The following is a 55,620-nucleotide window of genomic DNA, read 5'->3' as shown; positions in this document are numbered from 1 at the left end:
GGCTCTGCTACGTCCGGGGACCGGAGGGCATCGTCGTCGGGCTCGCCGAAGAACTCGGCGCCTCGTGACCGGACGACACGCGAAACGGCGACCTCAGGCCTTTCCGCCCAAGTACGCCAGCACCGCCAAGACCCGCCGATGCCCGCTGTCCTCGGGCAACCCGAGCTTCGCGAAGATGTTCCGGATGTGCTTGTGCACCGCGCCGTCGCTCACCACCAGCAGTTCGGCGATGGTCGTGTTGTTGTAGCCCTCCGCCATCAGCCCGAGCACCTCGCGCTCTCGCGCGGTCAGCCCTTCGAGTGGATCGGTCGCCCGCCGGTGCGCCATCAGCTGGGTGATCACCTCGGGGTCCATGGCCGTCCCGCCCTTGACGACCCGGTCCAGCGCGTCGAGGAACTTCTCGACCTTCCCGACCCGCTCCTTGAGCAGGTAGCCGACAGCACCCTTGCCGTCGGCCAGGAGTTCCGCCGCGTAACTGGTTTCGACGTGCGCGGACAGCACGAGCACGGGCAACCCGGGGTGCAACTTCCGCGCTTTGACGGCGGCGCGGAGGCCTTCGTCGGTGTGGGTCGGCGGCAGCCGGACGTCGGTGATCACCGCGTCGGGCCGGTCCTTCGTGACCAGTTCGAGGAACTCGTCCACATCGTCCACCGCTGCGGCGACGTCGATGCCCGAGGTGTTCAGCAGCATCACCAGGCCTTCGCGCAGCAACGCGTCGTCCTCGACGATCACGACCCGCATGGCAACTCCACTTTCAGTACGGTCGGCCCGCCGTCGGGGCTCGACAGTTTCAAGGTCCCGTCGAACGCCTCGGCGCGTTTGCGGATCCCGGACAGCCCGCTGCCGCCGGATTCGTCGGCGCCGCCGTGGCCGTCGTCGCGGATTTCGATGAGCAGGGTGTCGGCGGTGCCGTCGAGGGTGATCCAGGCGTGTTCGGCGCCGGAATGTTTGGTGATGTTGGCCAGCATCTCGGCGACGACGAAGTAGGCGGCCGCTTCGACGGCGGCGGGACGGCGGCTGCGGCTGCGAACGTCCACAGTGCACGGAACCGGGCAACGATCGGCCAGTGCGGTGACGGCGCCGTCGAGGCCGCGGTCGGTCAGCAGCGGCGGATGGATGCTGCGCACGACGGTCCGGAGTTCGGCGAGCGCGCCGGTCGCGGTGTCCTGCGCCTTGCCCAGCAACTCCCTCGCCCGCTGAGGATCCTTGTCGAAGAGCGAATCGGCGATCCCCAATTGCAGGACCACCGCGGCGATCCTCGCCTGGGTCCCGTCGTGCAGGTCGCGTTCGAGGCGACGGAGCTCGGCGCCGTGCGCCTCCAGCGCGGCGGCACGCGACGCGGCCAGCTCGACGACGCGGTCGGTCAGCACGACACCGGGCGCCGGCGCGAGCAGCCTGCGCGCGACGGAGGCCTGCCATCGGGCCAAACGGGGATACAGGAACAGGAGCGCGATCATGCCGGCGCCGGTGACCGCGCTGAGCGCCGCGAGCGGCCACGACGTGACCATGAACCCGAGCGAGCTTTCCACCCCGCCGGGCACCGCCGGCCAGATGAACGCCGTGACGATCTGGCGGATCCCGCCGAGCGGAAAGGCGATGGCGAAGATGCCGATGATGAAACCGGTGGCGGCGTGGAAGGCGAGCCAGCCGAGGTCCCGTCGCGAGGCCGGGTCGGTCACCGGATTCCCGGACCGGTACGGCTCGGGGATCGGCTCGCCCAGCAGGCGGGCGGCTCGCCGTCGCTCGAAGTTGACCGGGTACCTGATCAGCTTGAGCGCGTGCGGCACCGCCGGGATCCCGACGCCGAACGGGCACATCAGCAGCACGAACAGCATGCCGACGAGGACGAACCAGGCGAGCATGGACGAGGCCGCGCCGACCGCCAGGAACCGGATCGCGGACCAACAGGACCGGAGCCGGGTGATCACCCGGTCAGTCTCCCATCCGGCCGTCGGCGGCCTCGGAGCGGAGCGCGTGAAGGCCCGCTTTGCGATACTCGGACCATGATCCTGATCGTCCTCAAAGCACAGATCCGTCCCGGGAAACGCACCGAATGGCTGACGGGAATCGAGCGCTACACACAGCAGGTGCGCTCCGAACCCGGCAACATCTCGTTCGACTACTACCAGAACGCCGGTGACGAGAACGAGTTCGTCCTCGTCGAGGTGTTCGCCGACAGCGCCGCGGGTGACGCGCACGTCGCCACGCAGCACGCGCAGGAGTTCTTCCCGTTCATGGCGACCGTCGTCGCGGAGAAGCCCCGGATCAACTACCAGAACCTCGACGGCGACGCCTGGTCGGAGATGGCCGAGGTCACGCCGGTCGACTAGCGGCGTCCTGCATGTCCTGTTGGCGGTCTCCGCACCCAGGTGTCGCGAAAGCCACTTTCGGGACATCAGACGTCGCGAACGTGGCTTTCGCGACACGCTCCGGCTGCGCGACGACTCTCGGGAAGGCACCCGGGGTGGGGGGGGGGGGGGGGGGGGGGGGGGGGGGGGGCCCACCCCCCCCCCCCCCCCCCCCCCCCCCACCCACCCGCACCGACCGCTCACGACCCCGCGTGAAAGCCGTACATATACGCATCAAGCGGACCTCGGGTCGCCCCACTGTCCTTTGTGGACATTCGAGGCCGGCGCAGACTTGCAGGACAGCGCCTAGGTCGCGTTCGTGGCGGTGCGGTCGATGATGGCGGCCAGTGTCGCGGCCGCCTCTTCGGGAACCCAGTGACTGACTCCGGTCAGGACCTCGAGCCGGTAACCGGCGTCGACGTATTGGCCCGCCAGTTCGGCGCTTCGCCGGGACAAGGCGGTGTCGCCGTCGCTCCAGACATGAGTGGTCGGCACGGTGACCCGGGCACGGAGGGCCGCCGGTTGTTGTAGCAGCATCGCGCGGTACCAGTTCAGTCCGCCGGTGAGGGCTCCGCCGTCGACGATGTCCTCGCGGACCTGGCCGATCTGGGCCGGTGTCATCCCGGTGCCGGCCAGCGTGCGTTCGAGTACGCGTGGCCGGCGCCGGATGGCGAGCTCGGGCAGCCAGGGGATCTGGAACAGCAGCATGTAATACGACCGGAGGAGCTGGTCGCTGGTCAGCATCGCGCGGAGGAACGCTCCGGCGTGGGGGACCGACACGGTGGTCAGCGACCTGATCAGGTCCGGTCGCCGGGCCGCCGTCGACCAGGCGACGTTGGCGCCCCAGTCGTGTCCGACGAGGTGGACCGGTCCGGAGCCGAGGGTGTCGATGAGGGCGACGGTGTCGGCCACGAGACGGCTGGATCGGTAGGCGAAGCGGCCTCGCGGGCGTGCGCGGGGTGAGTAGCCGCGCTGGTCGGGCACGACCGTGCGGTATCCCCGTTCGTGGAGCAGCGCGGCGGTGTCGGTCCAGGAAACGCCGGTTTGCGGGAAACCGTGCAGCAGGACGACGACGTCGCCGTCGAGCGGGCCGGTGTCCCGGACGTCGAAGATGAGTCCGTCGTGGTCGAAGGTGGCGATGCGGCGGAGCGCGGTCATGGGCGGATCTCCCCTTCTTTCGTGGACTGCTTCTATATGTTACCTTGGGTAACAGTGAATCGCGGTAACAGGTAGCCGCGCACTCTGTCGACGTCGTCAGGGAGGTCCGTATGACCAGCACCGATGTGCCACGAACGGCCGGGGCAGGCCGCCACGAGACCGCGCAGCGGCTCCTCGATTCCTCCGCGATGCTGTCCTACGACCCGGCCACCGAGGTGGACTGGGAGACGCCGCTGGACAAGGACTTCCACGGCGCCAGCCCGGAGTGGAGCACCCTCTACGGCACGAGCTACTGGGCCGAGATGAGCCCGGAGCAGCAGAAGGAGCTCACGCGCCAGGAAGCCGCGTCGGTCGCGAGCACCGGCATCTGGTTCGAGATGATCCTGCAGCAGATGGTGTTGCGTGACTTCTACGCCAAGGACCCGACCGACCCGGCGTTCCAGTGGGCGCTCACCGAGATCGCCGACGAATGCCGTCACTCGATCATGTTCGCCCGCGGCGCGGCGAAGCTCGGCGCGCCCCCGTACCGCCCGCGCAGGCTCGCCGTCGAACTCGGCCGGGTCTTCAAGGCGACGGCCACCGGCGAAGCGGCGTACGCGGCGATCCTCGTCGCCGAAGAGGTCCTCGACGTGATGCAGCGCGACTGGATGCGCGACGAGCGTGTGGTCCCGTTCGTGCGCACCATCAACAACATCCACGTGGTCGAAGAGTCCCGGCACATGAAGTTCGCCAGGGAGGAGACGCGGGAGCAGCTGGAGGGCGCGGGCTTCCTGCGCCGCCGGATCGACGCGCTGGTCATCGCGATCGCGTCGTACTTCATCGTCAGCAGCATGATCAACCGCGACGTCTACAAGAACGCGGGACTCGACACCGCGCGCGCCCTGCGCGAGGCGAAGGCCAACGAGCACCACAAGTCGATGATGCGCTCCAGCTGTGCCGGGCTGATGGAATTCCTCGGCTCGTGCGGGCTGCTGACCCGACCCGCGCTGGTGTTCTACAAGCGGGCGAACCTGATCTGACATGGCCTTCGCGATCACTCAGACCTGTTGCAACGACGCCACCTGCGTGTCGGTCTGCCCGGTCAACTGCATCCACCCGACGCCGGACGAACCCGACTTCGGCACCACCGAGATGCTCTACGTCGATCCGGCCTCCTGCATCGACTGCGGGGCCTGCGCGGACGCCTGCCCGGTGGACGCGATCTTCCCGGTCGACCTGCTGACCGGATCGTTGAAGGTCTACGAGGGGATCAACGCGGCCTTCTATGCCGACCGCGAGCCCGCCGCCTCTGTGGATCCGGCGCCGAACTTCCACCGCTGGGGCCCGCCGACGTTCGACCGGGCCATCCCGAGCGACCTCGCGCCGGCGGACATCGCCGTCGTCGGCACCGGCCCGGCCGGCATGTACGCAGTGGAGGACCTGCTTCTCCACACGAACGCGAAGGTCACGCTGATCGACCGGCTGCCGGTCGCGGGCGGGCTCGTCCGCTACGGCGTCGCTCCGGACCATCCCGCCACGAAGCGGATCGGCGAGACGTTCTCGCGCCTTCACGAGCACCCGCGGCTGCGGATGCGCCTGGGCACCGAGGTCGGCCGCGACGTGACCGTGGACGAGCTGGCCGAGCGCCACGACGCGGTCGTGTACGCGGTCGGCGCCTCGTCCGCGCGCGGTCTCGGCCTGGACGGCGAGGAACTGCCCGGCAGCATCGCCGCGACCACCGTCGTCGCCTGGTACAACGGCCATCCGGACGTGCCCGCGAACGCGGTGGACCTGTCCGCGGAACGTGTCGTGCTGGTCGGCACCGGCAACGTCGCACTGGACGTGGCCAGGATCCTCACCGCCGACCCCGACGATCTCGCGGGCACCACGATCGCCCCGCACGCGCTGGAACGGTTGCGTACCAGCAAGATCCGGGAGGTCGTGCTGCTCGCCCGGCGTGGGCCGGAGGACGCCGCCTACACGTCGCCGGAGCTGCTCGCGTTGGCAGGGCGCGACGGCGTGCCGCTCGTCGTCGACGACGCGGACCCGCGCACCACGGCCGCGATCGACGCGGGCACCGGCAAAGCGGCGCTGCTGCGCGAACTCGCCCGTGAGACCGTCGATTGGACCGCGCCGCCGGCCGCGGATTCGCGCCGGATCGTTCTGCGCTTCCACTCCGCGCCCACCGAGATCATCGGCGACACCCAGGTTCGCGGCCTGCGCGTCACGGGTCAGGAGGAGCCGGTGGAAATCGCCGCCGGTCAGGTCGTCCGCGCCGTCGGCTATCGAGGCGTCCCGGTGCCGGGACTGCCGTTCGACGACGACCGCGGCACGATCCCGAACACCGCCGGTCGCGTCGACGGGCACGGCGGCGCCTACGTGGTGGGCTGGATCAAACGGGGTCCCTCGGGCGGGATCGGCGCGAACCGCACTTGTGCGCGGGAGACGGTGGCGACCCTGCTCGAGGACATCACGTCCGGCAGGCTTCCGGTGCGGGCCCGGCGGTCGCCGATCGCCGCGCTGGCCGCGAAAATCCGCGGCCGCTGACCTCGGGGCTACGACGGCGGCACCGGCCGGTTCAACAGCACCGGCAGCGCGCGATGCCCGTTGGAGATGAACGAGTCCAGGTGACTTAAGGCGTCCGGCGACGTCGCGAGGGTCATCTCCGGGAACCGTTCGAACAGGGCAGGAAGGGCGATCGCCGCCTCCAAACGGGCCAGCGGCGCGCCGATGCAGAAGTGCGCGCCGTAGCCGAACGCGATGTGCGCCTTGTCGGTGCGGGTGACGTCGAACGCGCCGGCGTCGTGCCCGTGCAGCGCCGGATCCCGTCCGGCGGCGGCGTAGCCCGCCAGGATCGCGTCGCCCTGCCGGATGACCACGTCGGCGACGGCGATGTCCTCGACGGCGTAGCGCAACGGCAGATTCGCCACGGGCGCCTGCCAGCGCAGCGTTTCCTCGATCGCGTCGGTCCAGGAGTACCGGCCGGCGCGGAGCAGATCGAGCTGATCGGGATGGGTCAGCAGCGCGGTGATGGCCTGGTCGAGGAGATTCACGGTGGTCTCATGACCCGCCGAGATGAACAGGATGAGGGTGTCGAGCAGTTCGGTCTCGTCCAGCCGGGCGCCGCCGTCCTGTGCGGAGATGAGCGCGGTGGTGAGATCCTCGCCGGGGCTCTCCCGTTTGACGGCGACGAGTTCGGTGAAGATCGAGTGGATGTCCTGGTAGGCGGCCGACATCGCTTCTTGGCTCGCCGAAGTCCGGAAGAAGACGTCGACCGAGTGACGCAGTCTGTCGCGGGCCGAGTCCGGTACGCCGAACAGGTGGCAGATCACTTCGATGGGCACCGGATAGGCGAAGTTCTCCCGCAGATCGACGGGTTCGTCCGCGGGCAGGGCCGCGAGACCGTCGAGCAGATCGGTGACGATCCGGGTGATCCGGGGCTCCAGCGTGGCGATCCTGCGCGCCGTGAAGGCCTGCGTCACGAGCGAGCGCAGGCGTTTGTGGTCGGCGCCGTAGGCGGTGAACATGTTCCGCACCGAGACCCACACCAGCAACGGCCAGTCCGCGCTGACCTCGGCCAGCGCCGGCCAGTGCTGACGCGCGTCCTTGGAAACACGCTGGTCGCTGAGCAGATCACGCAGGAGCTCGTAACTCGTCACCGACCAGGCCACCACACCGCCCGGCAACTCGACTCGGGTGATCGGGCCATGTTCGCGAAGGCGTTCGTTCTCGGCATGGATGTCTTGGCCGTTCGGGTCCAGAACCAGGGGACGCGTCACCGGGGATCACCCTTTCTCGGCGGAGCGGACCGGGTCCAGCGTGCCAGCGGCGCCCGTCGCCCGGCTATTCGCCATTCGGTGGCGAGTTTCGCTCAGTACAGCTCGATGACGAGTCTGTCGGTGAGCGCGCGTGAGACGCAGATCGCCATCTGGCTTTCGCGGTCGGCGGCGGTCAGGCAGTTGTCCCGATGGTCCGGGGTGCCTTCGAGCACGCCCGACACGCATGAGCCGCAAATGCCTTCTTGACACGATTTGAACACCTCGATGCCGTTGTCCTCGAGGACCGCCAGGATCGATTTCCCCGGCGGTACCTCGAATTCCTCACCGGTGTCGAGTTCCACGGTGAGGGGGCGGTCGCCCGAGGTGTCCACCTCGGCGGCTTCGAAATGCTCGACGTGCACGTGATCCGCGCCGACGACGGGGCCGAGCACGTCACCGACCTGTCGCATGAAACCGTCGGGGCCACAGGTGTAGACGTGCGTGGACGGCGTCAGCCCCTCGGCGATCGCCCGCAGGATGGCGGGATGTTCGCCGCGCGGGACGCCGAAATGCGGCCGGATGCGGTCGGCGAACTCCACGCGTTCTTCGAGAAGTTCCACGAAAGCCGCGGTCTCTCGCGAGCGCGCGAAGTAATGCAGCTCGAAATCGCTGCCCCAGGTGTAGAGCTCGTAGGCCATCGACAGCAGCGGCGTGATGCCGATACCGCCGGCGACCAGGACGTGCCGATCGGCGTCTTCGGCGACGGTCAGCAGATTGCGCGGCTCGCTGATCTTGAGGTGATCGCCGACCGAGACCTGATGCATCGCCACCGATCCGCCGCGCGAGTCCGGCTCCCGTTTGACGGCGATCAGGATCGAGCGCGGGTCGTCGGGGGCGCCGCAGAGCGAATACTGCCGCAGCACCCCGGTCGGACCGACGACGTCGACGTGCGCCCCTGCCCGGTAACGGACGCGCAGCGGCTCGTCGTCCTGCCGGACCAGTCGCAGGGTGCGGATCTCCGGCGTCTCTTCGATGATTTCGACGACGCGGAAGAGGACGTTCGTCATCCAGGTGCCTCCAGGTCAGCGCATGAACAGGCCGCCGTTCGCGTCCCAGCAGGCGCCGGTGACGGAGGCGGCTTCGGGGGAGGCGAGCAGCGCCACCATCTCGGCGATGAACGTCATGCTGCCCAGCCGTCCGACCGGGATACCGGCCGTCAGCCGGTCGAGGTTCTCCTCACCGACGATCCGGTGGACCATGGGGCTGTCCTGCGGACCGGGGGAGACCGCGTTCACCGTGACCCCGCGAGCGGCGAGCTCGCGGGCGAACACCTTGGTCGCCGTCAGGATCGCGCCTTTGGACGACGCGTAATGCCCGCCGGTCGCGGTGCCGCCGTTCTGTCCCGCCAGGGATGCCATGTTCACGATCCGGCCGTACCCGGCTTCGGCCATGTGGGCGCCGAACAGCTGACAGGCGTGGAAAGTGCCGCTGAAGTTCACCGCCATCACCTCGTCGAGCTCCTGTGGCGTGATCTCCAGCAGCGGCCGTGCCTGGGTGCGGGCGGCGTTGTTGACCAGTACCTGGACCCCGCCGAAGTCGCCGAGCACCGACGCGAGCAACTGATCGATGTCCGGTCGGCTGGCGACGTCGACCCGGTAGCTCTGCGCGTGCGCCCCGGTCCGGTCCAATTCGGTCGCGAGTCGTTTCGCGGCCGCCTCGTCGAGGTCGGCGATCGCCACCCGGTGGCCGCCGCTGTGCAGACGCCGGACGATCCGCTCGCCGAGCCCGGTCGCCCCGCCGGTGATCACGGCGACCGGCGCGGTGCCGCTCACAGCAGGAATCCCGCGGCCGGAACGGCTTCGTCGGCGTTGACCAGCCGGACGACCTTGCGGGCGAAGCGGTCCTCGTCGCCACTGGCGCCGAGCCGGATCACGTAGTCGACGTCGGCGGCCCAGAGGTCGTGGCGGCCGCGTTTGTAGGCCACGATGATCTGGGCGGCCTTCAGCGTGACCGACCGATCGTCGACGTCCACGGGAATGAAGCGTGAGACTGTCCGCACGGTGATCGCCGAGTCCACCGCGGCGAGCGCGTAGCCCTCGGTCATCCGCCGCACGCGCAGCCCGCGCATCCGGGCGTCGTCGTGGACCATGTTGAGGACGTCGTCGAAATCGTCGGCGTCGCGTTCGATCGGGATGATGTACTTCCCGTCGTCGGCGTAAAGCCGTTGCCAGGCCTCGTAATCCTTGGCGTCCAGCAGGGCGGCCTCTCGCCAGGCCAGCTCGATCGCGCGGATCACCCGCGGATCGGTGAGGGTCTCAGTCATCGCTCATCATCCGCTTCCATTGGGCGTACGCCGCCCGCATTCCGGTCTCGTCGGTGACGTGGCTGGTCGGCCAGCCCTCGGCGGAGGGCTTTTCGCGCCCCAGACCGCGGTTGACCATGATCGGCATCTCGGGCGCGCCCTGCGCACCGCGCTGGACCCGGTCCCAGCCTTCGGAGTCGTCCGGCGTGCCGAACCCGAACGGACCCTGGAAATGCTCGTGGGCGCGCAGCCGTTCCCGGTTGACCGGCCCGACGATCTCGGGCGGGCCGTCGCTGCCGAGGGCGACGTGCTCGATGACGGTCTCGTCGACGCTGATCGGCCGCAGTACCCGGAAGAACGAGATCGACATCGACACGTTCGGGAACAGGTTGAGGTTGAATCCCGTGCCGTGCACGGCACGGACGAGCCTGCGGATCTCGGCTGCGTCCGTCCCCGCGGCTTCGAGCTGGGCGACCAGGCCGTCGAACCGCGGCTGGAGCGGCTCGCTGCCGTCGTCGGCGTCCAGATCGGAGTGTTCGGGGACCATCTGCATCACCGAGTGGCCGTTGCCGAGGTCGTGGGTGACCGCAGTCGGGTCGGTCATGAACGACATCATCTCGGCGGTTTCGGCGTCGACCGAGGCCATCCAGGAGCGGTGCACGATGGGGAAGTGGTACCCGTCGGTGGTGTTCTCCAGCTGGATCTTCCAGTTGCCCCGATAGGTGAACCGATGGGTGCCGAGCACCTTCACCGGATAGCCGCCGCCCTGCGCCATGAAGCGATCGATCCACAGCTTGACGTCGCCGAGGAAGTCGGTGAGCGGTTCGGCGTCGGCGTTCAGGGTCGCGAAGATCATCCCGCCGTAGGACTCGGTGCGCAGGGTCTTCAGCCCGAGATCGGCCTTGTCCATGACGCCCTCGTACCCGTCGGGATACGGGATGCCGCGCAGTTTGCCATCGAGGCCGTAGGACCAGGCGTGGTAGGGACAGGTGAACCCGTTGGCGTGGCCCGTTTTCTTCTCGCAGAGCGACGCGCCCCGGTGGCGGCAGCGGTTCACGAGCGTGCGGATCTCGCCCTTGCGGTCCTTGGTGACGATGACCGGATGACGGCCGACGTGGGTCGACTTGAAGCTGCCCGCCTTGGGCAGTTCCGATTCGTGGGCGACCCAGATCCAGGCCCGCTCGAAGATCTTCGTCATCTCCTGGTCGAAGATCGCGGGGTCGGTGTACATCCGGCCGGCGACCCGGTCGCCGAGGACGAGGTCCGCGGGCGGCAGGTCGTACACGGTGGCGGCGGTGAATTCGGTCATCGCGATCAGCCCCGGTATTCGCGCGGAGTGAGGGCGCGGCCGATACGCGCTTCGATCTTGGCGTACTTCCACAGCTTCCACGGGCTGTCACCGACCGGCGTGCCGCGCAGGAAGTCGCACGCCTGCTTGACGGTTTCCTGGGAATCGACGTCGCAGAGCAGGTAGCAGGTCCACGGCCAGCCGTCGGACGGGCCGACCATATGCGAGTCGTCGTCGATGTCGCCGATGAAGTCCACGCCGGGCAAGCCCTTGATGCCGTCCATCAGCGCGACGAAGGCGGTCCAGACGTCGCTCGCGGCGACGCCGCCCTCGGGCAGGTCGAAGAAGTTCTGGTTGATACCGATGCAGAACAGCACGCGCAGCGGGGTATCGCTCATGGTGGTGGTCCAACTCCTCGTCAGCGGTCGGTGGTGGGTCACTGGAAGCCGGGAACGGTGGGCGGATGCCCCATCAGCACGGCACCCGCGGCGTCGTACATGGCCGGACCCAGGAAGGCGTGCTGCTGGGGGACGAGGGCGTCGCCGAGCAACCACTGCAGCGGATGGTCGTTGGCGATGGCACCGGTTCCGGACAGGCCGATGACCCGGTTGACGGTCTCCGCGGCGGTCTTCGCGAGATGGGTGGAGGCCAGGCGGAGATGCGCGTTCTGCTCCGGCGTCACGGGATCGCCGTCCAGCACGGTCTGCCAGGCCTCGTCGGTGACCTCGTAGAAGTACGCCCGCGCCGAACGCATCGTCGCCTCGGCCTCGCCCAGCCCCGTCCGGTAGTAGGCGCGGTCGGCGAGTTTCGGCGCGCCCGTGACGCCCGAACGGCCACTGCCGACCTCGGTCGCGAAGTCGAGCGCCGCGCGGGCGACCCCGGCGCCGACGACCGCCAGGACCTGGGAGGCGTAGGCGAGGGTGGGGTAGCGGTACAACGGCTCGTCGATGGTCGGCGCACCGCCGCGGATGAACGTCCACTCGCGCGGGACCTCGACCTTGTCGACGACGAGGTCGAAGGAACCGGTCCCCTTCATCCCGACGACGTCCCACTCCTGGACGATCTCGACCTGCTCGGGCCGCAGCAGCGCGGTGCGCGGCTTTCCGGCGGTCGTGTCGTCACCGGGGATCCCCACGCCCAGGATGTCCGCGCCCATACAGCCGCTCGCGAACTTCCAGCGCCCGTCGACCAGGAAACCGGTGGCGGTGGGCTCGGCCCGCTGCACGGGGAAGAGACCGCCGGCGAAGCACACGTCCGGGCCGTCGGCGTACAGCTCGGCCTGCGTCTCGACGGGCAGTGCCGCGAGGTAGACCAGCGCGGAGCCGAAACTGGCCACCCATCCGGTGGATCCGTCGACGACGGAGATCCGCTCGACGATCCGCAGGAATTCGGCCGGAGGCAGGGGCCTGCCGCCGAACCGTTCAGGGGTCGCGGACCGGTAGACGCCTGCTTCCTTGAGCCTGCCGACGAAGTCGCGGGAGACGTACCGCTGGTCGCGGAACTCCTGACGGCGCTCGAGGAGTTCGGCCAGGACATCGTCGAGTGTCACGGCCGGGCTCTCCTGGATCTGGGCCATCGGGCGCTCCTCGCGTCGTAGGGAAGATGTCTCCGACGCTAGGGATCATCGCCGGACGTTGCCATTGGTCATTGCCTGCCGGCGGCCGGGGATTCCCACGCAGAGGGGTAGGGGAAATCCTTACCGGTGGGCCCGGCGGCGAACTCCTATGCTGAGGCCGTGCAGGTCGACCCGATCGCGCCCGAGCCGGCCACCGGCGACTTCGTGGCGATGATGAACGCCTCGAAGGTGTGCGTGCTCGTCCACGACGCGGCGACCAAGAACATCCTGTGGGCCAATCCCGCCGCGTGCGAGATGCTCGAGTTCAGCCTTTCGGAACTGCGCCCGCTCAAGGCCAACCACATGAGCAGCTCCGCCCAGCAATACGACCGGGTCATCGGACGGGCGTGGCTCCAGGCCGCGGTCGAACACGGTTCGAGCCGGATCGTGTGGCACTACCGGAGCAAATCCGGCCGCGTCATCCCCACCGACGCGGTGGCCATCCGGGTCAAGCTGGAGCGGGGACCCGCGGTGATGGTGCAGTTCCGCGACATCCAGCGCGCGGAGGAGGTCGAACGGGAGCTGAAGCTGACGACGTCGTACGTCGACGCGCTGGCGCGGCACACCTCGACCGTGGCGTTCATGCTCGACGCCGCCGGAGCGGTGCGGTTCGCCACGGACAGCGCGCTGACCTTCCTCGGCCTGACCGGCGACGACGATCGGTTGGCCGGGGAGCCGCTGACCGCGTACGCACGGCTGTATCTCGGCGGCAGGCCGGTGCGCTGGACCGAGGTGGTGGCGGGCGCGGATCCGGTCGGGCCGGTGCAACTGGAGCTGCCGGGGGAGAACGCGACCTGGCTGGAAGGGAGCCTGGAGCGGCTTTCCGAATCCGAGGTCGACGCGTATCTGATGATCCTGCACGACGTGTCCGAGCGGGTTCGCGGCGAAGCGCGGCGAGAGCTGGAACTGCGGCACGAGAACTATCTGGCGCGCTACAACGCCATGGGGGACATGGCGATGGCGATCGCGCACGAGCTCGGCCAGCCGCTGGCGGCCGCCGCGAATTTCATCGCGGGCATCCGCGCGCGTGCCGCCACGATGGCGGACGGCGGTGACGTCCGTGAGCAGATGGGATACGGCTTGGACAGCGTCGCCCGACAGATCGACCGGGCGAAGGACATCGTCGGTTCGCTGCGGTCGTTCGTCGGGCATCTGGAGCAGGTCGAGCAGCTGGTCGACCTGAACGAGATCGTCCGGGAATGCCTGTACTTCATCGAGCTGAGCGCCGCGCCGCACTCTGTCGACGTGGAGGTCCGGCTCGATCCGGCGCCGGTGCTGGTGCGGTGCGAACGCGTCCTCACCGGTCAGGTGGTGATGAACCTGTGCCTCAACGCGATCGACGAAACCGCGGAATGCGAACCCGTGCAGCGGCGGATCACGGTGGGCACCCGGGCCAAGGAAGGGGTCGGCGTCCTCACCGTCGACGATCACGGCCGCGGCGTCGCCAGGGATCCCTTCGCCGAGTCGTTCACCAGCAAACCCGGAGGCAGCGGGATCGGGCTGGCGCTGAGCCATCGCATCATCACCCGGCAGCACGGAAGCATCTGGGCCGAGCGCCGGGAAGGCGGCGGATCGCGGTTCGGGTTCGCGCTGCCGCTGGACACGTAAGGGAAATCCTCAGGCGGCGCGGTGGAACTCGGGATATCACCGGTTTCGGCCACGGCTCTAGCGTCGAGGTATGCCCGATGAGCTGACCACCACCCAGCGACGGTTCCGCGCGGCGATGGCGAACCTTTCGACGGCTGTCAACATCGTCACCACCGACGGCGTCAGCGGCCGCGCCGGCATCACGGTGAGCGCGGTCTGCTCGGTGACCGACTCACCGCCGACCCTGCTGGTCTGCGTCAACCAGTCGAGCTATACGCACGACATCTTCCGGACCAACGGCAGGATGGCCATCAACGTCCTGGCGTCCCAGCACAAGGAGCTCGCCCTGCAGTTCGCCGGCGCGACGGACGTGCCGATGCTCGACCGGTTCCGGTTCGACGTCTGGGATCACGACCGGTTCGGCATCCCCGTCGTCCGTGACGCGGCCGCCGTCCTCATCGGAGGAGTCGGCGCCGAGTTCACCCAGGGCACGCACACGGTACTCTTCGTCGAGGTCGAGGACGTCTTCGTCGACGAGGACGCCGGGGGCCTCGCCTACTTCCGGCGCGAATTCCACCGGATCGCGCCGTGAACGAGCGCACCACGTTGATGTGTTACAACGACAACCACGGGTACGGCTGGCGCCATGTGGACCTGTTCGTGCACGACTCCGAGGGCCGTGAGCTGAACTGGGTCCATTGGCAGGCCCCCGCCGACGGCCCCGACGCCGCCGACGAAGTGACGGCGCGGGTCGAACCCCGGCTGAAGCGGACGTCCGAGTGGCGGCACGCGGTGAGCGCCGGCGGTGTCGACTATTGGGAAGCCGATGCCGCTTGGGAGGACGAGTGAACCTCAAGCGCCCGTGGTCGCTGCGGGAACTCGTCCGGGACCTGCGGCAGGGGCGGACCACTCCGGAAGCGGCTTCGAAGCGCGCACTGGCGCGGATCGCCGAGACGGACGCGGAGTTGCGCGCCTGGGTCGAACAGGCGGACTTCCTGCCGGGCGCGGGCGTGCCACTCGGGGTCAAGGACATCATCGATCTGGCGGGTGTGCCCACCCGTTGCGGTTCGACACTGCGCGCGGAAGCCGTTCCGGCGACCTCGGACGCGGCGATCGTGACCGCGTGGCGTGCGGCCGGTGCGGTTCCGCTCGGGAAAACGGTCACCACCGAGTTCGCCTTCTTCGCTCCCGGCCCGACCGGGAATCCCGCCGCTCCCGGGCATACCCCCGGCGGCTCGTCGAGCGGGTCGGCCGCCGCGGTCGCGTCCGGGCAGGTGCCGCTCGCGCTCGGCTCGCAGACCGCAGGCTCGGTCACCAGGCCGGCGTCGTACTGCGGGGTCGCCTCGCTGGTCATGAGCCACGGCCGGTTCCCGGTCACCGGGGTGACGGGATTGAGCCCCAGCCTGGACAGCCACGGGGTGTTCGCGGCTGGGGCCGCCGACCTCGCGACCGCGTGGGCGGCGCTGACCGGCGATCCCGGCCTGGAGCCCCGTCCTCCGCGGATCCTGGTGTGGTCCGCCGACGCGCTCGACGTCGTCGAAGCACCGATGCGGCACGCGCTGACGCAAGCGGCGAAGCGTCTGCGGGACGCCGGGGCGACCGTCGAGCCGTTCCGCGACGAACGGCTGATGGCCGACCTCACCGCCGCGCATCCCGTGGTGATGGCCTACGAAGCGGCCCGGGAAAGGGCCGCCGAGCTCGCCATGGCCGAGCGGCTGAGCGTGCCCTTGGCGCAGCTGCTGCGAACCGGAGCCGCGACCTCGCCCGACGAGTACGAGAGCGCCCGCGCCACCATCGCCGACGGCGCCGTCCGAGTGGCGGAGGTGTTCGACTCCTACGACGTCGTGCTCGGCCCGGCGGCACCCGGCGCGGCACCGCGAGGCTTGGCCGCGACCGGGAATCCCGTGCTGAGCCGGGGCTGGCAGGCGCTCGGCCTGCCCGTGGTCGCCTTACCCGGATTCACCGACGCGGCGGGTCTGCCGCTCGGACTGCAACTCGTCGGCCGTCACGGCGGAGAAAACGAACTGCTCGGGCACGCCTGCTGGGCGGAGCGGGTGCTCGCCGGGGATTCATGGTAAGGAGCTCTCCATGGTCACCACCGATTCCGCGTCCGGCGGCGAGAAGTCGCCGGTGGTCTACATCGTCGACGACGACGAGGCCATCCGCCAATCCCTGGTGTTCCTGCTGGAGAGCGTCGGCATCCAGGCGCTCGTCTACCCGGACGGGCCGACGTTCCTGGAGGAGTTCGACCCCGACGAGCCGAGCGTGCTGATCATCGACGTCCGGATGCCGGGGCTCAGCGGGTTGCAGCTGCAGGAGAAACTGGTCGCCCGCGAATTCCCGGCGCCGGTGATCTTCTGCTCGGCGCACGGCGACATCCCGATGTCGGTGCGAGCGCTCCGGCTGGGCGCGGTCGACTTTCTCGAGAAGCCGTACGAGCCGCAGCGGATGCTGGAGGTCGTCCAGGCGCAGCTCGTGATCGCGTCGGAACGGTTCTCGGAGGCCGCGTGCCGCAAAGCCGTCACCGAGCGGATCGCGACGCTGACCCCGCGCGAACGGGAGGTGCTCCGGCTGGTGATCGACGGCCTGCCCAGCCAGCTGATCGCGCGACAGCTGGGCACGAGCGTGAAGACCGTCGATGTGCACCGGGCGCGGATCAAGGCCAAGACCGAGGCGGACAGCCTGGGCACTTTGGTGCGCGATGTCCTTCAGCACCAGGTCACCGTGTAGGTGCAGGCGGCTTCTGCCGGTCCGTGAAGGCCTCCTTGAGGGACCCAGAGTCCCTCAAGGAGGCCTTCACGGACCGGGTCGGGGGATCAAGACATCAGCACCGAAGTCGTCGGGAAGTCCGACGCGAAACCGCCGGGCAGCGGAGCGATGAAGACGTTCTCGGTCCGCGTGCGCGTGATGAGCCAGCGGTCCCCGTGGCGCCGGAAGGCGTTGTTGAGCCTGCTCGATCGCAGCAGCCCCGTCCCGTCGGCGTACAGCCACGGCTGGACGTGGATCCATTGCCCCTCGGCCCGATCACCGTCGACGTGGATCTGCTCCGAGGTCAGATAGTGAGCGTTGAGGACCAGCGCCGGGTCCCGCTTCTCACCCCAGAACCGCGCGAAATGCGCGCGAATCGCGTCCTTGCCCACCGCGCGGCCGAACTGTCCGTCGTAGTGCTCGCCGACGCCTTCCCAGACGGCGTCTTCGGCGTACAGCTCGAGGATCAGATCGATGCGGTGGTCGTCGTCGGCGACGCCGTACTCCGGACACGGCGTGTCGCAGAGGAACATGTAGCGGGCCTGGACGCGGCGGATCTCGGCCTCGGCCTCCAGTTTCTCGACGCGGTGCCGCAGGTCGGCGAGTTCGTCGTTCATCGGTGGGTCCTCACGGGTGCGGTTTCGGGAAGGGCCAGCAGGCAGACGACGGTCAGCGCCATCCCGCCGGCGAGGTAGTAGCCGACCGACGTCGAGGTGCCGGTCCATTCGATGAGCCGGTTCGCCATCGACGGCGCGAGGCCGCCGCCGAGCACCGCGCCGATCTGGTACGCCAGCCCGGCGCCGGACTGCCGTTGTTCTGGCGTGAACAGTTCCGTCAGGTAGGTGATCAGCGGGCCGAACAGGAATCCGGTGAGGGCGAACCCACCGGCGATGGCGAGCGTCCACGCGGTCAACGTGCCGGCGCGCGCGATCGGGAAGAGCGCGAACATGTACGCCAGCACCGCGACGGAGGCCGCGAGCATCACGGGTTTGCGGCCCAGCCGGTCGGAGAGCCGCGCACCGAGCAAGACCGTCACCGCGTGGAGCGCGAGGGCGGGCAACGTGCACCACAGCACGTCCTGGATGTCCAGGCCGAGGCCCTTCGGCGCGGGGCCGGCGGCGTAGGAGAGCATGAACCCGGCCAGGACGAACATGACCCCGTTGAGCCCGGTGTTCGCGCCGGCCGCGAGCAGCAGCCTGCCCCAGTTGTCGCGGATGACGTTCCAGATCGGCAGCTTGACGATCTTCTCGTCCAGTTTGCTGGCCGCGAGTTCGTGGAACACCGGCGATTCCTCGAGGGCACGCCGCGCCCAGACCCCGATGGCCAGCACGACCGCGCCCGCGATGAACGGGACCCGCCAGCCCCAGCTGGTGATGACCCCTGGCGGCAAGTAGAAGATCAGCACGAAGGCGAGGTTCGCGAGCAGCGCGCCGAGCGGTGAACCCAAGGCGACGAAGGCGCCGAACGCCGCCCGGCGTGACGGCGGCGCGTGCTCGACGGCGAGTACCGACGCCCCGCCCAGCTCACCGCCTCGGGAGAAACCGTGCACCAGGCGCAACAGGACGAGCAGGAACGGCGCCGCCACACCGAGGGTGGCGTAGCCGGGCAACAGTCCCATCAGGACGGTGGCCGCGCCCATGAGGTAGAAGGTGATGAGCATGGCGCGGCGGCGGCCGTAGCGGTCGCCCACCCAGCCCATCACGATCGCCCCGAGCGGCGCGACGACGTAGCCGATCGTGTAGGTCGCAAGGCTCATGAACGAGGCGAACCAGGGATCGGTGTCGCCGGAGAAGAACACCTTGGGGAAGACCAGCGCGGAGGCGACCGTGTAGATGGAGAAGTCGAAGAACTCCAGCGATGTCCCGGCGCCCGCGCCGATCGCGAGCCGCCGGGTCTGGGTCGAGGTGGTCCTGGATGGAGCGGTGGATGCTGTCATGCGCGCTCTTCCTTGAACGGTGACGGGACGGTCGACGTTGCGCCCCTCCCCGGCAACGTTCGTCCCAACGTAGGAAGCGCCGGGTGCCGCGCCTAGTGGAGGAACCCGTTGCCCGGCTGAAGGATTTCCCTACGATGGACCCGACATGAAGGAGGTCGGCGCGTGAGCGCGATCAACGATCTGCCCGCCACCGTCCAGGCCGGGCTGCTGGCCTCCGGCGAGTTGTCGGCGAGGGAACTGCTCGACGCCACGCTCGATCGCGTGGCGAAGCTGAACCCGGTGGTGAACGCCGTCGTCAGTATCGACGGGGAGAGTGCGCGGGCCGCCGCCGCGGCGGCCGACGAAGCGCGGGCTGCCGGACGGTCGCTTGGGCCACTGCACGGGCTTCCGCTCGCCGTGAAGGATCTCCACGCGACCGCCGGGATGCGCACCACCTTCGGCTCGCCCGCGTTCGAGGACAACGTTCCCGACGCCGACGAACTCGTCGTCGCCCGGATGCGCGCCGCGGGCGCGATCGTCTTCGGCAAGACGAACGTTCCCGAGTTCGGCGCGGGATCGCACACCTTCAACCCGGTGTTCGGCCTGACCCGCAATCCCTACGCGCCGGACCGTTCGGCCGGCGGTTCGAGCGGGGGAGCCGCCGCCGCGCTCGCGGCCGGGATGACTTCGCTGGCCGATGGCAGCGACATGGGCGGCTCGTTGCGGAATCCCGCCTCGTTCTGCAACGTCGTCGGCCACCGCCCGAGTCCCGGCCGGGTCCCGACGTGGCCGGCGAGGGACGCCTGGTTCACCCTTGGTGTCCAAGGCCCGATGGGACGCACGGTCGCCGACACGGCCCTGCTGCTGTCCGTGCAGGCAGGCCCGGACGATCGTGCGCCGTTGTCGCTGGCCGAACCCGGCAGCGTGTTCACCGCCGGATTGCCGACCCGGCTGGACGGACTGCGCATCGCGGTCTCGCCCGATCTCGGCGGCCGGGTGCCCGTCGACGCCGAGGTCGCGGCGATCGTGGAAGACCAGGTGGACGTGCTGCGCGGCCTCGGCGCGGAGGTCGTCTCCGGCTGCCTGGACCTGACCGGGGCCGAGGAGGTATTCCAGACCTTCCGCGCCTTGAACTACGCGCAGGCCGTCGGTGACCTCGTCGACGCCGAACCGGACAAGGTCAAACAGGCCATCAGGTGGAATGTCGCGAAAGGACGCGCGCTGACCGGCGAGGACGTCGCCAGGGCCATGCGGCTGCGCACCGAACTCTTCCACCGCGTCCGCGCCTATTTCACCGAAGTGGACGCCGTCGTTCTCCCTGCGAGCCAGGTGCTTCCCTTCGACGCGGAGCTCGAGTACCCGAAGACCGTGGGCGGGACCGAAGTCGAGGACTACCTGCACTGGATGCGGGCGGCTTATCTGATCTCGGCCACCGAATGCCCGGCCACCGCCGTGCCGGCGGGTTTCACCGGCGACGGGCTGCCGGTCGGGATCCAGGTGGTCACGCCGCACCACGCCGACCTTCGCGCGCTCGGAATCGCGCACGCACTGGAGAAGGCGAACGGTCACACCGCTCGCAGGCCGGGGATCTCGATGGGCTGACCGCCCCATGGTGGTGCCAGCGCTACCACGAGTCTTCCCTCACGCGGGATCGATCCGGGCCCTCGCCGGCCGTAGGTTCAGGCGAGAGAGATCATTACCGCTAAAGGGGAAACGATGAATTCAGGGGGCGCGTGCGCCTTGACACTGGAATCCGTGAGCAAGGTCTACGGATCCGGTGACGGCGCGGTCACGGCTTTGAACGGGGTGACCGTCGAAGTGCGCCGGGGCACGTTCACCGCGGTGATGGGACCATCGGGCTCGGGCAAGAGCACCTTCCTGCACTGCGCGGCCGGGCTGGACAAGCCGAGCTCGGGCCGGGTGCTGCTGGGCGACACGGAACTGAGCAGGCTGCGCGAGAAAGCGCTCACCGAGCTGCGGAGGACGCGCATCGGGTTCGTCTTCCAAGCCTACAACCTGCTGCCGTCGCTGAACGTGCTGCAGAACATCACCCTGCCGCTGCGGCTGGCTGGGAAGAAGCCGGATCCGCAGTGGCTGCGCGAAATCGTCGAGGGCGTCGGGATCGCGAAGCGGCTCGAACACCGCCCGTCGGAACTCTCCGGTGGCCAGCAGCAGCGGGTCGCGATCGCCCGCGCGCTGATCACCCGGCCGGAGGTCGTCCTCGCCGACGAACCGACCGGGGCGTTGGACACGCGTACCGCGAAACAGGTTCTCGATCTGCTTCGCTCCATTGTGGACAGTATGGGGCAGACGGTGCTGATGGTCACGCACGACCCGGTCGCGGCGTCGGCCGCGCATGGCGTGCTGTTCCTCGCCGACGGCAAGCTGGCGGGCCATCTTCCGCACCCGACGCCGGAACGTGTCGCGGAGCGCATGACGCACCTCGGGGAGTGGTGACGGCATGTGGGATTTGGCCTGGCAGACGACGAAAACCCGCTTGAGCGGTTTCGTCGGCGCGTTCGTCGCGATCCTCTGTGGGACGGCGCTGGTCGCCGGTTGCGGCATCCTGATGGAATCCGGTCTGCGCGCGGGTGTCCCGACGCAGCGGTACGCCGACGCGGCGGTCGTCGTCGGCGGTCAGCAGACGGTCGACCCGCCCGGGGCCGGCGCGCTCGAAAGCCAGCAGGTGGCCGAGCAGGCTTCGGTTCCGGTGACGCTCACCGGCGCGATCTCCGCGGTGCCCGGGGTCCGCGGCGTGGTCGCCGAGCAGAGTTTCCCGGCCACCGTGGTGACCGCCGACGGCCGGGCGCTGAACGGACCGGAAGGCGGCCAGTCGCTCGGGCACAACTGGGACGCCGCCGTGCTGGCGCCGTTCTCGCTGCGTGACGGCCGCGCGCCCGCCGGTGCCGACGAGGTGGTCCTGGACGCGGACCTGGCGTCGCGGGGCGGGGTGTCGGTCGGGCAGCGGGTGAAGATCGCCGTCCGGTCGGCTCCGGTGGAGTTCCGGGTCTCCGGGATCGCCACTCCGAAGACGGGCGACGGCCTCGCCCGCCAGTCCGTGCTGTTCTTCTCGCCGGAGAAGGCCGCCGAACTCGCCGGGACACCCGGACAGGCGCACGCGATCGGCGTGCTGGCGGATCCGGGTGTCACGCCGGGCGACCTCGCCGAGAAGATCGGCGCCGCGGTCGGTACCGCCAAGGTGACGGTGACGACCGGGGTCGAGCGCAGCACCGTCGAATTCCTCGACGTGAGCCAGACCCGGATGCTGCTGATGGCGTTGGCGGGCTCGTTCGGCGGTTTCGCGCTCCTCGTCGCGGTGTTCGTCGTGGCCAGCACGCTGGCGCTGGTCATCAACCAGCGACGCCGGGAGTTCGCGTTGCTGCGGGCGATCGCGGCGACTCCCCAGCAGATCCGCAAGCTCATCGGCGCCGAGACGATGATCGTCGCGGCGGTCGCCGGAGTGCTGGGCAGCGGCCTTGGGGTGGCGGTGGGTTTCGGGCTGAGGAACGCGTTCGGGGCCATCGGGGTGATCCCGCCCGACTTCGAACTGGCGATCAGCCCGATCCCGCTCGTCGCCGCGCTGGCGCTGGGCCTGGGCACGGCGCGGTTGGCCGCCTGGTCGGCTTCGCGGCGCCCGTCGTCGATCCGCCCGGTGGAGGCGCTGGGCGAGGCCGCGGTGGAACGGCGTGAACTCGGGCGTGTGCGCGTCATCATCGGCTGCGCGCTGGTGGTGGCCGGTCTCGGCGGAGCGATGGTCCCGACCTTCCTCCGCGGTGAGGCGGGGCTCGCGGCTTCGGGAAGTTCGTCGCTGGTCATCGTGATCGGGCTGGCCGTGCTCGGCCCGAAGGTGGTCGCCGTCATGACGCGGCTGATCGCGCCGGTGCTCAACCGGACGTCGCGGATCAGCGGCTACCTGGCCGCCGCGAACAGCCAGGCCAACTCGCGACGGCTGGCGGCCGCGGTGACGCCGGTGATGCTGGCGGTCTCGTTCGCGCTGACGATGTTCTACAGCCAGACGTCGGCGGCCGCCGCACGCCAGGAGGAGACCGTCGAATCGACCACGGCGGACTACGTCCTCGCCAGTGGGGCGGGCGGGTTGTCGCCGGAAGTCGCCGAGGCGGCCCGGCGTGTCCCCGGTGTCGTCGCCGCGACCCCGGTCGTGCGGACCGAGGTGATCAACACGGTGCAGGAGCAGGACAACCTGCACGTCGAGCGGTACGCGGCGCAGGGACTGGACGGGGCGCAGGTCCGCGGAAACCTCGACCTGGGCGTCGTTTCCGGCAAAATCGCCGACCTGACCGGGAACACCGTGGCGATGAGCGAATCGGAAGCGGGCTGGTACGAGAAGAAGATCGGCGACGACGTCGAGTTCTACTTCGGTGACGGCGCCCCGGCGAAGCTGCGGCTGGTCGCCACCTACACCCGCGACCAGGCTTTCGGCCGGTACGTGCTGCCTGCCGATCTCGCGAGGGCGCACACCGGCGACCGGATGGACGATGCGGTGCTGGTGCGGCAGCGGCCCGACGCGGATTCCGCCACCGTGACCGCCGCGCTGAACGAGCTCGCGGTCCGCTATCCGGGGCTGGCCGTGACGCCGGGATCGGCGGTGGCCGCGCCCGAGGGTGGTCAGCAGCAGGCCCAGTTCTACGTGAACCTGGTCGCGGTCGGCGTGATCCTCGGCTATGTAGTGATCTCGGTGGCGAACACGCTGGTGATGAGCACGGCGCAGCGCTCGCGGGAGTTCGCGCTGCTGCGCCTGATCGGCACCACGAAACGTCAAGTCGTGCGGATGATGCGCTTCGAAGCACTGGCGACCGTCGGCGTCGCGGCCCTGCTGGGCACCGTGGTGGCGGGGATCCCGCTGATGCTGCTGAACCTCGGCCTGCGCGGCACACCGCTGCCGTCCGGCACGATCTCCGTGTTCGGCGGTGTCATCGCCGGGGCGATCCTGCTCGGGCTGGTCTCGCTCGGCCTCGCCACCCGCGTGGCGCTGCGGTCGAAGCCGATCGAGGCGATCGGTCTCCGCGAGTAGCCGGGCGATAGAGGGCCCGGATCCCGAAGGCCGCGAGCAGACCGAGGACGGCCAGCCCGAACGGGCGCAGCGTGACCGTCCACGGCCACGCTGCGCCGTCCAGCGCGAGATGGTCCGTCCGGTACTCCAAGGTCCTGGCCGTCCATCGCGTGGTCGCGGTGTCCGTGGTGCGCACCAGGTCTTCGAGTACGGCGTCGAACGGGAATCCGGGCCCGGCGTGCAGGTACACCGGTGAGAGCGCGGAGTACCGATCGGCGGCGTGGCTCGCGGCGGCGTCCGCGCCGGGCACGACGAGCCGGTCTCCCGGCACCGGCTTGCCGCGTGGGGCGAAGGTCAGTCCGTGCCGGGACCGGATCGGCGTGCCGTCGAGACCGACGGCCGTCGTCTCGACCGCCAGCGACTGGCCGTAGGTGTCGAACACCGCGGCGAGTTCGAGTTCCCGGATCCCGGACGTCAGCAGGATTCCCAGCTTCTGCTTGTCCCAGCGGAAGGCGGTGTTGAACCCGACGACGGTGTCCGCCGCTTCGAAGGTGTTCTGCGTCATCGGCGGGCTGGAGCCGGGGGAGTAGTGGGTCCAGCCGACGGCTTCGGCCGCCTTCCGCGCGGCTTCGGTGCCGGCGAACCGCTCGGCGATTCGGAGTGCCCCGTCGATTCCGGAGAGGATCCCCGCCGTGGTCACGATGGTGCCGTCGTCGACGTAGCGCGTGCCGCGAATCCAGTCCACGGCGGGGAATTCGTCGTCGAAGCCGCCGATGCGGATCCAGTGCGCGGTGGCCTTCCGGCCGTCGAGGAGCCCGGCCGAAGCGAGGACGCCCGAGCCGTTACAGACGCTCATGAGCAGCGAGCCCCGTGCCGACTGCCGCTTCAGCCAGTCGGTCACCGGCCGCGTGGTCGGCTCGCCGAGGTCCGGCAACGCGGGGACCACCACGACGTCCGGGGCGGTGGACGCGAGCAGCCTGTCGAGATCGGCGAAACCCAGGTCCGGGACCAGATCGAGCCCGCCGGTCAACGTGACCGGACGGGCCTCCGGCGCGACGGTGTAGACGTTGAACGCGCCGGTCGCCGCCAGGACCTCGTAGGGCGCGAGCGCGTCGGAGACGACGGCACCTTCGTTCCCGACGACGACCACCGCGGTCGGTTTGGCGGGATCGTGCGGCCGGGGGACCGGCCGCGGCGCGATCCCGTCGGTTCTCTGCGTGTAGCGGTTCTCGAAGCTGGCGCTGAGCGTGACAGCGCCGAGTGTGACCGGCAGGGCCAGCGCGGCGACGGTGAACGCCAGCACGGTCAGCGTGACACGGACGAAGGATCGCATGGTCAGGCTCCGTATTCGGCGCGGCGGCGGAGCATGGCGGCGAGCATCGCGGGCACCATCAGCACGTGCCCAGCCGTCATCAAGGTCGATCCCGAGATCAGGCCGGTCCAGAAGAAGGGCAGGAACAGCAGATAGGGCACGTACATCGCGGCCGACATCTCCGCGATCGAAGCCCAGCCGTGGCGCCGGATCCGCATCCACAGCGCCATGCCGAGCGACATGTTCGTCGCCATCACCAGCGCGTTCGCGGTCACGTTTGCGGCGAGGCCGGGCCACAGGAACGACCAGACCGGTTCGAGGACGATCATCCCGGCCACCATCGAGAGCAGCATTTCCACTGCGTGGCGGGTGAAGTGCAGGACGGCTTGTTTGCGGGTCTTCTGTTCTGTCGTGTGGTTCATTTCCGGCTCCCTCGGTCGATGCGGACGGGAGCAATGTTCGGCCGCGGCGGGGCACGAGAGCAGGTGCCGGAAGTCATGTGCGAGGTCATGTGACCGGTGTTCAGAACAGGCCGAGTTCCTTCGCGCGCAGCGCGGCCTGGGTCCGGTCCCGCACCTGAAGCTTGGACAGGACACTCGTCACGAGGTTCTTCACCGTGCCCTCGGCGAGAAACAGCGTCTTGGCGATCTCGCGGTTGCTGCGGCCGTCCGCCAGGAGCCGGACGACTTCCAGTTCCCGTTCCGAAAGCGGTGTCGCCGACGGCCGGGGTGTCTCGGCGGGCAGCCGGGCCACCCGCGCGACGAGTTTCGCCGCGACGGAGGGCTGCAGCACCGATTCGCCCCGTTCGGCCGCGACCAGCGCTTCGACCAGCCGAGTCGACGAGACGTCCTTGAGCAGATAGCCGACGGCGCCCGCGCGCAACGCGGCGAACACGTCCTCGTCGTCGTCGAACGTGGTCAGCGCCAGGACGCGCACGCCGGGTTGCTCGGCCCGAAGCCGTGCGGTGGCCGCGATTCCGTCCAGTACGGGCATCCGCAGATCCATCAGCGCGACGTCGGGGCGGAGTTCGGCGCAGAGCCGCACGGCCTCCTCGCCGTTCGCCGCCTCACCGACGACGTCGATCTCCGGCTGGACTTCCAGCAGGGTCGCCAGCGCCTCGCGGAACAACGCCTGATCGTCGACGATCAGCACGCGCACACTCATCCCGGCACCTCCACGGTGAGCGTCAAGCCCTGCCCTTCGGCGGAGTCGACCGAGACCCGGCCACCGAGCCCGGCGACCCGCTCGCGAAGGCCGATCAGACCGAAACCCTTGTCCGGCGGGGAATCCGCGGCGATCCCGAGACCGTCGTCGCGGACCTCGAGGCGTACTCGATCGGTGACGGCGTAGTCGAGCACCACGGTCGCGGCCTTGGCCCGCGCGTGCTTGCGCACGTTGGTCAAGCCCTCCTGAGCCGCTCGGAACAGCGACTCCTCGACGTCGGCGCGGGTGTCCCTCGCGGTGCCCTTGACTTCGAACGCGGTCGGCACACCCGCCGCGGAAGCCTCGTCCGTCAGCGTCCGCAACGCGTCCGTGAGCGGTTCGGAGCGCGGCTCACGCAACGCCGACACCGACCGGCGGACCTCCGCCAGCGCCTCGCGCGACTGATCCTGCGCCTTGGCGAGCATCCCGTCGGCGCGCTCCGTGTCTCCGGTGCCGATGACGGCGCGGGCGGCCTGCAACATCATCTGGACGACCGTGAGGTGGTGGCCGAGCCCGTCATGGATGTCGCGCGCGAGCCGGTTGCGTTCCTGGATCGTCGCGAGCTGTTCGGCTTGCGCGGCGTGGTCGCGAAGACGTTCGTGCGCCTCGGCCAGCTCCTCCCGCGCCCGTTTCTCCCGGACGACCAGCTCGGTCACCACGGCGGCGAAGATCATGACCGCCAGCGTCCCGAGCCCCTCCCGGAGCCCGTCCAGCGGTGCCATCGGCAGGTGGATGAGCGGGATGACGACAGCGACCCCGAACGCCACCGGCAGCGGCAGCAGCAACACGGTGTGGCAGACGAGGACCACGAGCAGCAGGACGGCCCCGATGGCGGCGCCCGAAAGCGAGAACAGCGTGAAGCCGAGCGGTAGCTGAACGCAGACGTACGCGATCGCCCACGCGCGTCCGTGCTTCTGCACCCAGGGGAAGCCGGCGATCGCGATCGCCGCGTAGACCAGCCCGGCGAGGAGCGTCGGCAGCACGAGCGTCTCGTATTTGGCCGAGCCGAGCGGCAACGTCACGTACGCGACGAGGGTCAGTACGGCCAGGGCCCGGTTCACGGACACACCATGCCACGACTCCCGCGTTTAGTCCTCTGAATGCGGGAGTCAGGCGATCGTGCTGTTCCGGATCTCCAGGGAGAACGGCGTCTGGACGTCTTCCGGTTCGAGGTCGCTCCCGCCCGCGATACGCCGCCGCAACAGATCGACGGCGGCCCGCGCGATCGCCGCCTTGTCCGGCGCGATCGTCGTCAGGGACGGCAGGCTGTACGCGCTCTCCTCGTTGTTGTCGAAGCCGACGATCGCCATGTCCGACGGCACTTGGACGCCGCGTTCGGCCGCGGCGCGAAGGGCGCCGATGGCGAGAAGGTCGTTGAAGCAGAAGACCGCGTCGGGCGGTTCCGGCAGCGCGAGGAGATGCGCCATCGCTTCGGCGCCGTTGGCGCGGTGGTAACGCAGGGCGGGCAGGACCAGTTCCGGGATGGGCACGAGCCCCGCCTCGTCGAGCGCGGAGTGGTAACCCTCCAGCCGCTGCGCGGCCGTGTGGCGCTGCGGATGCGCGCCGATCGCGGCGATCCGGCGGCGGCCGAGCGAGATCAGGTGCCGCACCGCGATCCGGGCGGCCTGGACGTTGTCGATGCCCACGTGGTCTATCGGGACGTCGACGACGTGCTCGCCGAGCATCACCAACGGGACACCCGGCGCCAGATCCTCAAAGTCGTTGGTGTGCAACGCTTCCGGGCTGATGATCGCGCCGTCGATCAGATGCGGGCCCAGCGCGGACAGCGCGTTGCGCTCGCGTTCCCTGGTACCGAGGGTCTGTTCGATGAGGACGTTCCACTCGTGCTCTTGCGCCGCCTGCAGCACCAGGCCCGCCAGCTCGCCGAAGTACGGGATGCTCAGTTCGGGCAGCATCAGCCCGAGGAACCCGGTGCGCCCGCGGCGGAGGTTGCGGGCACCGAGATTGGGCCGGTATCCGGTCGAGGCCAGCGCCTCCTCGACGCGTTTGCGGTTCTCCGGCTTGACGAAGTCGTAGCCGTTGACCACGTTCGACACGGTCTTGACCGAGACGCCCGCAAGCTTGGCGACGTCCTTGAGCGTGGCCACCCTCGCTCCCCTCCGCAGTGCTCCGGTACAGATCCGGCACAGCCTAGCCGCGCGAACGGCGGATTTACAACGTTGTACCAACGATGTAAATCTGGCATCGTCCCTATGAGTGACATGGGTCACCGCAGACCCGTGTGCTCGACTTCCCCGAGGAGCGATCGATGTCCCTGCCCATCCGCCGCACCCTGCTCCTGGTGACCGGCCTCGCGCTCGCGCTGACGGCCTGCACCAGCCGTGAGACCCAGCAATCCGCCCCGTCGGGGGCGGGGCCGGCCGCTTCGGCGGCGCCGAACCAGGCCGCCGGGCCGGGGTGCGCCCGCGAGAAGACCGGCTACCCGCAGGTGGACGTGAAGAACGCGGTCATCGGCTTCTCCCAGTCGGAGAAGGAGGCGAACCCGTTCCGGATCGCCGAGACACAGTCCATCAAGGACGAAGCCAAGAAGCTCGGTGTCCCGGACGGCAAACTTCTGGTCACCAACGCGCAGAGCGATCTCAACAAGCAGGTCAGCGACATCAAGTCGTTGCTGGACCGGGGTGCGCAGCTGCTCATCGTGGCCCCGCTGAACTCCGACGGCCTGCAGCCGGCCCTCGACGCGGCGAAGGCGAAGAAGGTCCCGGTCATCACGATCGACCGCAAGGTGACTTCGCAGCCGTGCGCCGACTACCTGACCTTCATCGGCTCGAACTTCGTCGAGCAGGGCAAGCGCGCGGCGCAGGAGATGGTGAAGGCCACCGGCGGCACCGGCAAGGTCGCGATCCTGCTCGGCGCGTCCGGCAACAACGTGACCACCGACCGCACCAAGGGTTTCAAGGACGAGATCGCCGCGACCACGGGCATCCAGATCGTCGCCGAGCAGACCGGTGAGTTCGACCGGTCCAAGGGCCAGGCGGTCATGGAGCAGCTCATCCAGAGCAACCCCGAGATCACCGCCGTCTACGCCGAGAACGACGAGATGGGCATCGGCGCCGTCACCGCACTGAAGGCCGCGGGCAAGACGCCGGGCAAGGACGTCAAGATCGTCTCGATCGACGGCACCCGCAACGCCGTCCAGCTCATCGCCGACGGCAGCTACAACGCGGTGATCGAGTCCAACCCGCGCTTCGGGCCGCTCGCCTTCTCGACGCTGCAGGACTTCGCCGCCGGCAAGGAGATCCCGCCGACCGTGGTGATCTCCGACGACCAGTACGACTCGGCGAACGCGGCGCAGAAGCTCGGGAACGCGTACTGACGATGGAACCGGTTCTCGAGGTCGAAGGCGTGACGAAGACGTTCGCCGGGGTGCGCGCGCTCGACGACGTGTCGTTCGCGCTGCGGCCGGGCGAGGTGCACGCGCTGGTGGGCGAGAACGGCGCCGGCAAGTCGACGCTGATCAAGGTGCTCACCGGCGTGCACAAGCCGGATTCCGGCACGATCCACGCGCGGGGCGCGATCTCCACGATCTATCAGGAGGTCAATCTCATCCCGCTGATGAGCGTGGCGAGCAACGTGTACCTCGGCCGCGAGCCGAGGAAGCGGTTCGGGTTGGTCGACTGGGCACGGATGAACTCCGACGCGGCGGCCCTGCTGAAGGACTACGGCATCGACACCGACGTCCGCCGTCCACTCGGGACACTCAGTGTCGGCGCGCAGCAGATGGTCGCGCTGGCCCGCGCGGTGTCGGTCGACGCCGACGTCGTGATCATGGACGAGCCGACGTCCTCTTTGGAGCCGCGTGAGGTCGAGACGCTGTTCGAGGTCATCGGCAGGCTGCACGAACGCGGGATCGCGATCGTGTACGTCAGCCACCGGATGGAGGAGCTGTACCGGATCTGCGAACGGGTGACGGTGCTGCGGGACGGCAAGCGGGTCCACACCGGACCGCTCGCCGACCTGCCGCGGCTGGAACTGGTGTCGATGATGCTCGGCCGCAGCGTCGGCGACATCCGCTCGCACGGCGCGACGGCCTTCGAGGGCGACCACGAGGCCGGCGGGGAACCGGTGCTGCGCGCGGAAAGCCTCACCAGCGGCAACCGATTGAGCGGTGTCTCGGTCGAGATCAAACCCGGCGAGATCGTCGGCCTCGCGGGGTTGCTCGGCTCGGGCCGCACCGAGACCGCGCGGGCGATCGTCGGCGACCTGCCGTTGTCCGGTGGCATCGTCCTCGTCGGAGGAAGCCGTGTCCCGCAAGGGAATGTGGCGGCCGCGATGCGCGCGGGGGTCAGCATGCTCGCCGAGGACCGCAAGACCGAGGGGATCATCCCGCATCTTTCGGTACGGGAGAACATCGTGCTCGCCGCGTTGCCGAAGCTGTCCCGCTTCGGCCTGGTGAGCCGTGCCCGGCAGGACAGGATCGTCGACACGTTCGTGAAACGCCTGCGGATCAAGGTGTCCAGCCCCGATCAGAAGGTCGCCGAACTCTCCGGCGGTAATCAGCAGAAGGTGCTCCTGGCCCGCTGGCTCTGCACCGAACCGAAAGTGCTGCTGCTCGACGAGCCGACCCGGGGCATCGACGTCGGCGCGAAGGCGGAGGTGCAGGCGCTGATCGACGAACTCGCCAAGGAAGGGCTCGCCGTCCTGCTGATCTCCTCGGAGATGGAGGAACTCCTCGACGGCGCCGACCGGTTGATCGTGCTCAAGGACGGAGCGGTGGTCGGGGAACTCGCGGGGGAGCGGCTCACCCAGGACCACGTGCTGGCCGCGATCGCTTCGGGCGGCGCGGAATGACCAGCACCCAGCAGAGAACAGAGGATCCGGGAAGCACCATGACGGACACGGCGAAAACGGTGGACCGGACCCGGGTGGCACGGTGGCTGCAGGAGTACGGCGTGTACGTCGCCGTCGTCGCGCTCGTGCTGTTCAACATCGCGTTCACGGCGAACTTCCTGACCGTCGGCAACTTCCGCACCCAGCTCATCCAGGCCGCGCCGGTCCTCGTGGTCGCGCTCGGGATGGCGCTGGTGATCGGCACCGAGGGCGTCGACCTGTCGGTGGGCGCGGTGATGGCGTTGTCGGCCGCGCTCGTCCCGCTCTACCTCGGCGCCGGAACCCTGCCGGCGGTGGCGGTCGCGCTCGCCGCCGGGCTGGCCGCCGGGACGCTGAACGGCGTCCTGGTGGCGAAGGTCGGGATCCAGCCGATCGTGGCGACACTCGCCTTGCTCGTCGGCGGGCGGGGGCTCGCGCTGGTCCTCGCCGACGGTCAGCTGATCCAGCTGCACGACCCGGGATTCCTCGCGCTCGGCAACGGCGACGTGCTCGGGATCCCGGTGAGCGTGCTCATCGCGGCCGTACTGGCCGTACTGATGGCGGCGCTGGTCGGGAAGACGGCGTTCGGCAGGCGGCTGGTCGCGATCGGCGGCAACCGGCGGGCCAGCGTGCTCGCCGGGCTGCCGGTCGACCGCGTCCTCATCGGCGTCTACGCGATCTGCGGGGTGCTCGCGGCGCTGGCCGGGGTGCTCTCGACAGCGCGGCTCGGGGCGGGCGACCCCGCGGACGCCGGGTTGCTGATGGAACTGTCCGCGATCACCGCGGTCGTGGTCGGCGGCACCCCGCTGACCGGCGGCCGCGTCCGCATCCTCGGCACGGTGATGGGTGTCCTGCTCATGCAGCTCGTCCGCGCCACGCTCATCAAGCACAACCTGCCGGATTCGACCGCGCAGATGATCCAGGCCGCGATCATCGTCGGCGCGGTCTACGTCGCACGGGAACGGAGCAGCCGATGACCGCGGCGCCCACGATGGCCGCCCAGGACTCCACGCGGCGCGAGCTGATGACCGGAGTGCTGCAGAAACAGGGCGCGGCGATCGCGCTGGTGCTGATGGTCGCCGTCGCGTGGCTGCTGTTCCCGCGCTTCGGCAGCCTGGACAACCTGCGCGACATCGCGTTGCAGAGCTCGTTCCTCGCGATCATCGCGCTCGGGATGACGTTCGTGATCATCACCGGCGGGATCGACCTGTCCGTGGGCTCGGTCTACGCGCTCGGCGGGGTCCTCGCCGCCTACGGATCGCAATGGGGCTTCCTCGTCGCGCTGCTGCTGCCCTTGGCGGTATGCGGGCTGATCGGCCTGATCAACGGGCTGCTCGTCGCGAAGACCGGGATGGCGCCGTTCATCGTCACGCTCGCGTCGCTGCTGTTCGCCCGCGGGCTCCTGCTTGCGATCACCACCGAGGGCGCGACGACGTACAAGATCCCGGAGGGCGAGGCGTTCGTCGAACTCGGGCGCGGCACGATGTTCGGCTTCGGCTATCCGGTGTTCATCGCGGCGGCGCTGTGCCTGGTCGGCGGGCTCCTGCTGCGGCGGACGCGGTTCGGGCAAGCGGTGTTCGCGACCGGCGGCTCGGAGCAGTCCGCGAAGCTGATGGGACTGCCCGTGGTCCGCACCAAGGTCACCGTCTACGTGATGAGCGGTGTCCTTTCCGGGCTCGCGGGCGCGCTGACCGCGGCCTATCTGCAGTCCGGTGTCACGGTGATCGGCGTCGGCCTCGAACTGGACGCCATCTCCGTCGTCGTCATCGGCGGCACCCTGCTGACCGGCGGGATGGGCACGATTCTCGGAACGGTCATCGGCGTGGGCATCCGAACGGTCATCCAGAACGTCATCAACCAGATAGGAACTCTCGACAGCAACTACCAGTCGGTGGTCAGCGGTGCGTTCCTGCTGGTGGTCGTTGTTCTGCAGCGGTCGCTGGCCCGCACGACCGCCCGGAGATAGGGAGATCGCATGCACCGAAGAACCGCGCGCGCCCTGAGCGTCGTGGCCGGTCTGCTGGCCGCCGCGACGACACTCGTTCCCGTCGCCCAAGCCGCTCCCGTACCGCTCCCGACCCCATGGACGGACCAGGTCTCACCGTCGAACGCGCTGCCCGAGTACCCGCGCCCGCAACTGGTGCGCTCGGAATGGCTCAACCTCAACGGAACCTGGGGGTTCACCGGCGCGCCGAACCTGAATTCGCCGCCGATCGGCAGGCCGCTGAGCGAGAACGTCCTCGTGCCTTACCCGATCGAGTCGATGCTTTCGGGGATCAAACGGCATGAGGACAACATGTTCTATCGCCGGACGTTCACCGTTCCGTCCACTTGGGACGGTCGACGGGTGAAGCTCAACTTCGGTGCCGTCACCTGGGAGACCAAGGTCTGGGTCAACGGGACTTCGATCGGGAGCCACACCGGCGGTTTCGACGCGTTCTCGTTCGACATCACCCCGGCGCTCAAGGCGGGGGAGAACGAGATCGTCGTCGGCGTCGCGTCGCCGGTCGACGGCAGCCGGTACCCGGTGGGGAAGCAGCGCAAGACGCCCGACGGCATCTTCTACACGGCGGCTTCGGGGATCTGGCAGACCGTCTGGCTGGAACCGGTCCGGGCCGAGCACATCACGCGGCTCGACACGACTCCCGACGTCCCGGGCGGCGCGCTCGACCTCGTGGTCCAGGGCACGGCGGGGCAGCAGGCGACCGCGGAAGTGCTGTCAGGCGGCCAAGTGGTCGGCACCGCCACCGGTGCCGTCGGGTCCCATCTGCGGGTCCCGGTGCCGAACGCGCGGCTGTGGTCGCCCGACGATCCGTTCCTCTACGACCTGCGCGTGCGGCTGCCGGGAGGCGACGTCGTCACCGGATACTTCGGCATGCGCTCGCTGGGCAAGGCGATGGTCGGCGGCGTGATGCGGCCGCTGCTCAACGGCAAGTTCGTCTTCCAGCTGGGCACACTGGACCAGGGATACTGGCCGGACGGCATCTACACGGCGCCGACCGACGAAGCACTGCGGTTCGACCTCGAACGCCAGAAGGCGCTGGGCTTCAACATGGTCCGCAAGCACATCAAGGTCGAACCGGCGCGGTGGTTCTATCACGCCGACAAACTGGGGCTGATGGTCTGGCAGGACATGCCCGCCCTCGACTCGATCGACGAAGTCCCGAACGGGCACGCGAACTACGAGTCCGAACTGCGGCGGATGATCGAGCAGCACAAGGGCATCACCTCGATCGTGCAGTGGGTGCCGTTCAACGAAGGCTGGGGCGAGTACGAGGCCGGGCGCATCGTGGACCTGGTCCGTTCGATCGACGACACGCGGCTGATCAACCACAACTCGGGGTCGAATTGCTGCGTGTCCGATCCGGATCCGGGCAACGGCGACGTGATCGACGACCACGCGTACCAGGTCTCCACCGGCACCAGGCAACCCGACGCGCGCCGGATCGCCGTGCTGGGGGAGTACGGCGGTCTTGGCAGGCAGGTCGTCGGGCACGAATGGGAACCGGGCAAGGGTTTCGCGTACGGTGCGCTGTACCCGGACGAGACGTCGCTGACGAACCGGTACGTCGAGATCACCAAGCAGGTCGGGCGGTTCGTGCACGGCCGCGGGCTTTCCGCGTCCGTCTACACCGAACCGTACGACGTCGAGAACGAGGTCAACGGCTTCTACACCTACGACCGCCGTGTGCTGAAGATGACCGAGGCGCGGGTGCGCGAGATCAACCAAAAGGTGCTCGCCATCGCGAAGGGCACCGAGGTCGGCCGAGGCGAACTCATATCGCTACGGGTCACGACAGCCGGGTACACGGATCGCTATCTGCGGCACCAGGACGACTTCGTCCGGACCGATGTCCTGGGTGAGGGCAGCGCGGACCTCGCCAAGAAGGACGCGACATTCTGGGCCCGGCAAGGACTGGCGGACGCGTCATGCCTGTCGTTCGAGTCGCGGAACTACCCCGGGCATTTCCTGCGGCACGCGTCGTCGCGGATCCGCAAGGACGCGAACGACGGTTCGGCGTTGTTCGCCGGGGACGCGACCTTCTGCGCGCGGGAAGGCGCCGGCGGAACGGCGCTGGAGTCGTTCAACCAGCCCGGGGCCTTCATCCGCCACTACGCCGCGACCGTCTATCTCGCGCGCAGCGGCGGGCCGAACCCGTGGGACACGCCGTCGAGCTTCGCAGCGGACACGACCTGGGCGGCGTCGGTCCCGCTCTGGCGCAGCGGCGCCGACCTGCCGCTGGACCAGGCGCGCTCGTTCAAGGTGACCACGCCCGGCTTCACGGACCGCTTCCTGCGGCACCGTGACGGCCTCGCGCGGACGGACGTCGTGAACGCCGGGAGCGCGGCGTTGCTGAAGGCGGACGCGACGTTCGTCGTGCGGCGGGGGCTCGCGGATCCGTCGTGCTACTCGCTGGAGGCGCGGAACTATCCGGGCCAGTTCCTGCGGCACGCGGACTTCCGGGTGCGGCTGGGCGGTAACGACAACACGGATCTGTTCCGGAAGGACGCGACGTTCTGTGCCCAGCCCGGTGCCGGTGGCGTGCGGTTCGCGTCGGTCAACGAACTCGGCACGAACATGCGGCACTACGCCGAGGAGGTCTACGTCGCCACCAGCGGCGGCGGCCACCCGTTCGACAACCCGGTCTCGTACGACCAGGACGTCACGTGGGCGGTCGCCGGAGCTTGGGCTCCGTAGTGGGGCTCGTCGCCGGCGAGTCTGCCGGGTTCCCAATGTCGCATTGGAGACGCTCAGTGTCCCCGATGCGACATTGGGGACGCCGGATCATCAGCCGCAGCTGACCACGGCGTAGGCACCGGAACTGCTGTTCTCCGCGACGGTTGTGCCGTCACCCCTGCTGATGCGGCAGGTGATGGTGCCGCCGCCCGCGTTCTGTGCGTTCATGTTGATGCCCAGAGCCGAATCGTCGGACTCGATGGTCTTGGACCACTTCTTGCCTTTGACGTTCGTTTCCTGGGAGATGTTGAAACCGGGTTTCAGATAGGTGACTGACGAGATCCCCGATCCGGTGGTGGTCACGCTATAGGTGATCTTCCGGGCCTTGCTCGCCTCTTCTTCGTCAGCTTTTCGCTGCGCGATCGCGACTTCGGAAGACTTCCGTTCCGCCTCGGACGAGCGGCTGGCCGACTCGGCGAACGAGCGTGAAACGGACTCACGGGCGGCTTCGGCCGCAGAGCTGACCGACGCCGCGACAGCGGGATCCGTAGTGGTCACGACCGGTGCGGTGGTCAGGGTCGAACCGCTGATCGCCGTGCGACCGGGATTGTCGGTCTTTCCGCCGTTGGCGATCGCCACGATCAAGAGGACGGCGACGATCACGCCCGTGATCCAAGGCCATTTCCTCCGCTTCTTCGAAGGTTTCGGGGCAGGCGGCATCGTCGACGGAAAACTCATGGGAGTCGCTCGTTTCGTTCTCAGCGCCCCCCGTGGACGCCCTCGTTTCCCGAGTCGGGCTGTTCCCGGCCTCTGTTACCTCGAGCACCGAAAACAGGCCGAAAGACCCTAAGGGGCTGTGCGCTCAAGTGGCGCGAAGAACGTCACCCCGGCCCTGGGACCTTCGTTCGATACTCCCGGTAACCTTGCCCCCATGACCGGCCCGGATACCCCCGCCTCCTTCAAACTCGCGTACGTCCCCGGCGTGACGCCCTCGAAGTGGGTCCGGATCTGGGACGAGCGGTCGCCCGACGTCCCGCTCGAGCTCGTCCAGACGACCGCCGCCGACGCGGCCGCGCTGGTCCGCGAGCGCGAAGTGGATGCCGTCCTGCTGAGGCTCCCGATCGATCGTGAGGGCCTGCACGCGATCCCGCTCTACACCGAGACGACGGTCGTGGTCGTGCCGAAGGACCACCTGGTCGCCGCCGCGGACGAGGTCTCCGTCGACGACATCGCCGACGACGTCGTGCTGCATCCGCTCGACGACACGCTGGACTGGGAGCGGCCGCCCGGGAAACCCGCGCTGGAGCGCCCCGTCACCACGGCGGACGCCATCGAGCTGGTCGCCGCCGGTGTCGGGCTCCTGGTCGTCCCGCAGTCGCTCGCGCGGCTGCACCACCGGCGCGACCTGACCTACCGGCCGATCGCCGGCACGCCCGAATCCGGGGTCGCGCTGTCCTGGCCGGACGAAGAGACCTCCGACCTGATGGAACAGTTCATCGGGATCGTCCGCGGCCGGACGGTCAACAGCACCCGCGGACGCCAGCAGGCCCCGGAAAAGCAAGCGCCGGAGAAGAAGGCACCGGCGAAGAGCAAGCGTCCCCAGCCCGGCGGCCGGAAGCCGCAGCCTGGGAAGCGCGGGGCTCCCCAGGGCGGGGCGAAACGCGGCAAGCCCCGTCGTCGCGGTTAGCTCTCGCTGCGGGCGGCCTTGAGGCGCGCCTCCTCCTTGCGGACCTCGGCGTGGGTCTCGCGCTCCCGCTTCAGCCAATCCGGGGCGGCGGTCTTGATCTCTTCGATCTGCTCCGTGGTGAGGGCTTCGGTGATCCCGCCGCGCGCCAGGCCGCTGATGGAGATGCCCAGCTTCGCCGCGATGACCGGACGCGGGTGCGGCCCGTTCCGGCGAAGCTCCCGCAGCCACTCGGGCGGTTCGGCCTGCAGCTCGTTCAGCTCGTCGCGGGAGACGACACCCTCCTGGAACTCCGCCGGGGTGGCCTCCAGGTACACACCCAGCTTCTTCGCCGCTGTCGCGGGCTTCATCGTTTGAGGGGTCTTGTGCGACGTCATTGCCTCAGGGTAACGCCCTGTGATCAGGCGCCCTTCTCGGGCAGTGTGACGATGCCGAGCCCGGCGAGCACTCCGAGCAAAGCGACCGCGGCGAGGACGGTCCAGGCGATCGGATGCCCGAGGTTGAGCGTCCAGTAGGTCCCGACCCGCCGATGTACCAAGAGCGCGGGGTCGTTCCGGTTCAGGTAGACCATTCCGGCGGCGTGCCAGTAGCGGTCGTCGTCGCGTTGTTCGTACCTGGTCTCCGGTTCGTCGCCGGTGGGGGACAACCGGTGCCCGGCGTCGCCCGCCCGGACGGAGAAGACGATCCACGCGATGAAGGCGGCGGCGAGTGGCAGGTAGGCCACGATCGTCGTCGGCACCGTCGTCTCGACGACCTCCCAGAGCTGGAGCGAAACGACGAGCATCGTCGCGTTGACACAGCCCGCGGAGATCAGCAGCAGGCTGAGCACCCCGTGCAGATACTCCCGGTACCGCGAAGCCGACGCTGACGGCTGTGCGGCGTCGATCTCGGGCCGGGCCCGTGAGATCGCGATGGTCAGGGGCGGGATCAGCACGACGACCAGGAGCTGCGTGAGGACCGTCGAGAAGTTCGTCGTGTCCTCGGACAGGCCGATGATCGCCGTGACGACGGCCAGCAGCACCGACGGTGTCAGCAGGATCCACTGTGGACGGACCGGGTCGGCGCGCAGCGAGGTGTCGGCGGTGACCGCCTGCCGGGTCCCGGAGTACCAGCTTTCCTTGCGTTTCGCGGCGGCGATCGCACGACTGGCCATGCCGCCGAGCAGTGAATAGACCACGACGAGACCGACAAGGACGACCTCGGGTGCGAGCCCGTCGATGAGGACGACGGCGAAGGCGACGACCGCGCCTGCCGCGATTCCCCGGTTGTAGTGACGGCGCGCGAGGACGATGACGGCCTCTCCGGTGCGCCGGGACGGCACCCGGACGCCGAAGGGGAGGGTCGGCCGCGCCAGGGCGGGTGCCGAGGCGAAGGTGGCCGCGGTGAACGCGACGAGGGCCAGATTCAGCCAGAGCGGTCCGTTCATCGCCGGGCGCTCACCGCGAAGGAGTCCAGCACCGACTCGCACCGGCTCGTCACGTCGCGCGGGCCCAGGCCCAGAGCGACGGCTTCGGCGAGCAAGGTGCGCAGCCGTTCCTGCCATTCGTCCGCGTAGCCGTCGTCCGCCGGACCGGATGACGCGTCCCGGCGGACGACCGCGCCGGTCTTGCGGTTGATCCGGATGAAGCCCTGCGTCCGCAGCAGGTCATAGGCCTTGTTGACGGTGTGGAAGTTGATCCCGAGATCGGCGCCGAGCTGCCGGGTGGAGGGCAGGGCGCTGCCCTCGGTCAGCACGCCGTCGGCGACGGCCTCGACGATCCGGTCGCGGATCTGCTGGTAGATCGGAACCTCGCTGTCGAGGTCGAGAGTCAGCAACACCCGGCAAGGATATCTGCTATACACTTGCTATAACAACTACATCAGCTGGCTATGGAGGGAAGGCGGTCACGATGGCGACGATGGACATCACCGATGGCGGAGTGCGGGTGAGGTTCTCGGGCTGGGAGCGGCTGGCCGTGTGGCGCGACGAAGTCGTCGTGCCGCGGGAGGCGATCAAGGTCGTCGAGCGCGTCGAAGCACCCCTGCGACGGACGCGCGGAGGCCGGGCCGGGGCGCTGATCAGTGGAGTGCTGAAGGTGGGCTACTGGGGGCTGGGTACCGGGACGCGTCAACTGGTTTCGGCGCGCAGGGGTGTGCCGGGGCTGTGGATCGAAATCGATCGCGGGGTCTCGGGGCTCCCGTTCGACGAGGTTCTCGTGAGTGTGCCGAACGCGGCGGAACTCGCCGCCGCGCTCGCGCCGAGCAACGTCTAGAGGTAGTCGAAGAACCGGTCCCACCACGACGGTGGCCGATCCGGCGGATAGAGGGCGTCGAATCCGCTGATCCCGGTGTACTTGGTCCACAGGGGGTGTTCGGAGACGGGCAGGTAGCCGAGTGCTTCCAGCTCGTCCTCGACCCGTCTTCGGACTGGCGCGGGGAAGAACTCCCGTTCCTCGTCTTCGTCGTAGCTACCCGGATTCCCGAGTGTCACCGCGACGAGACCGCCGAAGTTGCTGACCGTGACGGTCACGTGGTCCAGTGCGGCCGTCGCGTTCGCCGGGATCACGATCCTGCCGAGGTGGCTGGCGTCCTGGACGTGGCGGTCGACTTCGCAGGAGCAGTCGAATCGCCGGTCGAGCCGTTCGGCCAGCCGCTCGAATCGTGCCCGCGCGGCCGGCCCGTCGAAGTCGTGCGGCACCTCCCAGTGGCCGGGTTCGTCCAGCTCTCGCAGTAGTGCCCAGGTCTGCTGTTCGTCGAGGGGCATCGTCGCCTCCCGGCCTCGGGTGGTCTAGTCCACTTATCGGATTGACCTTAGTCAGCCGAGTCCCGCCCGGACAATGGTGGGACGAATTCCGGTCCGAAAATCTTTGTGGGGTAGCGCTGGCACCACCCGGTATTCGGGAGCCTGCACTGCTGATCTTCACGCCCGTTTCGGCCAAAGTCGTCGGTGTCGATCTCATCGGACAAGGAGTGCGGATGACGGTACGCAAGGGTGTTGTGGTCCTGACGGTGGCGGGCCTGATGGGCACCGCGTGGACGACGGCGGCGGACGCGGCCCCGGCCAAGGGAGCGGAGCTGCGGCAGAGCCTCGACTCGTTGGTGCGTCAGGAGAAGTTCCCGGCCGCGCTGGCCTACGTGACCGACGGGAGGCGTGCGACGTCACTGGTCGCCGGGTCGTCGCGGATCGATCGCCAGGTCCCGGTCCCGCGTGACGGCGTGGTGCGGGCGGGCAGCAACACCAAGACGTTCACGGCGGTCGTGGTCCTGCAACTGGTGGCCGAGGGCAAGGTGGAGCTGGACGCGCCGATCGAGAAGTACCTGCCAGGGCTCGTGCGCGGGGAAGGCATCGACGCCACCAAGATCACCATCCGGCACCTCCTCCAGCACACCAGCGGGCTGCCGGACTACGCCAAGTACCTCGGGCTGGACGACTTCGAACAAGTCCAGCACCGGTACATCCCGAACCACGAACTGCTCGCCACCGCCTTGAGCCATCCGGCGAACTTCGCGCCCGGCACCAAGTGGGAGTACAGCAATACCGGCTACCTGCTGGCGGGCATGGTGATCGAGAAGGTGACCGGCCGTCCGATCCAGGAGCAGATCACCGAACGCGTGATCAAGAAGGCGGGCTTGAAGAACACCTACTGGCCGGGCGTCGGTGACCAGACCATCCGGGGACGGCACCCGCACGGGTACGCCATCGGCAATGCCGCGACCGGCAAGGTGATCGACGCGACCGAACTGGATCCGTCCTGGGGCGGTGCCGCCGGCCAGCTGATCTCGACGCCTAGTGACCTCGGCGAGGTGTTCCGGGTGCTGCTCGGTGGCAAGCTGCTGCCCGCCGCGCAGCTGGCCGAGATGCGGAAGACGGTCGACGCGCCCCTGTTCCCGGGGACGAAGTACGGCCTCGGCCTGATGAGCAACCCGCTCAGCTGCGGCGGCGTGTACTGGGGGCACGGCGGGGACATCCACGGATTCGAAACCCGCGGTGGGGCCACGGAAGACGGCCGCACCGTCGGGCTCGCGGTGACCGCGCTGCCGGGGACGTTCGGCGACTTCGGGAAAGCCTCCAAGGCGGTCATGGCCACTGTGGACACCGCGTTCTGCAAGTAAGGAGGGAACCGCCCGGGCGTGCGGGGGCTACAGCTTCCCGATCGCCGTCCGGAATCCCTCCAGCGCCGCGCGATAGAAACGCGGGCCGTACGACACCCGTGCCACACCGAGCTCGCGCAGTGTGGCCAGGTCCAGCTCGTCGCCGACGTTCCCGTTCACCGGGCACGCGAGTTCGGTGACCAGCACGGCAAGGTCGTCCCGACGCCGGACCCCGATCGGATAGACGCAGTCGGCGCCGGCCTCCCGATAGAGCCTGCCCCGCCGGACGGCTTCGGCGACTCTGTCCGGCTCCGGGATCCCACGGTCACCCAGGAACGTGTCGACCCGGGCGTTGACGACGATCGGGACTCCGGCGGCGGTCGCGACCGAGCGGATCTCCGCGATCCGCTCGGCATGCCGGCCCGCGTCGGCCAGCCCGCCGGAGCGGTGATCGGTGTCCTCCAGGTTGCAGCCGACGGCTCCCGTTTCCAGCAGGCGTTCCACGAATTCCCGCGGCGCCAGGCCGTAGCCTGCTTCCGCGTCCACGGTGACCGGCACCGAGACCACGCGGGCGATCCGCGCCGCCGCCGCGAACATTTCCTGCCACGGCGCGCCTTCGCCGTCGGGGTAGCCGAGCATCGCCGAGACCGCGGCACTGGCCGTGGCGATCGCGGGGAAACCCGCCTCCTCGACGATCTCGGCGCTCGCCGCGTCCCAGACGTTCGGCAGCACGAGCATTTCCCCGCTGTGCAGGCTTCGGAGTGTTTCGGCTCGCGTCTTCGGGTCGGTCATCGGTTTCCTCCTCGATCGGTACTGGACAGAACGCTCGGCATGCCCAGGGCGACGAGCATGCCGGTGAAGGCGAAGGCGACGACGGTGGCCATCGCCGCCGTGAAGCCACTGCCGAACTCCTCGGGTGACAGATGGCTTCCGGCACCGGCGAAGACGGCGACCACCACCGCCACCCCGAAGACTCCGCCGAAGATCCGCAGTGTCATGAACGCGCCGGACGCCTGGCCGATCTCGGAAGGCCGGACCGCTCCGACGGCCGAGCGTTGTGCGGCGGGCATGGCCGACGTGATGCCGGCGAGGGGCGCGCAGATCATCAGGGTCGCGGTCCACGGCATCATCCGCAGTCCCGCCTCGAACGGCCCGAGACCTTGCGCGGTCTGGAAGTACTGGGGCAGAAAGAACAACGTGCCGTACAGCGAGGCGAAGACGCAGAAGTTCGCCGCGTTGGCCGTGGAAAAGGCTCTCAGCCGGAAGAACCGCATCGGCAGCATCGGCGCTTCGCTCCGGCGTTCGCCGCCGCCCTGGTGGAACCGGTTTCCCGGACCGGTGCTCTCGTCGACGCGCCGAAGCGTCAGCAGGACCGCGGCCACGCCGACCGGCAGGTTGAGCCAGAAGATCCATTGCCACGCCAGCCCTTCGGCGATGACGCCGCCGATGAACGGGCCGCTGAAGGTCGCCAGTCCGGTGAGCCCCAGATAGAGCCCCATCGCCTTGCCCCGCCGTTCGGGCGGGAAGATCGCGCTGATCAGGGTGAGCGACAGCGGCAACACCATCGCGGCGCCGGCGCCCTGCACGGCCCGCGCGACGATCAGCGTGCCGATGTCCCCGGACACCGCGCAGGCAACCGAGGCGACGGTGAACACCGTGAGGCCGGTGACGAACATCCGGCGGCGGCCGAACCGGTCACCGAGTGCCGCCCCGGTGAGCAGCAGGACGGCGAAACTGAGGTTGTAGGCGTTGACGATCCATTCGAGCTGCTCGATCGACGCGGACAGATCCCGGCGGACCGTGCCCAGCGCCGTCGTCACGACCTGGCTGTCCAGCGCCATCATGAACGACGCCAGTGAGGCGAGGCCCAGGACCCACGCCTGTTTGGGGGGCAAGATTTCTCCTTGGTGGGAAGTGTTTTCGGGCATGACGAGGCACACGCCCGCCGGGCGTGGCCAGGGAAGAGCGGCGGTCAGCCGCGCAGTGAGCGGGGCAGACCGAAGGTCGTGAGCAGTGAGTTGTCGAGGAACCGGGTCACCGCGGTGACCCGGTCGCCCGCGAGTTCCAGCACGAGCACTCCGTGCGCGTGGCTGATCGGTGTCCTCGGATCGCGCAGGTAGCAGCCGAAGGCGGGCTGGCCATTGGCGCGGGTCGGGATCAGCGAATACCGGCGGCCATCGCTGAGCGCGACGGTGGCCAGGAAGTGCCCGACGGCCTCCGGGCCCTGGTATTCGAGAGGAAGCGGGGGCATGGTCAGCCAGGCGTCGTCGGTCAGAAGCGCGACGATGGCCTCGACATCGCCGTTCTCGAAGGCACGGGTGAACTCGTCGACGACCCGGCGTTCCCGCGGGGAATCGGGCAGGGGAGCGGTCTCCCGTCGGCTGGGCGGCATCTCCTTGGCCAGTGCCGAACGCGCCCGGTGCAGCGCGCTGGTCACGACGTTCTCGGTGGTGTCGAGGATCCCCGCCACCTCGGCGGCGCGGAACCCGAGGACATCCCGCAGGACCAGCACGGCCCGCTGCCGGGGAGGCAATTGCTGAAGCGCCGCCAGGAACGCGAGTGAGATCGACTCCCTGGCCTCGTAACGCGCCTCCGGGCCGGGTACCCGATCGGCGATCTCGTCGAGCAGCAGGTCCGGATACGGCTCCAGCCAGCTGGGTTCCGGGCGGCGGCGCGTCGGCTCTGGCAACGGGACCTCCGGTCGGTGGGCCGCTTGGTCGTACGGGCGGCGGCCGCCCGCCCGCAGCGCGTTGAGGCAGCGGTTGGTCGCGATCCGGTACAGCCAGGTCCGGACGGACGCGCGTTCCTCGTACGCGCCGATCCCGCGCCACGCGGCCAGCAACGTCTCCTGCACCAGATCCTCGGCGTCCTGCACCGAGCCCAGGATGCGGTAGCAGTGCACCTGCAGTTCGCGGCGATACGGCGCGACGAGGTCACGGAACGCCTCGCCGTCACCGGTCTTCGCCAGGGCCAGCAGTTCGTCCACCCGCATACCGGGTTCCCTCCTCTTGTGGTGTCTCTCGAAGGGATGGACACCGCCGCCGCCGGAAACTGGTCGGTCGTCGACCAGTTTCCTCCGAGCTCGCGGAGTACGGCGCCTGGTCCGCCCGGTGGTGACCGAGAAGCAGCAAGTCGCTCGCGGCCGGGCGATGGTTCCAGCACATGGCTCGGCTTCCGGGACTCGAACGAACGCTCACGGCCGCCGTTACGGGCAAGTCGGCGGCATTGTGACGAACCTGAAGCGCGGGGTCGAGATCCGGTGCCGGTGACTTTTTGGCACGACTTGGTACGGCTCGGCGGAGGCGTGTCGCGTCGAGGGACCGGGCGCCGTCCGGCCCCTCGGTGTCGGAAGGTTCATGGGTTGGCCTATGTCCTGAGGTGCATGGTGTTGCGCCTCGGTGTCCCGGTCGGGTCGAGGTAGGCGGGTGGGGTGAATTCGGGGAGTCCGTCTTGGGCGATCTGGACTTTCCATTCACTGCGGTGGATGAGCCTGTGGTGCCGGGTACATAACAGCACGAGATTGTCGATCTTCGTTTCGCCGTGATGCCGCCAAAAAACAATGTGGTGGGCGGTGCAGCGGGGTACGGGCATGTCGCAGCCGGGGAAGGCGCAGCCGCCGTCGCGGATGGTCAACGCGTACTTCTGTGCCAGCGACACGGTCCGTTTGGATCGGCCGATGTCCAACGGTTCGCCCGCGGTGCCGAGAACACCGGGCCGCACGCGGGCGTCGCAGGCAAGGATCCTCGCGTCGGTGGCGCTGATCGGCCCCACCAGGTCCAGGTGTGCTTCGCCGATGTCGCTGATGAGGTCGTCGTAGGACATGGTGATGAGGATGTGCGTGGCCTCGCCCGCCTGGCCGGGAAGGTTCCGGCTGGTGGTCTTCAACCGCACGTAGTCGGTGAAAGCATCCCCGAAGCGTTCATCCTGAGTGCGGGAGTCCCGGATGCCGTCGATGGCCTTGTGCGGTTTGGCCATCGGGTCGAGGTCGGACTTCAACCGGGCGTAGGTTTCCAGGTCGAGCCTCGCTTTGAGACCCAGGGTGCCGTCGCGGTGTTTGACGAACCGCAGCTCCGGCCGGGTCTCTTTCGGGTCGTCGTTGCGGGGTTCTTTGCCGTCGGGGTCGAGTTTGTCGAGCAGGCGGCGTCCGGCGCGGGCGATCTGCTTCGGCCCCGCATGACGGGCCAGCTCGACGAGGATTTTCTCCCCGCCCCGCGCCTTCTCGTCCGGCACGGTCGACGGAATCCGCGCGAGCGTCTTGATGATCGCGTCGATCTGTGACCCGCCGATCGCACCCTCCGCCGCGGCCACAGCCGTCAACGGCGCCAAGGGTGGTTCGGGGTCCCCGCCGAGGGACGGACCAGGATGCAGGGCCAGCACGCGGTCGGCGCGGGCACTGGCCTCCTTATCCGAGACCAGGAAGTCCTCGAGAATCAGCCCGGTCAACGTCGAATGCCCCGAACATCCACGCACGCCGCGGGAATTGATTTCCGCGAGGATCGCGTTCTGTTCCGCATCCAGTTGGCGTTTCAGGACTTCGAGTTCCTGTTTACGGGCGTGCAGCGTGGCCGTGTCGACGCGCCACCACTCGGTGCGTGTCGTCGGGGAGGTGTTGTCGCTGGCCACGGAATCAACGCTACGCCCTGTCGAACACCTGTGCTATAGCATATTCAGACTACATCGCACTCCGCTAATGCATAAATATTCGACGGTCTCGAACTCGTAAAGTGACGTTCAATCGCTCGGCAACCGTACGAAACCGCGATAACGTCATCATCGGTGAGCAGCGTGAGCGCGCCGTTTTCCCAGGCGCCGGCCGCGTACTGTTTGTCGGTGGTCCGGCAGGTGCCGGAGGACAGTGCGCCCGACTCGACCACAGATTCCCTGGCTCGCACGTCCAGCCTGCGCACGAGCTGCCGGTGGTGCCCCACTCGACCCTCACGAACTTGCCGTTCTCATAGATCTCGCCGGAGATGCGGCCACCGTGTAAGGCATCCACGTAGGCGGACGAAGTAGGCGCCTCGGCGCGGACGAGGATCCGGTCCTGCCCGTCGATGCCCACCTGAACTCGCGGAAAACCGGTTCCCGGTCCACATCGGAGTCGCTACACTCGCCACGAAATCACCCCGGCGAGGAAGGACAGGACAGTGCGTCATCACCACGCCGTCGTCGTCCCCTCGGCTCGCTACGAGGTGATCCTGGTGTCTCCGCGCACCCGGTGCCGGCCGCGCGGCTAGCACCGGCTCGCTGACGAACGCCTGACTTTTTCGCGCCTTCTTTCTGTTGCCCCGCAACGGTGAGAGGTGCCTGTCCGCGTTCGCCGAATCGCGCAGCCCGAGCTACGGAGATCACTTTCGAAAGGCCGCGCCATGCGCACCGTCCCCCTGTCCGCCGTCCGCAACCTGGGCATCCTCGCCCATGTCGACGCCGGCAAGACCACCCTCACCGAACGGATCCTGTACGTCACCGGCACCACCTACAAACGAGGTGAGGTCCACGACGGCACGACCGTGACCGACTTCGATTCCCAGGAGCGCGACCGTGGCATCACCATCTTCGCCGCCGCGGTCAGCTGTTCGTGGGACGGCCATCTCGTCAACCTGATCGACACCCCTGGCCACGTCGACTTCTCCGACGAGGTCGAGCGGTCGCTCCGGGTCCTCGACGGCGCGATCGCGGTGTTCGACGGCGTCGCCGGGGTCGAACCGCAGAGCGAATCGGTGTGGCGCCAAGCAGATCGGCACGGCGTGCCGCGGATCGCGTTCGTCAACAAACTCGATCGCGCGGGCGCCGACCTGGACGCGGCCGTGACGTCCATCCGGGAGCGGCTGCATCCGCGTCCACTGGTGGTCCAGCTGCCGATCGGGACGGAAGACGGGTTCGTCGGCGTCGTAGACCTGCTGCGGATGCGGGCACTCGTCTGGACGGATGGCGCCGAGGCCCCGGAGGAAGGACCGGTTCCGGAGTCCCTTGTGGACGAAGCGAACCGGCGCCGCCGCCAGCTCGACGAGGCTGTGGCGGAAGCCCATCCGGCCGCGCTGGAGGAGTTCTGCGCGTCGTCGGCGGTGTCGACGGCGACGCTGGTCTCGGCGCTGCGCGAGCTGACCCGGACCGGTGAAGGCGTCGTGGTGCTGTGCGGCTCGGCCTATCGCAACCGCGGGGTGGAGCCGTTGCTGGAAGCCGTGGTGGCGTATTTGCCCGCGCCGTCGGATGTTCCGCCGGTCCGGGGCGAATACGAAGGCAAAGCTCAGGAACGCACCGCCGATCCGTCGGCGCCGTTCGCGGCACTGGTGTTCAAGGTGACCTCGACCGCCACCGGGCGGTTGACGTTCCTGCGGGTGTATTCGGGCACGATCCGGACTTCGGAGGCGGTGATGGACGTGGGCAGCGGGCGCGTCGAGCGCGCCGGCCGCATCCTGCGGGTCCAGGCGGACCGGCACACCAGGGTGGACAGCGCCGTCGCGGGCGACATCGTCGCGGTGATCGGGCTCAAGACGGTCCGTCCTGGCGCGACGCTGTGCACGCCGTCGGAGCCGCTCCTGCTCGAGCCGCCGGTCGCGGCCGATTCGGTCGTGTCGGTCGCCGTCGAGGCACGGACGGGATCCGGCACGGAGCGGCTGATGTCGGCACTGGCGCGGCTGGTCGAGGAGGATCCGTCGCTGGTCGTCCGGACCGATCGAGAGACCGGTCAGACCCTGCTGTCGGGGATGGGTGAACTGCACCTGGAGGTGGCGGTGGAGAAGATCCGGCGCGACCACGGGCTGGACGTCGGTGTCGGACGGCCTCGCGTCGCCTACCGCGAGACCGTCGCGCGCGGTGTGTCCGGGTTCGTCTACCGGCACGTCAAACAGGACGGCGGTGCCGGGCAGTTCGCCCAGGTCGTCATCGACACGGAACCTTGGGAGGAAGGGGAATTCGAGTTCCGGTCCACTGTGGTCGGTGGCGGGGTGCCACGGGAATACGTCCGCGCTGTTGAAGCCGGATGCCGTGACGCGCTGGCGGAAGGCCCGCTCGGCGGGAATCCGGTGACCGGTGTCCGGGTCACGCTGACCGACGGCGCCACCCACTCGAAGGACTCGTCGGAGATGGCGTTCCGGACGGCGGGGCGGCTGGCGCTCCGAGAGGCGTTGCGCGCCGGTGCGATGACACTGCTGGAGCCGATCGCCGAAGTGACCGTCACGGTGCCCGAAAGCGCCGTCGGCGTAGTGCTCGGCGACCTCGCCGCCCGGCGTGGCCGGGTGCTGGGGTCGGCGGTGCGCGCGGGAACGACCGTGGTCACCGCGACCGTGCCGCTGGCCGAACTGTTCGGCTACGCGACGCGACTGCGCAGCCGGACCCAGGGCCGGGGCACGTTCACCGCCCGGCCGACCGGCCATGCTCCCGCGCCGGAGGGGCAGCCGGTCAAGTGAACCGACGATGGCCCGCCCACGACACTGTGGGCGGGCCATCGCCCGAACCGCTGTCACCCGGCGATCGGGCGCCGGGCGGCAGCCGTCTTCACCCGGTCACACCGACGGCCACGGCGGACGGCAGTTCTGCCGCGGCAGCGCGTGCGATCCGTTGGTGTACACGCCGTCCGCGATCGTGTCCTCCATGATCGAGCGGTGATCGGTGGGCCGGGCCCACTGGTAGCAAAGGTGCTGGGCGAAGTACCCGCCAGGCGCCTCGATGGTGTCGAAGTGGCAGACACCGTCGGTTTCGATGCAGTAGCGGATGAACGGGATACCGCCGAAGTCGGTGCGGCCGGGCCCGAACGACACGTAGCCGCCGAACGGCGACGGCGCCCCGGTACCCGCCGGGAGCACCGCGCTGATCCCGCGTCCAGGCGGGCCGACGGGCTGCATCGGGTCGGCGAAGATCTTCGCCCGGAACCGCGACTTGTCCACGGCCAGTTTCCCGTCGGCGATGTCGTTCAGCACCAGGTTCGCGACGAGTGCGCCCTGTGAGTAGCCGACGACGGTGAACTCCGCCCCCGGATTCTCGTCGAAAGAGCTCTGGACGACACGGCGAGCCTCTTCGTGCCCGCGAGCGACGCTCTGGTCCATCGGCGTCTGGTCGCAGTTGGGCGCTCCGGCGGCCCCGGCCGGGTAGTGGACCACCTTCTTGATCCCGCCCCGCAACCAGGCGTCGTTGTAGACGGTCGCGGCCCCGTCGCAGGTGCCGCCGACGAGGATGTAGTAGCGCGCTTGCTCGACCGTCGCGGCCTGGGCCGACGGCGCCATGACACTGATCAGGCCGGTGGCCAACGCGGCCGCCGCCAGGACCCCCCTGAGTTTCTTCACATTCATCGTCCTTTCGTTCGACTACGGTGCGTGGTCGAACGCTAGGGACGAGTCATGAAATTTTGATGAAACCCCCTTCGGACGTCAGCGGTGGGACAGGACGTTGACCACGTGGCCGCTCGGATCGCGGACGAAGAACCGCCGGACGCCCCACGCCTCGTCGGTCAGCTCGTGCACGATCTCCGCGCCGGCGGCCTTGGCGGCCGCGTACCTCGCGTCGACGTCGTCGACCTCGATGGAAGCCACCGGCACGACGGGCGCCGTCTCGTCATGGGTCATGAGGCTCAGCTGGACCTCCGGCCGCTCCGGATCGGCCAGTGTCACGATCCAGCCGAGGTCCATCACCACCTTGAAGCCGAGTACCTGTACGTAGAAACTCTTCGCCTCCTCCAGCGTCCGGGTTTCGAGATCGGTGACCACTCTCCTGATCGACATGTGCGGATCCTGGCACAGGGGTCCGACGGTTTCGGGGGAGCAGGAGCGGTGTCGCGAGCATGAGCGCTCCGGCGATGCCGACCGCGGCACGCGGGCCGGTGAACGCGGCGAGCAGGCCCCACAGCGCGGTCAGGGAAGCGGTGGTGAGCTTTCCGGCGATCGACCAGGCCGACAGCGTGCGGGCCGCGCGGTCGAGGGGCACCTGCTCGAGCCTGCTGGTGGCGAGCACCGGATTGAACACGCCGATGCAGGTGATCAGGCAGAATTCGACGACGATGACCAGGATCAGCCCGGGAACCCCGGGTTGGATGAAGACCAGCCCGACGGGCCAGCAGACCCGCAGCCACCCGGCGACGAACAGGACCCGGTCCCGGCCGTACCGGGCGACGGCGGGCCGGGAGAGCCTCGCTCCGATCAACCCGCCGAGGCAGGGCACGGCGAAGGCGACCGCGTACTCCCATGGAGCGAAGCCAAGCTGCCCGAGCATCAAGACGGCCATCAGCGGGGCAGTCGCCATGATCAACCCGTTGACCACGATCGTGTTGACGAACAGAGGGCGCAGCAACGGGTGAGTGAGGATGAACCGCCAGCCTTCCCGCAGTTCACGCCCGGTCAGCCGAGGACCTTCCGGTTTCGCGGGTGGCGGCGGTTCCGCACCGCCGACCGCACGGATCCCGATCGCCGAGAGCAGATAGCTGACCGCGTCGGCGGCGATCGTGATCACCGGCCCGAAGAGGCCGACGGCGAAACCGCCCAGCGGCGGCCCGAGCACGGTCGCCGTCCAGGTCGTCGATTCGAACCGGGCGTTCGCGACCAGCAGATCCTCGGCCGGCAGCAGGGTTTTCAGGAACGCCCCGCTCGCGGCAAGGAACGTGATGTCGGCCGCGGCGACGACGACCGACACCGCGAGAAGCTGGCCGAAGCCGAGCAGCCCGAGCGCGTACGCCGCCGGGACGGTCAGGAGTGCCACGCAACGGACGAGGTCCATCGCGATCATCACGGGCCGTTTGCGACGGAACTCGACCCAGGGGCCGAGCGGCAGCGCGACCACGGCGCCGACGACGAGGCCGGCGGCCGCCAGTAGCGAGACCTCGGTGGTACCCGCGCCCAGCGCCACGATGGCGATCAGGCTGAACGCGTCGAACGCGAACCTCGTCCCGAACGCGCTCGCCGCGTACGCCGCCCAAAGCCACCCGAATCGTCGCCCCAGCGACCGCCCGCCCATTCGCGAGATCAAAGCAAGCCGGAGCCCCGAAGTCGAACAACGGGTCGTTGCCGGGTCACAACCGCGAGTTGTGCGACCCGCTCAGAGCTCCCCGAGCGCGGTGACCGGCGATTCGACACAGTCGGCGACGAACCGCAGGAACCCGCCGGCGGTCCCGCCGTCACACACCCGGTGGTCGAACGCCAGCGTCAGCTCGCAGATCTTCCTGGCCACCAGTTCGCCGTCGACCACCCAGGCGCGGTCGATGATCCGGCCGATGCCGAGGATCGCCGCCTCCGGATGGTTGATGATCGCGGCTGAGCCGTCGACCCCGAACACCCCGTAGTTGTTGACCGTGAACGTCCCGCCGGTGAGGCCCGCCGGGCCGAGCTTTCCTTCCCTCGCGCGCGTGGTCTGTTCGCCGATCGCCGCCGAGAGCTCCCTTGTGGACAGTGAGCCCGCGTCGCGGACCACCGGCACGACGAGACCACGGTCGGTCTGCGCGGCGAAACCGAGGTTGATGTCCCGGAGTTGGACGATCTCGTCGCCTTCGACGCGAGAGTTCAGCTCGGAGAATTTCCGCAGGCCCGCGACCGCGAACCGGGCGATGAGGCCGAGAAGGCTGACCGGGCGATCCGGTGCCGACGCGTTGAGCGACTTCCGCGCGGCGACGAGCCCGGTCGCGTCGACGTCGACCCACACCGTCGCCTCGGGGATCTGACGCCGCGAGGTGGTCAGCTTGTCCGCGACCGCCTTGCGGACCCCCGTCAGCGGGATCCGTGTCTCGCCGTCTCGCTGCTCGGGGACGGCGAGCGCCGCCTCGACGTCGGCGCGCCGGATGATGCCGCCCGGGCCGCTGCCGGTCAGCTTCGTCAGGTCGATCTGGTTGTCGGCCGCCATCTTGCGGACGAAGGGTGAGATCACGCCCGGCGCTTTGGAGGGTTTGCCCGGGGTGGCGACGACGGTGCGCGTCCGACGGCGCCTCGTCGTGGTGGTCGTGCCGTAGCCAATGAGGACGTTGCCGCTGCCTTCGCTCGCGGTCGTCACGCCGGGTTCGGCGAACCCGGGTCCGATGGTGAGCAGGGGAGCGCCGACCGGCAGCGACTGGCCGGGCTCACCGTGGAGGCGGGTGACGACGCCGGCGAACGGCACCGGCACCTCGACGGCGGCCTTCGCGGTCTCGACTTCGACGACGGGCTGGTCGACGCCGACGGTGTCGCCCTCCGCGACGAGCCAGGTGACGATGGTGCCTTCGGTCAGGCCCTCGCCGAGGTCGGGGAGCAGGAAATCAGGCACCGGCCACCACCGGTTCGTCGTTCCACTGCAGCCGGGCGACGGTGTCGAGGATCCGGTCGACGTCCGGAAGCTGATGGCGCTCCAGTTTCGGCGGCGGGTAAGGGATGTCGAGCCCGGTCACGCGCAGGACGGGCGCGTGCAGCTGATGGAAGCACTGCTCGGTGACGCGGGCGACCACCTCGGCGCCGTAGCCGCCGAACCCGGCGGCCTCGTGGACGACGACCGCGCGTCCGGTGCGGCGCACCGAGGCGGTGACGGTCTCGTCGTCGAACGGGCTCAGCGACCGGAGATCGACGACCTCGACGTCCCAACCCTCGGCGGTCGCGGCCTCGGCGGTCTCCAGCGCGGTGGCGACCATCGGGCCGTACGCGATCAACGTGACGTCCTTGCCCTCGCGGCGCACGACCGCGCGGTCCATGGCCGCGCCGTCCCGGGTGAAGGACACGGGTTCCTTCGACCAGTAGCGGCATTTGGGTTCGAGGAAGATCACCGGATCCGGCGAGTCGATCGCGTCGCGCAGTAGGTCGTAGGCGTCCTGGGGCGTGCCGGGTGTGACGACTCGGAGGCCGGGAGTGTGGGTGTAGTAGGCCTCGCTCGAATCGCAGTGGTGCTCGACGCCGCCGATCCCGCCCGCGTAGGGGATCCGGATGACCATCGGCAGCGACAACGCGCCGCGGGTGCGGTTCCGCAGCTTCGCCACGTGCGAGGTGATCTGCTCGAAAGCGGGATAGGCGAAGGCGTCGAACTGCATTTCGACCACCGGGCGGAACCCGCCCATCGCCATCCCGACCGCGAAGCCGACGATGCCGGATTCGGCCAGTGGCGTGTCGAAACACCTTTCCTCGCCGAAGTCGGCGGTGATGCCGTCGGTCACCCGGAACACGCCGCCGAGCGGGCCGACGTCTTCACCGAAGATCAGCACGCGATCGTCGTCCTTGACCGCGTCACGCAGCGCGGCGTTGAGCGCCTGAGCCATCGAGATCTCGGTCATCATGCCTCCAGTTCGGCCGCGACCAGCGCCCGCTGGGCGGCCAGCTGGCGGGTCGGAACGGCGTACACGTGCTCGAACAGCGACAACGGATCCGGCTCCACATCGGCGTTCAAGGTGTCGCGCACCCCGGCGGCGAAGGTCTCGGCCTCGGCCCGGAAGCGCTCGATATCGTTGCTGGACAACAGGTTCTCGCTGGTCAGGTAGGTTTCGAGACGACGAACGGGGTCGGCCGCACGCCACTTCTCGACCTCGGCCTGATCGCGGTAGCGGGTGGCGTCGTCGGCGTTGGTGTGCGCGTCGATCCGGTAGGTGTGCGCCTCCACCAGGACCGGCCCGCGCCCGGATCGCGCGTGCGCGACGGCGTCGTCCAGCACGGAAAGGACGGCGACGGCGTCGTTGCCGTCGACCTGTTCGGAGCGGACGCCGTAGCCGACACCCTTGTAGGCCAGCGCGGGCGCGGCGCTCTGCTTCTCGAACGGCACGGAGATCGCGAACCCGTTGTTCTGCACGAAGAACACCACCGGCGCCTTGAACACGGCGGCGAAGTTGAGCGCCTCGTGGAAGTCGCCCTCGCTGGTGGCGCCGTCGCCGATGAGCGCGAACGCGACGGCGTCCTCGCCCCGGCGCTGCATCGCGTGGGCGAGCCCGGCCGCGTGGAGGGTCTGAGTCGCCAGCGGGGTGCACTGGGGAGCGACACGGGTCTCGGCGGGGTCGTAGCCGCAGTGGGCGTCACCGCGGAGCAGCGTCAGGATCTCGCCCGGTTCGAGCCCGCGAGCGACCAGCGCGACCGAGTCGCGGTAGGTGGGGAAGAGCCAGTCGGCGTCGGTGAGGGCGAGCGCGCTCGCGACCTGGCAAGCCTCCTGCCCGGCACTGGACGGATACACGGCGAGGCGGCCCTGCTTGGTCAGCGCGGTCGCCTGCGCGTCGAACCGGCGGCCGAGCACCATCAGCCGGTAGGCCTCGACGAGCCGTTCGGACGGCGGCACGGCGTAGCCACCGTCGTCGTCGACGCGTGTGCCGTCCTCGGCGAGGAACCGCACCGGGATTTCGGACGGCAGCAACGCGGCGGCAGGGGTCTCCCGCGACATGGCGCAGCACCACCTTTCACAGACATATGATGCTGAGATGGTGGTTTCCGGAGTCCCAGTGTTCAAGAGGCAGACGAAATGAGCGACAAACTGTCGGCGGAATCGGTTCAGCCGAGCCAACCGTCCAGTAGTGGCGTGGCTCACCGGCCGGATCCGGGACGAACGGTCCTTGCCCTCGACGACATCGACCGCGCCATCCTCGCCGAGCTGACCGCCGACGGCAGGCTCGCCGTCCGCGCCCTGGCGGAACGACTGCACATCTCGCGCACCAACGCCTACGCGAGGCTCGACAGGCTGATGTCCGAAGGCGTCATCACCGGCTTCGGTGCCCGGATCGACCCTCGGCGGGCCGGGCTCGGAACGAGCGCGTACATCCTGATCACGGTCGAGCAGACGTCGTGGCGCACGATGTCGGCCGAGCTGCGGGAGATCCCGTTCGTCGAGCACGTCTCGCTCGTCGGCGGTGATTTCGACATCCTGCTGCTGGTGCGGACGCCGGACAACGCTTCGCTGCGGGATGTGGTCCTGGAACGGTTGCAGGCGCTCGACGGCGTGCGGTCGACGCGGACGTGGCTGATCTTCGAGGAGCAGCCGGGCGTCGCCCCTCGTGAGTGGTGAGGGCAGGCGGCCTTCACGGCGAGGTCGGGGCTCCGCCGTGTCTTGAACGTCCACATGGGACGTTTCCTGGTGGGTGAATGTCCGGTTGATGCCCGTATGGGCAGGTCTGCGTGGGGGTGGGGGGGGGGGGGGGGGGGGGGGGGGGGGGGGGGACCACCAGAACCCCCCCCCCCGACGGCGGATACAAGAACCCCCAAGGCGGCGGGGGGGGGGGGGGGGTTG

The 55,620-nt window shown here is 69.1% G+C and carries 53 protein-coding genes and 1 pseudogene (1 of these 54 running past the window's edge); 22 read left to right on the top strand and 32 right to left on the bottom strand.

The features are described 5' to 3' along the window. Positions 1 to 68, top strand: partial view of a VOC family protein gene (locus ACIRGA_RS23800; RefSeq protein WP_400944561.1) — the 3' portion only. Its footprint begins 379 nt before the window's first position; the window shows 68 of its 447 coding nt (coding positions 380–447); its start codon lies off the left edge, out of view; the stop codon is at positions 66 to 68. Between the two features lie 25 nt (positions 69 to 93). Here the strand turns inward: ACIRGA_RS23800 and ACIRGA_RS23795 are convergent, their stop codons facing one another. Beyond that, a complete protein-coding gene (locus ACIRGA_RS23795; protein ID WP_400944559.1) occupies positions 94 to 741 on the bottom strand; it encodes a response regulator in 648 nt (215 codons plus the stop codon). Beyond that, positions 729 to 1,928, bottom strand: a complete 1,200-nt coding sequence (locus ACIRGA_RS23790; RefSeq protein WP_400944557.1) for a sensor histidine kinase — start codon at positions 1,926 to 1,928, stop codon at positions 729 to 731. Before ACIRGA_RS23790 ends, ACIRGA_RS23795 begins: the two co-directional genes overlap by 13 nt. A 75-nt stretch (positions 1,929 to 2,003) precedes the next feature. Between ACIRGA_RS23790 and ACIRGA_RS23785 the strand changes: the two genes are divergently transcribed. After that, positions 2,004 to 2,330 carry a putative quinol monooxygenase gene (locus ACIRGA_RS23785; RefSeq protein WP_400944555.1) on the top strand — a complete coding sequence of 109 codons (327 nt, stop codon included), beginning with the start codon at positions 2,004 to 2,006 and terminating at the stop codon, positions 2,328 to 2,330. A 324-nt stretch (positions 2,331 to 2,654) separates the two neighbouring features. Here ACIRGA_RS23785 and ACIRGA_RS23780 read toward each other — a convergent pair whose 3' ends face one another. Then, on the bottom strand, positions 2,655 to 3,506 hold the full coding sequence (locus ACIRGA_RS23780) for an alpha/beta fold hydrolase (RefSeq protein WP_400944553.1): 852 nt from the start codon (positions 3,504 to 3,506) through the stop codon (positions 2,655 to 2,657). A 110-nt stretch (positions 3,507 to 3,616) separates the two neighbouring features. Here ACIRGA_RS23780 and ACIRGA_RS23775 point away from each other — a divergent pair, with 110 nt between their 5' ends. Together ACIRGA_RS23775 and ACIRGA_RS23770 are read left to right on the top strand one after the other, a co-directional pair. Continuing rightward, positions 3,617 to 4,525: a diiron oxygenase gene (locus ACIRGA_RS23775; protein ID WP_400944551.1), complete on the top strand. Its 909-nt coding sequence runs from the start codon at positions 3,617 to 3,619 to the stop codon at positions 4,523 to 4,525. Between the two features lies 1 nt (position 4,526). Continuing rightward, a complete protein-coding gene (locus tag ACIRGA_RS23770) occupies positions 4,527 to 6,032 on the top strand; it encodes an FAD-dependent oxidoreductase (RefSeq protein ID WP_400944549.1) in 1,506 nt (501 codons plus the stop codon). Between the two features lie 8 nt (positions 6,033 to 6,040). Here the strand turns inward: ACIRGA_RS23770 and ACIRGA_RS23765 are convergent, their stop codons facing one another. From ACIRGA_RS23765 to ACIRGA_RS23735, 7 genes are all read right to left on the bottom strand, one after another. Next, on the bottom strand, positions 6,041 to 7,264 hold the full coding sequence (locus tag ACIRGA_RS23765) for a cytochrome P450 (RefSeq protein ID WP_400944547.1): 1,224 nt from the start codon (positions 7,262 to 7,264) through the stop codon (positions 6,041 to 6,043). 92 nt (positions 7,265 to 7,356) lie between these two features. Beyond that, entirely contained in the window at positions 7,357 to 8,310 is a 954-nt protein-coding gene (locus ACIRGA_RS23760) for a PDR/VanB family oxidoreductase (protein ID WP_400944545.1), read from the bottom strand. 15 nt (positions 8,311 to 8,325) lie between these two features. Continuing rightward, positions 8,326 to 9,075 carry an SDR family NAD(P)-dependent oxidoreductase gene (locus tag ACIRGA_RS23755; RefSeq protein WP_400944543.1) on the bottom strand — a complete coding sequence of 250 codons (750 nt, stop codon included), beginning with the start codon at positions 9,073 to 9,075 and terminating at the stop codon, positions 8,326 to 8,328. After that, positions 9,072 to 9,566 (bottom strand): aromatic-ring-hydroxylating dioxygenase subunit beta, encoded by a 495-nt coding sequence (locus ACIRGA_RS23750; RefSeq protein ID WP_400944541.1) that lies wholly within the window; start codon positions 9,564 to 9,566, stop codon positions 9,072 to 9,074. The genes ACIRGA_RS23755 and ACIRGA_RS23750 overlap by 4 nt, the downstream gene beginning before the upstream one ends. Next, positions 9,559 to 10,854, bottom strand: coding sequence for a Rieske 2Fe-2S domain-containing protein (locus ACIRGA_RS23745; protein WP_400944539.1), 1,296 nt, complete (start codon positions 10,852 to 10,854; stop codon positions 9,559 to 9,561). Before ACIRGA_RS23745 ends, ACIRGA_RS23750 begins: the two co-directional genes overlap by 8 nt. Before the next feature lie 5 nt (positions 10,855 to 10,859). Next, positions 10,860 to 11,231, bottom strand: a complete 372-nt coding sequence (locus ACIRGA_RS23740; protein ID WP_400944537.1) for a hypothetical protein — start codon at positions 11,229 to 11,231, stop codon at positions 10,860 to 10,862. A 38-nt stretch (positions 11,232 to 11,269) separates the two neighbouring features. After that, complete coding sequence (locus tag ACIRGA_RS23735; RefSeq protein WP_400944535.1) at positions 11,270 to 12,409, bottom strand: acyl-CoA dehydrogenase family protein; 1,140 nt, start codon at positions 12,407 to 12,409, stop codon at positions 11,270 to 11,272. A 159-nt stretch (positions 12,410 to 12,568) separates the two neighbouring features. Between ACIRGA_RS23735 and ACIRGA_RS23730 the strand changes: the two genes are divergently transcribed. From ACIRGA_RS23730 to ACIRGA_RS23710, 5 genes are all read left to right on the top strand, one after another. After that, complete coding sequence (locus tag ACIRGA_RS23730) at positions 12,569 to 14,056, top strand: ATP-binding protein (RefSeq protein ID WP_400944533.1); 1,488 nt, start codon at positions 12,569 to 12,571, stop codon at positions 14,054 to 14,056. A gap of 70 nt (positions 14,057 to 14,126) precedes the next feature. Beyond that, positions 14,127 to 14,627, top strand: coding sequence for a flavin reductase (locus tag ACIRGA_RS23725; RefSeq protein ID WP_400944531.1), 501 nt, complete (start codon positions 14,127 to 14,129; stop codon positions 14,625 to 14,627). Further along, positions 14,624 to 14,884, top strand: coding sequence for a hypothetical protein (locus ACIRGA_RS23720; RefSeq protein WP_400944528.1), 261 nt, complete (start codon positions 14,624 to 14,626; stop codon positions 14,882 to 14,884). The genes ACIRGA_RS23725 and ACIRGA_RS23720 overlap by 4 nt, the downstream gene beginning before the upstream one ends. Further along, positions 14,881 to 16,113 (top strand): amidase, encoded by a 1,233-nt coding sequence (locus ACIRGA_RS23715; RefSeq protein WP_400944526.1) that lies wholly within the window; start codon positions 14,881 to 14,883, stop codon positions 16,111 to 16,113. Before ACIRGA_RS23720 ends, ACIRGA_RS23715 begins: the two co-directional genes overlap by 4 nt. 10 nt (positions 16,114 to 16,123) lie before the next feature. Then, entirely contained in the window at positions 16,124 to 16,765 is a 642-nt protein-coding gene (locus ACIRGA_RS23710) for a response regulator transcription factor (RefSeq protein ID WP_400944524.1), read from the top strand. An 86-nt stretch (positions 16,766 to 16,851) separates the two neighbouring features. Here the strand turns inward: ACIRGA_RS23710 and ACIRGA_RS23705 are convergent, their stop codons facing one another. Then, on the bottom strand, positions 16,852 to 17,400 hold the full coding sequence (locus ACIRGA_RS23705; protein ID WP_400944522.1) for a nuclear transport factor 2 family protein: 549 nt from the start codon (positions 17,398 to 17,400) through the stop codon (positions 16,852 to 16,854). Beyond that, positions 17,397 to 18,719, bottom strand: coding sequence for an MFS transporter (locus tag ACIRGA_RS23700; protein ID WP_400944520.1), 1,323 nt, complete (start codon positions 18,717 to 18,719; stop codon positions 17,397 to 17,399). The genes ACIRGA_RS23705 and ACIRGA_RS23700 overlap by 4 nt, the downstream gene beginning before the upstream one ends. A gap of 162 nt (positions 18,720 to 18,881) precedes the next feature. Here ACIRGA_RS23700 and ACIRGA_RS23695 point away from each other — a divergent pair, with 162 nt between their 5' ends. The 3 genes from ACIRGA_RS23695 to ACIRGA_RS23685 all read left to right on the top strand — a co-directional run bounded on the left by ACIRGA_RS23695 (position 18,882) and on the right by ACIRGA_RS23685 (position 23,730). Next, entirely contained in the window at positions 18,882 to 20,300 is a 1,419-nt protein-coding gene (locus ACIRGA_RS23695; RefSeq protein ID WP_400944518.1) for an amidase, read from the top strand. A 114-nt stretch (positions 20,301 to 20,414) separates the two neighbouring features. After that, complete coding sequence (locus ACIRGA_RS23690; protein WP_400944516.1) at positions 20,415 to 21,155, top strand: ABC transporter ATP-binding protein; 741 nt, start codon at positions 20,415 to 20,417, stop codon at positions 21,153 to 21,155. A gap of 4 nt (positions 21,156 to 21,159) precedes the next feature. Continuing rightward, the gene (locus ACIRGA_RS23685) at positions 21,160 to 23,730 is read left to right on the top strand and encodes an FtsX-like permease family protein (protein WP_400944514.1); all 2,571 of its coding nucleotides are present in this window, start codon (positions 21,160 to 21,162) and stop codon (positions 23,728 to 23,730) included. Here ACIRGA_RS23685 and ACIRGA_RS23680 read toward each other — a convergent pair. From ACIRGA_RS23680 to ACIRGA_RS23660, 5 genes are all read right to left on the bottom strand, one after another. Then, positions 23,630 to 25,042, bottom strand: a complete 1,413-nt coding sequence (locus tag ACIRGA_RS23680; protein ID WP_400944512.1) for a DJ-1/PfpI family protein — start codon at positions 25,040 to 25,042, stop codon at positions 23,630 to 23,632. The genes ACIRGA_RS23685 and ACIRGA_RS23680 overlap by 101 nt on opposite strands. Before the next feature lie 2 nt (positions 25,043 to 25,044). Continuing rightward, on the bottom strand, positions 25,045 to 25,443 hold the full coding sequence (locus ACIRGA_RS23675) for a hypothetical protein (RefSeq protein ID WP_400944510.1): 399 nt from the start codon (positions 25,441 to 25,443) through the stop codon (positions 25,045 to 25,047). Between the two features lie 100 nt (positions 25,444 to 25,543). After that, complete coding sequence (locus ACIRGA_RS23670; RefSeq protein ID WP_400944508.1) at positions 25,544 to 26,185, bottom strand: response regulator; 642 nt, start codon at positions 26,183 to 26,185, stop codon at positions 25,544 to 25,546. After that, on the bottom strand, positions 26,182 to 27,285 hold the full coding sequence (locus ACIRGA_RS23665) for a sensor histidine kinase (protein WP_400944506.1): 1,104 nt from the start codon (positions 27,283 to 27,285) through the stop codon (positions 26,182 to 26,184). Before ACIRGA_RS23665 ends, ACIRGA_RS23670 begins: the two co-directional genes overlap by 4 nt. A 48-nt stretch (positions 27,286 to 27,333) precedes the next feature. Further along, the gene (locus ACIRGA_RS23660) at positions 27,334 to 28,332 is read right to left on the bottom strand and encodes a LacI family DNA-binding transcriptional regulator (RefSeq protein WP_400944504.1); all 999 of its coding nucleotides are present in this window, start codon (positions 28,330 to 28,332) and stop codon (positions 27,334 to 27,336) included. Positions 28,333 to 28,493: 161 nt separating this feature from the next. On the opposite strand from ACIRGA_RS23660, the gene ACIRGA_RS23655 reads away from it, so the two are divergent. From ACIRGA_RS23655 to ACIRGA_RS23635, 5 genes are read left to right on the top strand one after another with little or no spacing between them, the layout of a single operon-like run. Then, complete coding sequence (locus ACIRGA_RS23655) at positions 28,494 to 29,561, top strand: ABC transporter substrate-binding protein (protein WP_400944502.1); 1,068 nt, start codon at positions 28,494 to 28,496, stop codon at positions 29,559 to 29,561. 2 nt (positions 29,562 to 29,563) lie between these two features. Continuing rightward, the gene (locus tag ACIRGA_RS23650) at positions 29,564 to 31,036 is read left to right on the top strand and encodes a sugar ABC transporter ATP-binding protein (RefSeq protein ID WP_400944500.1); all 1,473 of its coding nucleotides are present in this window, start codon (positions 29,564 to 29,566) and stop codon (positions 31,034 to 31,036) included. Between the two features lie 38 nt (positions 31,037 to 31,074). Next, the gene (locus ACIRGA_RS23645) at positions 31,075 to 32,031 is read left to right on the top strand and encodes an ABC transporter permease (RefSeq protein ID WP_400944498.1); all 957 of its coding nucleotides are present in this window, start codon (positions 31,075 to 31,077) and stop codon (positions 32,029 to 32,031) included. After that, positions 32,028 to 33,020, top strand: coding sequence for an ABC transporter permease (locus ACIRGA_RS23640; protein ID WP_400944496.1), 993 nt, complete (start codon positions 32,028 to 32,030; stop codon positions 33,018 to 33,020). The genes ACIRGA_RS23645 and ACIRGA_RS23640 overlap by 4 nt, the downstream gene beginning before the upstream one ends. A gap of 9 nt (positions 33,021 to 33,029) precedes the next feature. Then, complete coding sequence (locus tag ACIRGA_RS23635; protein ID WP_400944494.1) at positions 33,030 to 35,753, top strand: AbfB domain-containing protein; 2,724 nt, start codon at positions 33,030 to 33,032, stop codon at positions 35,751 to 35,753. A gap of 90 nt (positions 35,754 to 35,843) precedes the next feature. Here the strand turns inward: ACIRGA_RS23635 and ACIRGA_RS23630 are convergent, their stop codons facing one another. Continuing rightward, positions 35,844 to 36,395, bottom strand: coding sequence for an MmpS family transport accessory protein (locus ACIRGA_RS23630; RefSeq protein ID WP_400944492.1), 552 nt, complete (start codon positions 36,393 to 36,395; stop codon positions 35,844 to 35,846). Between the two features lie 268 nt (positions 36,396 to 36,663). Between ACIRGA_RS23630 and ACIRGA_RS23625 the strand changes: the two genes are divergently transcribed. Then, positions 36,664 to 37,419: a LysR family transcriptional regulator substrate-binding protein gene (locus ACIRGA_RS23625; protein WP_400944490.1), complete on the top strand. Its 756-nt coding sequence runs from the start codon at positions 36,664 to 36,666 to the stop codon at positions 37,417 to 37,419. Here the strand turns inward: ACIRGA_RS23625 and ACIRGA_RS23620 are convergent. Genes ACIRGA_RS23620 through ACIRGA_RS23610 form a run of 3 tightly spaced genes read right to left on the bottom strand, consistent with a single transcriptional unit; the run spans position 37,416 to position 39,234 of the window. After that, positions 37,416 to 37,766, bottom strand: coding sequence for a DUF5997 family protein (locus ACIRGA_RS23620; protein WP_400944581.1), 351 nt, complete (start codon positions 37,764 to 37,766; stop codon positions 37,416 to 37,418). The two genes, ACIRGA_RS23625 and ACIRGA_RS23620, sit on opposite strands and share 4 nt — an antisense overlap. Positions 37,767 to 37,816: 50 nt before the next feature. Next, a complete protein-coding gene (locus ACIRGA_RS23615; RefSeq protein WP_400944488.1) occupies positions 37,817 to 38,842 on the bottom strand; it encodes a DUF1648 domain-containing protein in 1,026 nt (341 codons plus the stop codon). Further along, positions 38,839 to 39,234 (bottom strand): GntR family transcriptional regulator, encoded by a 396-nt coding sequence (locus tag ACIRGA_RS23610; protein ID WP_400944486.1) that lies wholly within the window; start codon positions 39,232 to 39,234, stop codon positions 38,839 to 38,841. The genes ACIRGA_RS23615 and ACIRGA_RS23610 overlap by 4 nt, the downstream gene beginning before the upstream one ends. A gap of 80 nt (positions 39,235 to 39,314) precedes the next feature. On the opposite strand from ACIRGA_RS23610, the gene ACIRGA_RS23605 reads away from it, so the two are divergent. Next, positions 39,315 to 39,668 (top strand): hypothetical protein, encoded by a 354-nt coding sequence (locus ACIRGA_RS23605; RefSeq protein WP_400944484.1) that lies wholly within the window; start codon positions 39,315 to 39,317, stop codon positions 39,666 to 39,668. Here the strand turns inward: ACIRGA_RS23605 and ACIRGA_RS23600 are convergent. Next, positions 39,665 to 40,159, bottom strand: coding sequence for a hypothetical protein (locus tag ACIRGA_RS23600; RefSeq protein WP_400944482.1), 495 nt, complete (start codon positions 40,157 to 40,159; stop codon positions 39,665 to 39,667). The two genes, ACIRGA_RS23605 and ACIRGA_RS23600, sit on opposite strands and share 4 nt — an antisense overlap. Before the next feature lie 212 nt (positions 40,160 to 40,371). Here ACIRGA_RS23600 and ACIRGA_RS23595 point away from each other — a divergent pair, with 212 nt between their 5' ends. Then, complete coding sequence (locus tag ACIRGA_RS23595) at positions 40,372 to 41,508, top strand: serine hydrolase domain-containing protein (protein ID WP_400944480.1); 1,137 nt, start codon at positions 40,372 to 40,374, stop codon at positions 41,506 to 41,508. 27 nt (positions 41,509 to 41,535) lie between these two features. Here the strand turns inward: ACIRGA_RS23595 and ACIRGA_RS23590 are convergent, their stop codons facing one another. The 4 genes from ACIRGA_RS23590 to ACIRGA_RS23575 all read right to left on the bottom strand — a co-directional run bounded on the left by ACIRGA_RS23590 (position 41,536) and on the right by ACIRGA_RS23575 (position 46,110). Next, positions 41,536 to 42,279 carry an isocitrate lyase/phosphoenolpyruvate mutase family protein gene (locus ACIRGA_RS23590; RefSeq protein ID WP_400944478.1) on the bottom strand — a complete coding sequence of 248 codons (744 nt, stop codon included), beginning with the start codon at positions 42,277 to 42,279 and terminating at the stop codon, positions 41,536 to 41,538. After that, positions 42,276 to 43,382 carry an MFS transporter gene (locus ACIRGA_RS23585; protein WP_400944476.1) on the bottom strand — a complete coding sequence of 369 codons (1,107 nt, stop codon included), beginning with the start codon at positions 43,380 to 43,382 and terminating at the stop codon, positions 42,276 to 42,278. Before ACIRGA_RS23585 ends, ACIRGA_RS23590 begins: the two co-directional genes overlap by 4 nt. 77 nt (positions 43,383 to 43,459) lie before the next feature. Then, positions 43,460 to 44,479, bottom strand: coding sequence for a sigma-70 family RNA polymerase sigma factor (locus ACIRGA_RS23580; RefSeq protein ID WP_400944474.1), 1,020 nt, complete (start codon positions 44,477 to 44,479; stop codon positions 43,460 to 43,462). A 374-nt stretch (positions 44,480 to 44,853) separates the two neighbouring features. Then, complete coding sequence (locus ACIRGA_RS23575; RefSeq protein WP_400944472.1) at positions 44,854 to 46,110, bottom strand: DUF222 domain-containing protein; 1,257 nt, start codon at positions 46,108 to 46,110, stop codon at positions 44,854 to 44,856. 743 nt (positions 46,111 to 46,853) lie between these two features. Between ACIRGA_RS23575 and fusA the strand changes: the two genes are divergently transcribed. Further along, positions 46,854 to 48,893: an elongation factor G gene (gene fusA / locus ACIRGA_RS23570; protein ID WP_400944470.1), complete on the top strand. Its 2,040-nt coding sequence runs from the start codon at positions 46,854 to 46,856 to the stop codon at positions 48,891 to 48,893. Positions 48,894 to 48,989: 96 nt separating this feature from the next. Here fusA and ACIRGA_RS23565 read toward each other — a convergent pair whose 3' ends face one another. The 6 genes and pseudogenes from ACIRGA_RS23565 to pdhA all read right to left on the bottom strand — a co-directional run bounded on the left by ACIRGA_RS23565 (position 48,990) and on the right by pdhA (position 54,780). Continuing rightward, positions 48,990 to 49,772, bottom strand: a complete 783-nt coding sequence (locus tag ACIRGA_RS23565; RefSeq protein WP_400944468.1) for a PE-PPE domain-containing protein — start codon at positions 49,770 to 49,772, stop codon at positions 48,990 to 48,992. A gap of 78 nt (positions 49,773 to 49,850) precedes the next feature. Next, positions 49,851 to 50,126 (bottom strand): annotated as a pseudogene (locus ACIRGA_RS23560) (VOC family protein); the annotation flags it as partial. Further along, positions 50,035 to 51,426 carry an MFS transporter gene (locus ACIRGA_RS23555; protein ID WP_400944466.1) on the bottom strand — a complete coding sequence of 464 codons (1,392 nt, stop codon included), beginning with the start codon at positions 51,424 to 51,426 and terminating at the stop codon, positions 50,035 to 50,037. The pseudogene ACIRGA_RS23560 and the gene ACIRGA_RS23555, both read right to left, overlap by 92 nt. 81 nt (positions 51,427 to 51,507) lie before the next feature. Beyond that, a complete protein-coding gene (locus ACIRGA_RS23550) occupies positions 51,508 to 52,701 on the bottom strand; it encodes a dihydrolipoamide acetyltransferase family protein (protein ID WP_400944464.1) in 1,194 nt (397 codons plus the stop codon). Continuing rightward, on the bottom strand, positions 52,694 to 53,692 hold the full coding sequence (locus ACIRGA_RS23545; protein ID WP_378439232.1) for an alpha-ketoacid dehydrogenase subunit beta: 999 nt from the start codon (positions 53,690 to 53,692) through the stop codon (positions 52,694 to 52,696). The genes ACIRGA_RS23550 and ACIRGA_RS23545 overlap by 8 nt, the downstream gene beginning before the upstream one ends. Beyond that, positions 53,692 to 54,780, bottom strand: a complete 1,089-nt coding sequence (gene pdhA, locus ACIRGA_RS23540) for a pyruvate dehydrogenase (acetyl-transferring) E1 component subunit alpha (protein WP_400944462.1) — start codon at positions 54,778 to 54,780, stop codon at positions 53,692 to 53,694. Before pdhA ends, ACIRGA_RS23545 begins: the two co-directional genes overlap by 1 nt. A 78-nt stretch (positions 54,781 to 54,858) precedes the next feature. Here pdhA and ACIRGA_RS23535 point away from each other — a divergent pair, with 78 nt between their 5' ends. Beyond that, positions 54,859 to 55,398, top strand: coding sequence for an Lrp/AsnC family transcriptional regulator (locus ACIRGA_RS23535; protein ID WP_400944460.1), 540 nt, complete (start codon positions 54,859 to 54,861; stop codon positions 55,396 to 55,398). The last annotated feature ends 222 nt before the right edge of the window (positions 55,399 to 55,620 follow it).

This window comes from Amycolatopsis sp. NPDC102389 (assembly GCF_044765885.1).
GTDB lineage: Bacteria > Actinomycetota > Actinomycetes > Mycobacteriales > Pseudonocardiaceae > Amycolatopsis.
The sequence above is the reverse complement of the archived record's forward strand: the minus strand, read 5'-3'. Positions and strand labels throughout refer to the sequence as shown.

What these genes read in the sequence shown, in the direction of transcription:
- ACIRGA_RS23595 (WP_400944480.1), top strand. Translation starts at nt 40,372, where the DNA reads ATGACGGTACGCAAGGGTGTTGTGGTCCTGACGGTGGCGGGCCTGATG.
- ACIRGA_RS23580 (WP_400944474.1), bottom strand. Translation starts at nt 44,479, where the DNA reads ATGCGGGTGGACGAACTGCTGGCCCTGGCGAAGACCGGTGACGGCGAG.
- ACIRGA_RS23620 (WP_400944581.1), bottom strand. Translation starts at nt 37,766, where the DNA reads ATGAAGCCCGCGACAGCGGCGAAGAAGCTGGGTGTGTACCTGGAGGCC.
- ACIRGA_RS23785 (WP_400944555.1), top strand. Translation starts at nt 2,004, where the DNA reads ATGATCCTGATCGTCCTCAAAGCACAGATCCGTCCCGGGAAACGCACC.
- ACIRGA_RS23780 (WP_400944553.1), bottom strand. Translation starts at nt 3,506, where the DNA reads ATGACCGCGCTCCGCCGCATCGCCACCTTCGACCACGACGGACTCATC.
- ACIRGA_RS23555 (WP_400944466.1), bottom strand. Translation starts at nt 51,426, where the DNA reads ATGGGCGGGCGGTCGCTGGGGCGACGATTCGGGTGGCTTTGGGCGGCG.
- ACIRGA_RS23775 (WP_400944551.1), top strand. Translation starts at nt 3,617, where the DNA reads ATGACCAGCACCGATGTGCCACGAACGGCCGGGGCAGGCCGCCACGAG.
- ACIRGA_RS23645 (WP_400944498.1), top strand. Translation starts at nt 31,075, where the DNA reads ATGACGGACACGGCGAAAACGGTGGACCGGACCCGGGTGGCACGGTGG.
- ACIRGA_RS23545 (WP_378439232.1), bottom strand. Translation starts at nt 53,692, where the DNA reads ATGACCGAGATCTCGATGGCTCAGGCGCTCAACGCCGCGCTGCGTGAC.
- ACIRGA_RS23795 (WP_400944559.1), bottom strand. Translation starts at nt 741, where the DNA reads ATGCGGGTCGTGATCGTCGAGGACGACGCGTTGCTGCGCGAAGGCCTG.
- ACIRGA_RS23635 (WP_400944494.1), top strand. Translation starts at nt 33,030, where the DNA reads ATGCACCGAAGAACCGCGCGCGCCCTGAGCGTCGTGGCCGGTCTGCTG.
- ACIRGA_RS23760 (WP_400944545.1), bottom strand. Translation starts at nt 8,310, where the DNA reads ATGACGAACGTCCTCTTCCGCGTCGTCGAAATCATCGAAGAGACGCCG.
- ACIRGA_RS23605 (WP_400944484.1), top strand. Translation starts at nt 39,315, where the DNA reads ATGGACATCACCGATGGCGGAGTGCGGGTGAGGTTCTCGGGCTGGGAG.
- ACIRGA_RS23625 (WP_400944490.1), top strand. Translation starts at nt 36,664, where the DNA reads ATGACCGGCCCGGATACCCCCGCCTCCTTCAAACTCGCGTACGTCCCC.
- ACIRGA_RS23640 (WP_400944496.1), top strand. Translation starts at nt 32,028, where the DNA reads ATGACCGCGGCGCCCACGATGGCCGCCCAGGACTCCACGCGGCGCGAG.
- ACIRGA_RS23680 (WP_400944512.1), bottom strand. Translation starts at nt 25,042, where the DNA reads ATGCGATCCTTCGTCCGTGTCACGCTGACCGTGCTGGCGTTCACCGTC.
- ACIRGA_RS23600 (WP_400944482.1), bottom strand. Translation starts at nt 40,159, where the DNA reads ATGCCCCTCGACGAACAGCAGACCTGGGCACTACTGCGAGAGCTGGAC.
- ACIRGA_RS23700 (WP_400944520.1), bottom strand. Translation starts at nt 18,719, where the DNA reads ATGACAGCATCCACCGCTCCATCCAGGACCACCTCGACCCAGACCCGG.
- ACIRGA_RS23535 (WP_400944460.1), top strand. Translation starts at nt 54,859, where the DNA reads ATGAGCGACAAACTGTCGGCGGAATCGGTTCAGCCGAGCCAACCGTCC.
- ACIRGA_RS23675 (WP_400944510.1), bottom strand. Translation starts at nt 25,443, where the DNA reads ATGAACCACACGACAGAACAGAAGACCCGCAAACAAGCCGTCCTGCAC.
- ACIRGA_RS23650 (WP_400944500.1), top strand. Translation starts at nt 29,564, where the DNA reads ATGGAACCGGTTCTCGAGGTCGAAGGCGTGACGAAGACGTTCGCCGGG.
- ACIRGA_RS23615 (WP_400944488.1), bottom strand. Translation starts at nt 38,842, where the DNA reads ATGAACGGACCGCTCTGGCTGAATCTGGCCCTCGTCGCGTTCACCGCG.
- ACIRGA_RS23710 (WP_400944524.1), top strand. Translation starts at nt 16,124, where the DNA reads ATGGTCACCACCGATTCCGCGTCCGGCGGCGAGAAGTCGCCGGTGGTC.
- ACIRGA_RS23655 (WP_400944502.1), top strand. Translation starts at nt 28,494, where the DNA reads ATGTCCCTGCCCATCCGCCGCACCCTGCTCCTGGTGACCGGCCTCGCG.
- ACIRGA_RS23670 (WP_400944508.1), bottom strand. Translation starts at nt 26,185, where the DNA reads ATGAGTGTGCGCGTGCTGATCGTCGACGATCAGGCGTTGTTCCGCGAG.
- pdhA (WP_400944462.1), bottom strand. Translation starts at nt 54,780, where the DNA reads ATGTCGCGGGAGACCCCTGCCGCCGCGTTGCTGCCGTCCGAAATCCCG.
- ACIRGA_RS23705 (WP_400944522.1), bottom strand. Translation starts at nt 17,400, where the DNA reads ATGAACGACGAACTCGCCGACCTGCGGCACCGCGTCGAGAAACTGGAG.
- ACIRGA_RS23745 (WP_400944539.1), bottom strand. Translation starts at nt 10,854, where the DNA reads ATGACCGAATTCACCGCCGCCACCGTGTACGACCTGCCGCCCGCGGAC.
- ACIRGA_RS23565 (WP_400944468.1), bottom strand. Translation starts at nt 49,772, where the DNA reads ATGAATGTGAAGAAACTCAGGGGGGTCCTGGCGGCGGCCGCGTTGGCC.
- ACIRGA_RS23685 (WP_400944514.1), top strand. Translation starts at nt 21,160, where the DNA reads ATGTGGGATTTGGCCTGGCAGACGACGAAAACCCGCTTGAGCGGTTTC.
- fusA (WP_400944470.1), top strand. Translation starts at nt 46,854, where the DNA reads ATGCGCACCGTCCCCCTGTCCGCCGTCCGCAACCTGGGCATCCTCGCC.
- ACIRGA_RS23770 (WP_400944549.1), top strand. Translation starts at nt 4,527, where the DNA reads ATGGCCTTCGCGATCACTCAGACCTGTTGCAACGACGCCACCTGCGTG.
- ACIRGA_RS23590 (WP_400944478.1), bottom strand. Translation starts at nt 42,279, where the DNA reads ATGACCGACCCGAAGACGCGAGCCGAAACACTCCGAAGCCTGCACAGC.
- ACIRGA_RS23725 (WP_400944531.1), top strand. Translation starts at nt 14,127, where the DNA reads ATGCCCGATGAGCTGACCACCACCCAGCGACGGTTCCGCGCGGCGATG.
- ACIRGA_RS23690 (WP_400944516.1), top strand. Translation starts at nt 20,415, where the DNA reads ATGAATTCAGGGGGCGCGTGCGCCTTGACACTGGAATCCGTGAGCAAG.
- ACIRGA_RS23750 (WP_400944541.1), bottom strand. Translation starts at nt 9,566, where the DNA reads ATGACTGAGACCCTCACCGATCCGCGGGTGATCCGCGCGATCGAGCTG.
- ACIRGA_RS23740 (WP_400944537.1), bottom strand. Translation starts at nt 11,231, where the DNA reads ATGAGCGATACCCCGCTGCGCGTGCTGTTCTGCATCGGTATCAACCAG.
- ACIRGA_RS23735 (WP_400944535.1), bottom strand. Translation starts at nt 12,409, where the DNA reads ATGGCCCAGATCCAGGAGAGCCCGGCCGTGACACTCGACGATGTCCTG.